Origin of the sequence: Lysinibacillus sp. GbtcB16 (assembly GCF_019091145.1) — a bacterium.
Taxonomy (GTDB): domain Bacteria; phylum Bacillota; class Bacilli; order Bacillales_A; family Planococcaceae; genus Lysinibacillus; species Lysinibacillus fusiformis.
In genome coordinates this window covers 1-57,671 of sequence record NZ_JAGXJV010000009.1, presented here as the reverse complement: position 1 = coordinate 57,671, position 57,671 = coordinate 1, and the positions used below count along the sequence as shown (strand labels likewise).

Here is a 57,671-nt window from a genome sequence, read left to right as displayed (position 1 = left end):
AGAGTGTGTCATATGCTGATTTGGCTGTCTCGACAGTCCGTTTAGCAAAGGCTATTCAAGAAAATAAAGTTGATCGCAATTTCTATTATTAGTTGTATGTTATGAAAAGGGCATTTCCTCATTTGAGGAGATGTCCTTTTTTTGGTTAGTTTATAGCAGAAAGGGGAAATAATATGAAAAGAAGGGAGTGTACAATTGGATGAAATTAAAATTATTATTAGCGATTTCTTTCGTAATGGTTATCCTTTATGGCTGTAATAAAGATGAGGTAAAGGATGTGCCTACAAATGCGCCAGCAGATCAGAATGCTTCACAACAGACTGGTGATACGCCTACAGACCAAGTGACATTCAATTTTTTAGAGTTTTCATTGGATGTTGATTATTCTGCAACGGAGTCATACGAGGTAGAGTATGAAAATAAAAAATCAGGAATCTCAGCGAAGTTACAGGATGATCGACAAAATGTAAAGTTACAAGGTGATGAAGCCTATACAAAACTAGAGCCGTTATTTAAGCAGTTAAATTTTGATTCTACCACTCCAAATGATGAAGTGATTGATCAAGTAATTAAAGTTTTTAATATTGAAGATAACTATCAGTCCATTGAAGTCGAAGTAGAGTTTATGGACGGAAACGAAAAGGAATTTAAACGACTACCTTAAAAATGAGACAAGCCAGCTAAACAAGCGTTAGCTGGCTTTTACATGCATAAACGTTAACGTTCCCAATGTCGATACTTTGAAAGGAGTTGAATAAAAGAAGTTAAGTTATTGGCAACCCCATTTTTATTGGCGATATGCGGTAAAATCGATACATTTTTAGCAAGGCCAATTGTTTTAAAGTGCTGGTAGGCTTCTTCAATAAATTGCTCTGCTTTAATTTGTTGATGGGAATCATGGTAGGAACCAGTTACATAAATTCCATCATAAAGTACGGAAGAAGCAGTGGCAAAAGTTTCATGAATTTCAAAGCCATTTAGTAAGCCCTGTTTTGTACTAATTAATTCTACTACTATATTTTTGCTCAAAAGTGTAGCAATCAGGTCATTTAGGTTTTCCTCCGTATTTTCTGCTACAATCACGGCTACTTTAAAAGTATTGACACTTTCTACAGCATTCAAGATTTGGCTAACCGCAGGGGAGGTTTGCATAGTATGAGGGACCTCTACTTGTACGGGAGGTACAATACCAATATTATCTGCAATTGCTGTTGCAAGTGTATGGCTGACATGGGCAAACATATCTACAACTTGTTTTCGAATGGCTTTATTTTTTACTTTACCAAGCTCAAAGCTAAAGGCATTGATGATATGTTCCTTTTCAATATCGGTCATACTCAACCAAAATAACCTAGCTTGTGTAAAATGGTCTTTGAAACTTTCACTGCGTGCGCGTACTTTATGACCCTCTACTTTTTCCTCATAATGTGTATAGCCACCTTCTGCCTCGGGGACGGGGTATGGTGTGTTATCAGCTAAGGAATTTTTATGGTAGCTAACTTGCCCAACATTAATCGTTTGTCGACCATAGCCATCTCGCTGATTATTATGGAAAGGACAGATAGGTTTATTAATAGGGAGCTCATGAAAGTTTGGGCCTCCGAGTCTTATTAACTGTGTATCTGTATAAGAAAATAAGCGGCCTTGTAATAAAGGGTCATTTGAGAAGTCAATGCCAGGTACAACATGCCCTACATGAAATGCAGCTTGTTCTGTTTCAGCAAAGAAGTTGTCCACATTTTTATTAAGCGTCATTTTGCCAAGAATACGAACAGGAACCTCTTCCTCGGGCCATATTTTTGTAGCATCGAGAATGTCGAAACTAAATTTAAATTCATCTTCAAGCGGAATAAGCTGCACCCCAAGCTCCCATTCTGGATAATCACCATGTTCGATGGAATCCCATAAATCTCTGCGGTGGAAATCAGGATCTTTACCAGCTATGATCTGTGCCTCATCCCATACTAACGATTTAACACCAAGAACTGGCTTCCAATGAAACTTAACAAAGTGGGATTTTCCTTCGGCATTGATGAAACGATAGGTATTCACACCGAAACCCTCCATCATGCGGTAGCTTCGTGGAATCGATCTATCCGACATATGCCACATAACCATATGGGCAGACTCCTGATTGTTCGCAATAAAATCCCAAAATGTATCATGGGCACTTTGAGCTTGAGGAATTTCGTTATTTGGCTCGGGCTTTACTGCGTGTACGAAATCGGGGAATTTAATAGCGTCTTGTATAAAAAATACCGGAATATTATTCCCGACCAAATCATAGTTACCTTCCTGTGTATAAAATTTTGTAGCGAAGCCACGTGCGTCACGGACAGTATCGGCTGAGCCTCTTGAGCCTGCAACGGTAGAGAAACGAACAAAGACTGGTGTTTTAGTTCCTTTACCATTTAAAAATTGTGCTTTTGTAATGTCACTTGCACATTCATAGGTTTCAAAAATCCCATGTGCTGCCGATCCACGTGCATGCACTACTCTTTCGGGGATACGTTCATGATCAAAGTGCGTCATTTTTTCACGAAAATGAAAATCCTCTAGTAAAGTAGGACCTCGATCACCAGCTTTTAAAGAATGTTCATCCTCTGATATTTTTAGTCCTTGATTGGTTGTGTGTGGTTGGTTTTTATCACTTACTCGGAATGCTTCTAATTGTTGTTGTTTTTGATTGATTTCTTTTTTCATATATAGAATCCTCCTTTATAAGTTACAACTACCTTCTACCCGCAGAGGATGTTCACAAACATTTTCAGCTAATGAGTAACATACGAAACAAAATGATTGCCGATTAAAAATGGATATGTTATTATTATCTCGAATTAAAGATAATTAAATTCGAAATAAGTGAGGGAGTCGTATGAAGGAAGACAATCGTAACTTAAAAGCATTTACGGTCTTGTTCCGAGCATATCAAACGATTCAGGAAGCAACCAAAAGGGATTTACTTCAATTTGACTTAAATCAAACTGAATTTTCGGTCCTTGAATTTCTGTATCATCGTGGCGAGCAGCCCATTCAAGTGATCGGTAAAAGAATATTAATTGCAAGCAGTAGTATTACGTATGTAATTGATAAGCTTGAACAAAAAGGCTATGTATATCGCAAATCATGCCCTAGAGATCGACGTGTCACTTATGTATTGCTTACAAATGAGGGACAGACCCTAATGGAAGAGATTTTCCCTAAGCATGAACAAAAAATAAATGAGATATTTCAAGTATTGGGACCTCAGGAGCTGGATACAATGATTTTGTCCCTAAAAAAGGTTGGCAAAAATGCGAATGAACAGTAAAAAAATTTTAAATAATTATCTCGATTTCGAGATAATGGGAGGAGAATTTTTATGAATCATTTAAAAGGTGTACACCATGTAACAGCTATTACAAGCAGTGCTGAAGAAAATTATAAATTCTTTACCTATGTATTAGGAATGCGCTTAGTGAAGAAAACAGTCAATCAGGATGACATTCAAACATACCATTTATTCTTTGCGGATGATAAAGGGAGTGCTGGTACAGATATGACGTTTTTTGATTTCCCTAACATTCCAAAAGGTGTACATGGTACAAATGAAATTTCAAAGACTTCCTTTCGTGTGCCAACAGATGCTTCTTTAGACTATTGGGAAAAGCGCTTTGACCGATTACATGTAAAACATACAGGGATAAAAGAACAGTTTGGTAAAAAAATACTATCATTTGTAGATTTTGATGATCAGCAGTATCAACTTATTTCTGATGAGCATGATACAGGTATCGCATCAGGTACGCCATGGCAGGATGGACCTATCCCACTTGAATTTGCTATTACAGGTTTAGGGCCAGTATTTGTTCGTGTAGCTGATTTTAATTACTTTAAAGATGTATTAGAAAAAGTAATGCTATTTACAGAGATTGGGGAGGACGGACATTTCCACCTATTTGAAGTTGGCGAGGGTGGCAATGGAGCGCAAGTGATTGTAGAACACAATACTGTGTTACCAGTAGCTCGCCAAGGATTTGGTACGGTTCACCATGCGGCCTTTCGTGTAGAGGATCGTGCAATATTAGATGAATGGACTGCACGTTTTGAAAGCTTTGGTTTCCATACCTCTGGCTATGTAAATCGTCATTTCTTTGAATCCTTATATGCACGTGTAGCGCCACAAATTTTATTTGAGTTAGCAACAGATGGGCCAGGTTTTATGGGAGATGAACCGTACGAAACGTTAGGAGAAAAACTTTCATTACCACCATTCCTAGAACCAAAACGTACACAAATTGAAGGACTTGTTCGCCCTATAGATACTGTAAGAAGTTCCATTACGTTCGATAAAGAATATGAGTAATATTTTTAATTCAGTAGAGAAATTTTTTCTCTACTGAATGGTTACATATTGAATTGGAGGTTTATTGAATGGAATTTTCCAAATTGATTGATAAGCGTCGCTCGGCGAACAATTTTTTAATGGACGTTAAAATGACTGAGGAAGATATACGCCCAATTTTAGAGGATGTCAAACTTGCTCCATCGGCCTTTAACTTACAGCATGCCAATTACATCGTTGTGTTGGATGAGGCTATGAAGGAAAAAGTAAGAGAAGCTGCATATGGTCAATATAAAGTGCATTCGGCTTCTGGGGTCATTCTTGTATTAGGTGATAAAAAAGCGTATAAAAATACGGCAGAACTAAGTCAAGGTATGGTCGATTTAGGGATTATCACAACGTATGAGTTAGAAGAAATAGTTGCTGAGAATACTCACTTTTATGAAGACCGCGGCGAGGAATTTATGAAAGATGAAGCGATTCGAAATGCATCTTTGTCAGCCATGTTATTTATGCTAGCAGCGAAAAATCGTGGCTGGGACACTTGTCCAATGATTGGCTTCGATAATCAAAAAATGCGTGAGCTTTTCAATGTACCAGAAGAGCAAGAGATAGCGCTCATGATTACAATTGGAAAAGAAAAAGAAAGCAGTCGTCGTTTACGTGGTTATCGTAAGCCAGTTGAAGAATTTGCCATTTATTATTAAAGTGGTATAAAATACAATAGTTATTTAAATACTAAGAATTATGTACATTTAGGAGGAAACATCGTGAAAGTAGTAGCCATCGTAGGGAGTATCCGTAAAGAATCTTATAATATGCAATTAGCTCAATTTATTGAAAAACGTTATACAGAGAAATTGGATCTAGAAGTGTTAAGTCTGAAGGATTTACCAATGTACAATCAAGATATCGAAAATGAAGCACCACAAGCAGTTCTTGATTTTAAAGCTAAGGTAAAGGCTGCAGATGCAGTGTTATGGGTAACACCAGAATATAATGGAACTGTTCCAGGTGTCATGGTTAATGCAATTGATTGGTTATCTCGTGTAGATAAAGTAATGATTGGCAAGCCATCTATTATTATGGGTGCATCAATGGGAAATCTAGGTACTGTAAAAGCACAATTACATCTACGTGATATTTTATTCTCACCAGGCATTAACTCACCATTATTAAGTGGCAATGATGTTTATATTGGTGCTGTGCATACAAAATTTGATGCAGAAGGTAATTTGACGGATGAAGGTACAGTGAAATTCTTGGATGTAGTCATCGATAACTTCTTAAACTGGGCAAAAAAATACATTTAAATTAAAAGCTAACCCATGAGTATATACTATACTTATGGGTCTTTTTCTGCTTGGATAGAGATTTTTTCTGCATGAAATCTTCATATTTTGCCGATATACTAGTAAGAAACTCTAAAATGGTGGTTACAGATGAGAAAATTATCACTAAAGCTAGGCATCATCTTTTTCATTACATTATTTTGTATTGAAACATTTATGATGTTTTTTTTACACGCCTCATTGACTAATTCTAGAGTGGAGGAAGAATTAGCAAGTTTGCAAGCGAGAGGAAACTCACATCGCACAATATTAGAACAGAACTTTAATAAGGAAACATTAGCACATGTCGTCTTGATGGAATCGGAAGAATCTACAGATGTAGTAGTGACAGATGCTGAGGGGACCATTTTAGCCTCCTCTCAACTGCATCCTGAAATGAAGAATCTGATAAAGAAATTAGATGGAACTATACCATACGAGGGAAAGATTCTACAAGATAACTGGCAACGGGCAAAAGCTATAGCTACTATTAGTCCTATGCAAAAAGAGCAGACAACGATTGGCTATGTCTTTATGTTTCAAAATACAGACTCGATTCATGCATTAATGAAACGCTTGAATAAACATTTCCTTATCGTGGGCATTGTTTCTGGCTTAGTCACCATTGCAGTCATCATTGTGTTATCTAGAAAGCTTGCCGAACCATTAATTCAGATGAAAGAGGCCACGTTGAAAATGAGTAAAGGGGACTTTACGGTCGCTCTTTCTACAAATGGCAAAGATGAGCTTGGGGATTTATCGAATGCCATTCAGCTACTATCAAATGAGTTAAATCATTTAAGACAGGAGCGCAAAGAGTTTTTATCCAGCATTGCCCATGAGCTTCGTACACCGATAACCTTTATTAAAGGTTATACCGATATTCTTTATAAACGCGATTTATCCGTGCAAGATCGACAAAAATACTTAGCTATTATATTGGAAGAGACGAATAGACTCTCACGACTAATAAAAGATTTATTTGATTTAGCTAAGATGGATGAAAACTCATTTGTTATTGAAAAAAAAAATCTAGATTTACAGGATTTTTTTACTGGTATTAAAGGGAAATTAAGTCCTGCTTTTCAAGAAAAAGATATCCACTTTGATGTGTGCTGTGAAAAGGGATTAACGTTATGGGCAGATGAGGCAAGATTAGAGCAAATAATAATTAATCTATTAAATAACGCATTGACCTATTGCGGACAGGGAGATACTACCACGGTAGATGTAAAGAAGGTCAATGGCGTAATAACGATCATAATTCGAGATACAGGAAGAGGGATTCCCAACAAGGATTTACCGTTTATTTTTGAGCGCTTTTACCGCGTAGAAAAATCTAGAAGTCGTGCATTGGGTGGTTCTGGACTAGGGCTTGCCATTGTCAAGGAACTCGTACATGCTCATGGGGGAGAAGTGACGGTTAAAAGTAAACTAAATAAAGGGACCGTTTTTGAATTATCGTTTAAAGGAGTAGTAGCGGATGAAAACCATTTTATGCATAGACGATGAACCAAGAATGTTAGATTTATTGACTCTTTACTTAGAGCCCAGTTTTCAATGTAGAGCAATGTCTTCCATTCAAGATGCGCTCATTTATCTAGAGGAAGAGCATGTGGATTTAGTTCTTTTGGATATTATGATGCCAGAGATGGATGGATTTCAAGTGTGTGAAGAAATCAGGAAGTTTTGGCATGTGCCTATCATCATGCTTACGGCTAAAGGAGAGCATTCAGATATTGTAAAAGGTTTAAACATGGGGGCAGATGATTATATAGTAAAGCCTTTTGATGAGGAAGAGCTATTAGCACGTATACATGCTGTATTAAGGAGAACCAAGATAGAAGACAAGGTGGTTGTCTTTGAGGGGTTACGCTTAGATAAAGAATCCTTTGAATTATATTATCAACAAGAGGCAATCCCATTAACACCAAAAGAATTTTCCATGATGTCCTTATTTCTAGATTATCAAAATAAAGTGTTTTCTAGAGAACATCTTATTAACACAGTTTGGGGTTATCATGTATCCATTGAGGATCGCACTATCGATTCCCATGTCCGTAATTTACGAGAAAAATTAAGGAAAAGTGGATTTCCTGCTGATGATTACTTGCAAACCGTTTGGGGAATCGGCTATAAATGGCAGAAGTTTGCGGATCGCAAGACTTTAGAACATAAAAACTAAAAAACAACCTCTGCCAAATATACTGGGAGAGGTTGTTCAGATTATTGCGCTGTTAACTCATCTTCTGTTACCCATTTATGATTTTTCACTGCTTCACCATTAGTGGTTGAAATGTAATCAATCATATAAACTGTGGTTGGTACAGCTTCTTCAATGCGGACGGTTGCGTTTTTCATGCCTTCCATATGAGTAGCAGTCGTTTTTACCTCTGTACCAGGGGATAGTGGTGCTTCCCCTATATCCATTAATTCTTCATGGATAATCCATTTATGATTCTCTACACGTTTGCCACCTGATGTTGGATCATAAGAAATGATATAGGCTGTAGTTTTATAGGCACCAACAATTGTCGCTTCGGCACCCTTCATACCCTCCATATGCCCATCTGTCATCATAGCGGTACTTCCAACCGGAAATGCTGGATCTTCAGCTTTTCTTAATGTAGCCGGTACTTCTGCTGAGCTAGAATGGTTCATTGTGGAGTGATCCATTTCTGTTTGTTGCTCAGTCTCAGGAGTATAGTCTGAAGTTGATGAAGGCTCCGTTTTATCTTCAGAGCAAGCGGATAAAGTAAGTAAAGCAACTGCTGATAATAGTCCACCTGACCATCTTCGCTTGAATATCATATGAGATCCTCCTTTCTATTTGCCCTTACTGTAACAAACAAATATGCAGAAAAGATGGACATTCATTATTACAAAAAACTTCTTTAGTCTATTGACTAAAGAAGTGGATGGAAGCGTTATTGAATGGGCATGATTTTCAATGTTTTTTGTAGTCGGTACGCTAACATACCAGCGAAAATAGCTAAAATAATATCTTTTGGGAGTGGGGGAATCATCCAGAGCCATACTAATCCATAGGAAAAATCCTCTGGCGCACTGGCCCATAGTTTATACGCAATAAACATCCAGTTTGTACCTACTAAATAATTGATAGCAGTTGCGATGAATGCAGCTAGCATAAAGCTTTTCTTTGTACCACTTCGCTCTACCATTAAACCGGCAACATATGCTGCTAAAATAAAGGTGATAATGAATCCAAATGTAGGACTTAATAGTTGACTGAACCCTCCACCAAAGCGAGCAAAGACAGGTGCTCCTGCTAATCCAATACACATATAGACAGTGCAGGCAAGCGCTCCCCTCCTACTACCCAAAATAAGTCCAGCTAAAATGGCAAAAAAGGTTTGTAGAGTAATCGGCACTCCTCCCACTGTCATAAAGGGCACAAAGGAAGTTATATTGGCACCGATCATCAAGAGGGTAGAAAATAATCCAATATATGCAATATCTACAGTCTTTAATTTTGGATGGCTTTGTTCGGATACTGTTGACATGACCTCACCTCTAATTTCAAAGTATTTATCGTTAGTGTAAAAAACAAAAACAAATGTGTCAACTTTATTATAAGTATTGGTTAACTCAATCGTGTTGGAAATTCCTTGTAGACTAACTATCTATAAAACTGTATGATAGAATCGTCATAATTTTTTAACTTTACATACTATTGGTGTGACATTTTAAACAATGTCGCTTAAAAGGGAAGTCGGTGGAAGTCCGACGCTGTCCCGCAACTGTAACGAGGAGTCCTATCATGTTTATTTGCCACTGTTAAAAATGGGAAGGCTATTTATAGGATGATGAATCGAAGTCAGGAGACCTGCCAATAAGTAATACCTGTAATGCCCACGAGGATGCAAGCAATTACGGACAATAGCTGGATTTTCTGACTTTGTTTATTCGAGGGTATTTTTGTGCGTATTTTTGCATGAAATGCCCTTTTTTTATTGAGTGTCAACTGAAGTAAGATCATCTGACCTACATTATGCGAACGTATATTTAATTGCTTCATTCATCATCTTAGTAGGAGTTTAATGAATGAATAAAAAATTTATGTTATTTTCTTTAGTGCTTCTTTTCGTATTAATTGTATCCATGACATTTGCTGTAATGGTTGGATCTGTTTCGGTGACGCCATTATATGTATGGAAAGTAATTCTTTCGAAATTACCATTTATACAACACACTATAGAGCAAGATTGGAGTCGCTCACAGGAAATTATTATTTGGCAAATAAGAGTACCTCGCGTTATCCTTGCCGCTATTGTAGGAGCGGGTTTAGCCATTGCAGGGGCAGCGATTCAGGCACTTGTACGAAATTCCATTGCGGATCCATATATTTTAGGAATTTCTTCAGGAGCAGCAGTTGGAGCAACTTCAGTAATTATTTTAGGTGCTTTTTCATTTTTAGGTATCTACGCACTTTCTGTATCAGCCTTTATAGGGTCTTTGCTCGCAATTGGTTTAGTGTTTTTCTTATCGCGCGTAGGTGGCCGTGTCTCGATTTTTCGCTTGCTATTGGCAGGGATGGCAGTTTCCTTTATATTAACGGCCATTTCTAATTTTATATTAATGATGTCAAAGCAAGAGGGTGCTTTAAAGGCTGTTATGTTTTGGATGTTAGGCAGCTTAGCGGGAGCAAAATGGAATAATATTATTATTCCAGCCTCCATCTTTTTCATTGTGTTTGGGCTTTTATGGCTATTCTATCGAAATTTAAATTTGCTATTACTTGGGGAAGAGGCAGCAGTAACATTAGGGGTGAATCTTCAACAATTTCGCATACAGCTCATTTTACTTGTCTCACTTTTAACGGGGGTACTTGTAGCAGTGAGCGGTTCTATCGGATTTGTGGGATTAATTATTCCGCATATAGTACGATTAATTGTCGGTTCTAACTATAAATATGTAATACCGGTCAGTGCTTTATTAGGAGGGATTTTCTTAGTTTGGGCAGATGCATTAGCTCGAATTATTATTGCTCCACAGGAAATGCCAATTGGTATTATTACAGCCTTTTGTGGGGGACCGTTTTTCATTTGGTTACTCCGTCGTAATAATTATTCTTTCGGTGAAGGAGATTAACTTCCATGACATTAGAAGCAAAACAAGTATCATTCTCCATTTACGATCAGCGAATACTTCATGAGGTAAGTGTAAAAATAAAGGAAAAGCAATTTGTCGGGTTAATTGGCCCCAATGGTAGTGGGAAGTCGACATTGCTTAAAAATATGTATCGTCTCCTAAAGCCTGAAAGTGGGACAGTCTTGTTAAATGAACAAGATATTTTAAAGCAATCTAGTAAATCCATTGCTAAAAATTTAGCCGTTGTTAGTCAAGAAACACCCGTATTATTTGACTTTACTGTTCATGATTTAGTCAGTATGGGAAGGACTCCACATAAAAAGCTATTAGAGCTTGATCAGGAGCAAGATTTTCAAATTGTAAAAGATGCTTTGAAGCAAACGGGCATATTGCACCTAGCGAAACGAAGCTTTAGCTCACTTTCCGGTGGGGAGAAGAAGCGTGTTATGGTGGCAAGAGCACTCGCTCAGCAAGCACAGATACTTATATTAGATGAACCAACAAATCATTTAGATATTCAACATCAACTTCAACTGATGGATTTAATTCAAACTTTGCATCTAACAGTAGTAGCCGCTCTCCATGACTTGAATATCGCCGCCATGTACTGTGACCAAATTTATGTTTTACAGCGCGGACGCATTGTTTGCCATGGTACACCAGAAGAAGTACTTACACCATCATTGTTGCGAGAAGTATTTGGAGTATTTGCTGATATTCAAACACATTCACTGACGGGTAAGCCGTATCTTACATACGTCCCTGAACAATTTGCAAGAGGGAGCAACCTTATTTAGTTTGCCACGATCATTCAACACCATCTAATAAAAAAGGGCGCCATTTCATCTAAGAGGGCGCCCTTTGTCATCTACTATTAAGATACCGCTTTTAAACCTGCAACTCCAATGATAATTGCAATGATGCTGATGATTCGTGCAAAGTTTTTAGATTCCCCAAAGAACATAATATTGACCAGCACGGCACCTACAGTTCCAATACCAACCCAAACAACATAGGCGATGCTTAGTTGTAAATAGCTGAAGGAGGCATATAAAAGTGCAAAAGATAAACCAAAGCCTCCGACGTATAATAATAAATTTCGTACGGTTTTATGTTGACTATAAAAGCGTAATCCAATGACACCGACTATTTCCGCCACTGCTGCTAATATAACGAATATCCAGCCCATTATGCATCCACTCCTTTTGTCGTACTAGGACCCTTCGATGGATTATCCGCCAATTTTAGGCCAATAACGCCCAATACTAAAATAACCATGAATATCCCTTTAATCGCATTAAAATCACCATTGAAAATAAAAATATCCATTAATGTCGTACCGATTGCACCTGCTCCAGCGAAAATTGCGTAGACAGTACCTGTAGGGAGTTTTTCACAAGCCTTCGATAAGAAGTGAAAATCAACAGCGATAATAGATACAATAATGATCCAATGCCACCATGCATTTGCTACATTAAAACCGAATATCCAAAACAATTCAAATAAACTTGTTAGTCCAACATACATCCATTCTTTTTGCATAAATAAATTCCTTCCGTAGTAGAATATTATGACTGACATTCAGTCATTTTTTAGATAAAAGAGAACGCCACTTATGCGTGACGTAGGCCAAGTGCATGATATAAAAAGTCTAGAAGCTCAAGCTTAAGCTGCTGCATGGTTTCATCCTTGCTATCGTCAAACAAATAAATTTGTTCGGCAGCAGATTCGATTAGACCAATGATAAGCTTGGCTGATCGCGATGGATTAATGGAATCTCGAATGACTCCTTGTTGCTGAGCCGTTAATAAAAAATTACTCATCCAAGCATAGTAGGGAGAATAGATATTTTCCCACTCTTTCAAATGCTCAGTTTGTGCAATACCCGCATAAATAAGTGCAACGATATCCCCATATTCTTTCGTAATTAAGAAAATCATCTCCACCACTTCTTCAAGCTGCTGTTCAAAGGGCTTATGATCTGAAACACCTTCTTCGACAGTAGCCATAATGCGCTCTACCATATTTTTGGCAATAGCAGGCATAACCGAAAGACGCGATGGGAAATAAAGATAAAATGTTCCTTGTGCAATACCAGCTGCCTTTACGATATCTGAAACTTTTGTTTTTTCAATACCTTTTTCTCGAAATACTTCAAGGGCTGCTTGAATAATCTTTTCTTCCTTTGACATGATATCCCTCACTTTTGCCTTACTTATTAGTATGTTACAGGAGAGAAAAATGAATGTCAATAAAAAATGACTGATAGTCAGTCATTTCCGGCGAGTATAGTTGTTTTAATTTCAGGGAACTTTATGTTTGAAAGGATTGATGACAATGGATAACATTAAATTTGCACAATTAGATTCGCAGCAACTTGCGAAAATTAATGAACTGGAGAAAAAAATGGGTGTCACATTAGTTGCCTACGATTCATCATCTATGCCACCAAATAACTCTGGGGTTTTTGAGGAAAATAATAGCACAAGCAATAATCATCCATCATAATAAATGTGAAATGCCTTGCAGTCATGTAAGGTATTTTCATTTTAAGTAGCGTTTAAGGAGTGAATGAACATGAAAGAGTTCTATGCTGATTTACATATTCATATTGGCCGCACAGCTAAAGGACGTGCTGTGAAAATTACTGGTAGTAAAACGTTGACATTAGCGCGCATATTAGAGACTGCTAGTGCAAGAAAAGGTCTGGACATCATTGGTATTATTGATTGTCATTCGCCTGAGGTTATAGAGGAAATGAAAGAGATGATTGACCAAGGTGAACTCGTTGAACTGGCAGAGGGTGGACTGCGCTTTCAAGAAACGACACTGATTCCAGGTTCAGAAATAGAAATCTATGATCAACATTGCCATGGTCCCATTCATGTGCTTGCTTATTTTCCTACATTATTGCTCATGGAGCAATTTTCAAATTGGATGTCTCAGCATATGAAAAATATTCATTTAAGCTCACAACGAATTTACTGTGATGGAAGAACATTGCAACAAAAAGTTCATGAGTTGGGAGGGCTATTTATTCCTGCTCATGTATTTACCCCCTTTAAAAGTTTATATGGCAAAGGTGTCCATCACAGTCTAACCGAAGTCTTTGATCCCCAGCTAATAGATGCAATTGAATTAGGGTTAAGCTCAGACACAAATATGGTACGTCATATTAAAGAGCTTCAAGCATATCCATTCGTGAGTAATTCTGACGCACATTCTCTTGGGAAACTCGCACGAGAGTATCAAAAATTACGCTTAGCAGACGCAAATTTTGTAGAATTACAAAGGGCTCTTCGTGAACAACAGGGACGAGTAATCATCGCCAATTATGGATTGAATCCATTACTTGGTAAATATCATCAAACAGTTTGTGGTAAGTGCGGAGAACAACTTAGTAACGAAGCTATAATTTGCTCGAACTGTGAAAGTACGCAAATCATAAAGGGTGTTGCTTCACGTATACAGGAATTATCAGAGGATTTTTCCCACGAAAAAAATAGACCACCGTATATCCATCAAGTACCGCTCGATTTTATTCCTGGTATTGGTCCAAAAATGATGGAACGATTATTGCATGCTTTTGGAACAGAGATGAATATTTTACATCGAGTAACCATTGAACAGCTTGAACAAATTGTGCCACAAAAAATGGCCAAATTAATAGAAGCTGCGAGAACAGGTCATTTAAATATTGAAGTTGGTGGTGGTGGAATTTATGGGAAGCTACACATTGAATAGCAAAAATGATATAAAAAGATTATTGGTTTTTTAACCTATTTTTAACTCCCTTCTAGTAAAATAGTTAAAACAATTACTATTTTTAGGTAGGGGAGAGAATGTATGAAATTTTCAAAGAAATTCCGTTTTTTAGCCACAAGCATGCTTGCATTACAGTTAACAATACCTGTCGCTGCGAATGCTGAAGAAACAGGAGATTACATAGCACCAAGTTGGGCTCCTCAGGCAGATTATGTAGCTCTAGGTGATTCAATCGCACATGGGATGAATGAGGTCGGTGCAATCGGATTAGGCTACACAGATTTTGTTGCACAAGCTTTACAAAAAGAGGGCCTCATTACTTCTTATAATAAGGGCTTTGCGATGTCAGGCTATACAACAAAAGATGTGTTAGCAGATATTCAAAATGATGTTGCCAAAACAGTGACAGGTTTTGGCTATCCGATGGAACAGGTTAAATTAAAAGCATCTATTAAAGAGGCAGAGATTATCACGTTAACTGTTGGCGCTAATGACTTACTGCCAATATTAAAAGAATCACAGACAGCCGGAATTGATACACTAGCCATCATAAAGGCTACAAAAGAGGCTGTAACCAATATTGCAGCAATTTTAACTGAAATAAAAAAATTAAATCCACAAGCAGAAATTTATGTGATGGGCTATTACAATTCGTTTCCATATTATAGTGAGAGCTTACAAAACCAATTTAAACTACTATTGGCTACAATGAATACAACCATTAAAACGACAGTTGAAAAGGCTGGAGCGTTTTTTGTACCTACATCTGATGTTGTAGCAAAGGATGTTCCAAGCTATCTTCCAAATCCAGAAAATATTCATTTAAGTGAAGCTGGTTATTTTGCAGTAGCAAATGAGGCATTTTTACCAATCATAAAAACTAGTACATTATGGGATGTAACGAAAGCTATTCAAGTCTATGTAAAAGATCGTAAAACGGTGGATGTAAATTGGCAAGAAGCGACGGATAATGTTGGTGTAGAAAAATACAAAGTATATGTAAATGACAAATTAACTTCAACAGTACCTGCTGATACAACCGAGACGACACTTACAGATTTGACTGAGCATACAGCCTACACAATTACAGTAAAAGCAATGGATGCTGCTGGTAATGAAAGTGTTCAAAATCCAACAGCGACTTTCACTACAGGAGAAACAATTCGTTTTACAGATACAGCAAATCATTGGGCAAAAGATTATATACAGCAAGCAGCAGAAGCAGGGATGATGGATGGCTATCCAGATGGCACATTTAAACCTAATCAAAATGTGACACGCGCACAAGTAGCCTCTATACTAGTGAGAAGTTTGGGAATAACAACGCGGGAAAAGGCGCCATTTACAGATATCGCTAATTATGATGCGAAAACACAATCGGAAATTGCGGCAGCGTATGCACATGGCATTATTAAGGGAGCCGATGGGAAGTTTAACCCTGCAAAACCTGTAACACGCGCTGAATTAGCTGTGATGATTGAGCGTGCCTATGAGCAACAATTTAAACAGCCTTATATTGTCCAAGGAAGTGCCCCATTTACAGATATTGCATCCTATAATGCAGAGACAAAGCATGCCATTACGATGTTATTTGAGCTAGGGATTGTGTCGGGAGATGGACAGAAGTACTCACCGGCAGCTTCAACTACAAGAGGGCAGGCAGCTAAAATGATGGTGAATCTGAATCAATTATTCAGTCAATAAAAAATAAAGGTAGAGGTGAAATAACATCTCTACCTTTTGACGTTATGTCTATAAACAAAGTATAGTCTTACTAGACTGAATATAGTAAAAAAGAGAGGGAAGTGAGGATGTTTTCATTTATTTTATCTGCCAAAAGATTAGTTAAAGGATTGTGGCGTTCATTTAAACGACCACAGTTTCTATCATTATTTACGACACTATTCCTCATCATTCTATCGGGTACTTTGTTTTACAAGGGGACAGAGGGTTGGTATTGGCTAGATGCTATGTATTTTGCTGTAGTCAGCTTGATTCCAACAGGCGTAGAAACGGGGCTATACCCAACAACCTCGTTCTCCAAGATTTTTACAATGATCTATCTGATTGTAGGTACAGGTGTAATGTTTATTATGTTGCTCTCGCTTGGCCGCTCTATTGTAGACTTTTCTTTAAATGAGGAGGAAGCGGTTGCGGTTAAGAAACGTTTGAAAAAGTAAAATAGCCGTACAATGAATCTGGTGAAAGATTCATTGTACGGCTATATTTTATGAAAGCTTTGCTATAATGCCTTCTTCATCGTCTAAAACAAGTTCAATACCTGTTGAAAAAGGATCACCATGTAGAACATCTTTTATCCAAACACGCAAGGCACCAATCATGGCTCCAGTATTGAGTATTTCGATTTGACTATTTACTTCAACCTCCGCACCGAAGCCTGTGTCATCATCGTATGTCAATTCGACGATAACATCCTCTGGGCGAATGCTCTTATAATACGCTTGGGATAAACAAATAGCGTTAATAATATCTTGCTCGTTAATTATTTGTGCCATTGGGCTTCCTCTTTGCGTTTTTTATCTTTAAACATATTCATAATTTTTACGACTAGCATCACAATAACGGCAATTGCAGCTACGTTAATGAGCAAACCTAAAATATTTCCTAGTAACCCCATACCGCTAAATAAGCTACCGAATAATAAACCTGCAAGTCCCCCAAGCATTAATCCTTTCATAAGGCCACCTGAGAAGAAACCACCTTTTTTAGTTGTATCAGCTTTATTTGTTGAGTTTGTGTTGTTTTTATTTGTTGTGGCATTTTTTTGATCTTTAGAAGTGTCCTGTGACTTCTGGATATTTGAGCTATTGTTATTGTTTGAGAAGCCTTTTTTACCGGATTTATAGGATTTAGCCTCTGCTGTTGGTGTATCAGAGATGAATAATGTTGCACCAACTGTGGAAAATATTAGTGTCGCTGCAAATAGAGCGGCAAGAATTTTTTTCATTACTTACATTCCTCCAATATAATTTTTGGTTTGGTCATAAACTAGTTCTTATATAGTAATATTACATGAACTTTATTAAAAAATAAAACCAATACCTTCTAGAAATGAGCAATATCAAAAAATTTGAACAAATAGTGACAGATGAAGTATTTGTGAAAATTATACAATAGAAAGGGGGTGAAACGATGCTAGTCACATTAATAACCTTCATCTCCATTTTTATATTGCTGTATCTGACAGAAAAAAGGCGTTTCCTCAACGCGGTAGCTCTGGGTTTAATAGGTGTATATATAATCAGAGCGTTCATTATACACTATCCTTTATTACTGCCAAATGATCAGGGAATCGTTTCAGAAATGGGGATTTTTATTATGCTAGGAAGCTTTCCTAGTATCATGTTTATTTTATCTATAGCCATGTTTTTCAATAGTAAGGTTTTGTTAGAGAAGGAAGGACGTAAAGTAAGGAATTTAATGTTAGCTATTTTGGGGCTAAGTTTTGTTATTATGATGATATGGTATGTATTCGTCATTTTTATTCAGATTGAAAATGTGCTTTGGCATATTCTTTTCTTCTATGCGTTTTTAATTTTTGGCTATACAATGTTTTTATACACAAGTGTCCTAGCATATGCTGTATTGTATCATTTCACACCTATTCGCTATGAACCAAATTATATAATAGCGCTAGGATCAGGGGTAATTGGCGATAGAGTTCCGCCACTTTTAGCAAGTCGCTTAAATGAAGCGGTAAAGCAATACAAAAAGTACGGGGAAAGACCGTTTATCATTGTCTCAGGTGGTCAAGGGACTGATGAAAAAGTATCAGAGGCCAGGGCTATGAAAACATATTTATTAGATGTCCATGATATTCCTGCGAATAAAATTCTAATGGAAGATCAGTCGACCAATACAGAAGAAAATATGATTTTTACGAAAAACATAATGGATCAACATGCTCAAGGCGAAAAATACCGTTCCATATTTGTAACAAATAATTTTCACGTATTTCGCGCAAGTCTCTATGCAAAAAAAGCAAAACTAGATGCAGAAGGGGTTGGCTCAAAAACAGCCTTCTACTATGTTCCTAATGCATTTACAAGAGAATTTATAGGCTTATTAGAAATGAATAAGTGGGCCCATATTACAGTTTTTTTAATCATTACGCTATTTATAGGCTTACTGTTGCGAGCATATGTGTAACCAAAATTCAACTGTCTTCCATATAATAGTGGCAAGGCAGTTTTTTACATAATGTGCAAGGGAGGAAAACAATGTACGAGCAAATTTTAGCTAAGCGCAATAAGGAACGCATTCATTCCCTACAAGAAATCATACAAACGAAAAATACATGGTTTGCTCAACATATAAAATTACTAACATTCACTGAAGTTAACTTAACAGCCTTGCAAAAAATACTGTATCAAATAGTGCGAGGGTTATTAAAAGATCAGCAACAGCGACATTTGCAAATTGTCCATTCAGATCAAACTCAATCTGTGCAGGACAATGTATTAACGCTGTTAGCAGAGTATGATGATGTGTTGCGTGATGCTATTCCACAACCAATCTATATACTCATTTGGCAAATTTCATCCCTCGAAAGATTAACAAGCAGAATAGAAGTGGTTGATGATGTACTTGATGTTGTTGAATGGTATTTCTGCCATCAGGATAATCAAGTCAAGATTTTAGATGAAGAAGACTTAGATCATGAGGTAATGATTGATTTATATAAAGAGGCGGTTGAGGATCAGGACACGGATGCACAATATCAGCTAGGGGAGTATTACAATGCTAAGGAAGGGGATTGTTTTCAGCCTGAAAAATCATTAAAATGGTTCGAATTAGCTGCTGCCCAAGGAAATGTAGATGCGCAATATGTGCTAGGGAATTTTTATTTTGAGGGAGTCGGTGTTGAGGAGAATTACACTCAGCTTTTTCTTTATATGAAAAGGCTGCTTTACAAGGGCATGCCGATGCTGCCAATAATTTAGCGGATATGTACTTTAATGGAGAGGGTGTGTCGCAGGATTTTACTCTAGCAAGAAAATGGTTTGATTTTGCAGCTAGTAAAAATGTGGCGGAGGCTATGTTTACGCTAGGAATCATGTATGAGCAAGGATTAGGAGTCAAAAAAGATACGAATGCAGCTTTTAATGCGTATAAAAAGTCTGCCGAAACAGGATATGTAGAAGCGCAGTATCGTCTAGGTGGTATTTATCTAGAGGGGCGTCTTGATCAAGTAAAAGATATGAATCGAGGTTTATTTTGGTATGAAAGAGCAGCAGAGCAATTTCATATCGATGCCTTTTATGATTTAGGTTTTATTTGGAGTAAAGGCTTAACAGGCATTCGAAATATTGAAAAGGGCATTCATTGGTTTAAACAGGCTGCTCTGCAAGGGGATGCAGATGCGAAGCTACAGCTTGGTCATATATATAATAAAGGTGAGGGAGTCGCCAGAAATCTGAAGGAGGCTATTAAGTGGTATTCACTTGCTGCAGATGCTGGCATAGAAGAAGCCGCAAAATTAGTAGAGGAACTTAAGGAATTGTAAATTTTATATTAAAATTTCATGGTTCATTAAGATTATTTATATGGTCTAACATAATAATCCTTTTGTATTGCATGAGGGTTTATTTATGAGTATTTATAATTATTTAGAATAAGGGTATAAAATATTAATATAGTGAAATTTAATGATGATCGATTGAAAAATAGAAAAAAGATAAAAAAAATAAGCATAATCAAACAAACAAATGAAACAAAAGGCTACCAATAATATTGTGGTAGCTTTTTTTTGTTGAAATTCAGACAATGTAGCAGTAAGGACTTTATATACATATTATGTAAAAATATGGTATAAATAAAATTGACAGTATTTTTTAAAATGTTTAAGGTAAATGAGTAATTTTGAAATGAATCATACATAAATAAATCGACTATAGTCAATGTATAGAGAAAATCTGTTAGTTGAGCACAATTCACCTTTTATTCATGATAGAACAATGTGTGGCTGCTTTTGGAGGAAGCAGTGTGACAAATGAAATAGCTGAAGCAAATGGGATCATCGTATATGGTCAGCCTATGAATCGGTATTTTTTGTTGTATCAATCAATATGCTAAAAGGTATTTGTTGTTTCTCAGCCTGTTAAAGTAAACGGAACGAAAGAGGGAAGATAAGTGATTTTTCAAAAACAGAGTAAGACGAAGGCGTTGGATTTACAGCAATATACGGTGAAAATGGAGCTGTCTAATCGCCAATTAATGGTGAAGCAAATTGAAATGCTGAATGTAACGAAGCAAGACTTACAATATTTAAAAGCATTCCAACCGTATGTTATGGACAATGTTGATCACATCGTAAACCGTTTTTACAATATGATCGGTACCGAACAACATTTGGTAAATATTATTAGTCATCATAGTTCTGTAGAAAAGCTTAAAATAACGTTACGGCAGCATATTATTGAAATGTTTAACGGAACGATTGATGAGGAATTTTACCAAAGGCGTGTGAAAATTGCAAAGGTGCACGTACATATTGGGCTTAGAACACAATGGTATATTTGCGCGTTCCAAGATTTATCTCTCTCATTTATAGACTTGGTTGAACAGCATATCGATCATCCACGAGATCAGTTTAATACAATAAGGGCCATATCTAAAATTTGTAATTTCGAGCAGCAACTTGTTTTAGAGGCATATGAAAATACAGTTGAACAGCATAAAGAAAACATGGAACTAGAAAAAGAAGCAATTGAACGGCAAATTGTACAATCCTCTGAATTGCTTGCGACCATTTCACAGGAAACTAATAATTCGTTTTGCAGACTAAGTGAGCAGTCTGGGGAAATTGAACAATTGGCAAAGAGATCGCTAGAAGTGTCTACTCTCGCTGAAAACCAAGCACTGGATGGACGTGAATGTTTAAAGAAACAATCACTAAATATGCATAATATTATTCAGTCTCTTCATGATATAGAAGAAAATATTGAACAATTATCTGATATGTCGAAGGAAATGGAAACAATTATGAGTGTCGTAACCAATATTGCCAATCAGACCAATTTGTTGGCCTTAAATGCCGCTATTGAAGCGGCCCGTGCCGGAGAAGCAGGGAAGGGATTTAGTGTAGTAGCTGATGAAGTACGTAAATTATCCATTCAAACAAAGGAATCTGTCACCGCTGTTGCATTATTGTTGCAAAAAACGAGTGAACGCACCGGGAAATTAGAGCAATCTCTCATTCATATCCAAGAAGAAGTGGCATCTGGTGAGGATAATATGTTACACACGGAAGGTCAATTTACAAATATAGTAGGGGCAATGACAGAAGCAAAAGATCAAAATGATTGCATGGCGACGAAAATACAAGCAATCGCAGGTATATTAAGTGGGCTGGGTAGTTCTTTTACTGAAGTAACGAACTCAGCAGAAAAATTAGCTAGCTTTGCCCAAAATTTAAAAAGCTAGATCACTAGTAACCATATTAAACACTATAGTACTCATTATAATGTGTGTTTAGTAAGCATAATTTTTGGAGCTAGAGCTATCTCATAGTTGAGGTAGCTCTATTTTTGCTAAATTTGTAAAGGGTTTAACGTAATTTTCAATGAAAATAAGTTTATACTGTAGACAGAACTAAAAATAGGGGCGGTTTACTATGAAAACAGTTGTTGTATTAGGTGGCGGCATTACTGGTTTATGCACAATGCATTATCTACAACGCCAAGTGAAGGAAAAAAAATTAGATGTTCAGCTAGTGCTCGTAGAAAAAAATACATATTTAGGTGGCAAACTATATTCAGCCTATGAACAAGGTTTTATTATGGAAACTGGTGCTGACTCTATCGTAGCTCGCCATAAAGGTGTAATGGAGCTAGTGCAGGAGCTAGACTTTGAAGATCATCTCGTTTACAACGAAACAGGTGTATCCTATATTTATACAAATAACGAGTTGCACGCCATTCCAGCGGATTCTACTTTCGGTATACCTATGAGTGTGGCATCACTTGAGGAAAGCACTCTTATCTCAGATCTGGCCAAACAAGAAGCTTTAAAAGATTTAACTTTACCCAATGCAGGTTTTACAAAAGAAAGCTCGATAGGGGAATTTTTAACTTATTATCTTGGCGAAGAGCTTGTGGAAAATCAAATTGCACCTGTTTTAGCAGGTGTCTATTCTGGTGATTTACACCAACTTTCTATTGCTTCTACTTTACCGTATTTAATTGACTATAAAAATGACTATGGAAGTATCATAAAAGGTTTTGATGCGAATCGTGAGCAATTTGTTAAAGCTGCTAATAAAAAATTTATTTCATTTCAAAATGGGTTATCCTCTTTAATTGAGCGATTAGAACAGACATTAACAGAGGTAGATATCATTAAAGGGGTAGCCACAAATCATGTCCAAAAAATGGGGAACCAATATTCGATTACATTAGCAAATGGTCAAAACATTGAGGCAGAATATGTTGTTCTAGCGCTACCGAATGAAGCGGTTCAAAGTATATTACAGGATGACTCCTTAACACATTATTTTGATCAGTTTACTACAGCATCAGCCATTACTATTTATCTAGGCTTTGATGTGCCTGATGCAAACTTACCAGCGGATGGAACAGGCTATATTGTATCCCATAATTCTGATGTCACTTGTAATGCAGCGACTTGGACGAGTCGCAAGTGGAAGCATACATCGAAAAACAATCAACTACTTGTTCGCCTATTCTATAAGAGTATTAATCCGGCGTATGAGCAGTTACGTAAAATGACTGACGACGAATTGGCAGCCATCGCTTTAGAAGATGTTCGGAAAAGCCTAGGAATAGATGAAAAGCCAACCGTTGTGAATGTCACAAAGTGGATTGATCAAATGCCTAAATATGACTTAGCTCACCGGGAAGCGCTGCAAGGCTTACTATTAGAGCTGAATGAAAACTATCCAAATTTATCGATTGCGGGTTGCTCTTATTTTGGAGTAGGTATTGGTGCTTGCATTCAAAATGGGAAAAAAATTGGTGAAGAGCTTGCAGAAGAACTATCCAATTTCTAAGTTTTTAAACGAAAAATTTCTTTGTTATGTGAAATAGTCTTGACTCATTCGTCTGTAAACGATATGATTCTTTTAATTATTTAAAAAATTCATACTTAATAATTCTTATCAAGAGAAGCAGAGGGACTGGCCCATTGAAGCTTCAGCAACCAACTTTTTGTCAGGTGCTAAATCCAGAAGACCGTTGAGTCGAAGATGAGAAGGAACAATAATGATGAGTCGTTAAAGCCTTCTTTTTATATAAAAGAAGGCTTTTTATTATACAGAAATAGAGGAAGAGAGGCTAGTTTTATGGGATTGCTTGAAAGGTTACAAACGCATGTATTGACGGCAGACGGTGCAATAGGCACAGTGTTGTATGGCTATGGATTGGAGTATTGTCATGAGGAAATGAATGTTCAGAGACCTGAATTAATTGAAAAGATTCATAGAGAATATATCGCAGCGGGTGCTGATATTATTCAAACGAATACGTACGGTGCCAATGCCATTAAATTAGCTCGCTATGGATTAGAATCAAGTGTTCAACAATTTAATGAAGCAGCTATTACTATTGCTAAGCGAGCAGCAGCGGATGGCGGTCAATTTGTTTTAGGAACGATTGGTGGTATTCGTGGCATTCGTAAAAGCGATGCAACATTAGATGACATATTAGCGACCGTTGATGAGCAGGCAAGTGTGTTACTTGCAGGAAATCCTGATGGTCTTTTACTCGAAACTTATTATGATTTTGAAGAATTAACAGCGACATTAAACATGCTACGCGCCAAAACTAATATACCGATAATTGCTCAAGTATCTATGCATGAGCCTGGTGTTTTACAAAATGGTATGTCTTTAAATAATGCGCTACATGAATTAGAGACTCTTGGTGCAGATATTGTTGGTGTCAATTGCCGTCTTGGTCCATATCATACGATTCAAGCGTTTGAGGGAGTAGAACTTCCGGAAAAGGCATTTATGTCAGCCTATCCAAATGCTTCGCTATTAGATTTAGAGGACGGGCGTGTTGTTTATGAGTCGGAGGCTGATTATTTTGGTCGCGCTGCTGTTGAGCTGCGTGATCAGGGTGTTCGTTTAATTGGGGGCTGTTGTGGTACGACACCAAAGCATATTGCAGCCGCAAAGAAGTATTTAGAAGAGCTATCACCAGTTAGTGAAAAGCATGCGAAGCCTGCAAAGATTGAGATTGTTCGTGATGCTGAGCCAGCTAAATTTGAACCACTTCATGAAAAGGTAAAGCGTGAACGCTCGGTCATTGTAGAGTTGGATACACCTAGACACTTAGAAATAGATGGGTTTCTTGAAGGGGCCAAGCAACTATATGAGGCAGGTGCCGATGTAGTTATGATGGCAGACAATTCATTGGCATCCCCACGTATTAGTAATATTGCAATGGGGGCGTTATTGAAAAGCTCTAATGGCGTACGCCCCCTTACACATATTACCTGTCGAGATCGTAATTTAATTGGTCTGCAATCACATTTAATGGGGTTAAATGCCTTAGGAATTCATGATGTGCTAGCTGTTACAGGTGACCCAACCAAGGTTGGAGATTTTCCTGGTGCCACTAGCGTCTATGATGTCTCCTCGATGGAGCTGATCCAATTAATTAAACAATTAAATGAAGGGGTTTCTTTCTCAGGGAAACCATTACGGAAAAAGGCTAACTTCTCTGTGGCTGCTGCATTTAACCCAAATGTTCGTGTATTAGATCGTGCTGTGGCACGCTTAGAAAAAAAGATGGAGCATGGGGCAGACTATTTCATTTCACAGCCTGTTTATACAAAGGAAAAAATTATAGAAATATATGAAGCAACGAAGCATTTACAAGCACCGATTTATATTGGCATTATGCCCGTTACGAGTTATAAAAGTGCAGAGTTTTTACATCATGAGGTGCCAGGCATAAAATTATCTGAAGATGCTTTATCAAGGATGAAAGCATGTGGTGAAGATAAGGAACGCGCCACACTTGAGGGGATTGCAATTGCCAAGGAATTAGTAGAGGTGGCTGCGCAATATTTCAATGGCATTTACCTTATTACACCATTTTTACGCTACGATGTGACATTAGAATTAATGAAATATATAGAGCAATTGGATGAACAGAAAAAAGGGGTAAGTATAAATGGCTAAGCACTTGATTGAAGAACAACTTGATAAACGAATATTAATTCTCGATGGCGCAATGGGAACCATGCTGCAAAATGAAAACTTATCAGCCGATGATTTTGGTGGGGAGGACCTAGATGGCTGTAATGAAAATCTAGTGCTTACTAGACCTGATGTCATCGAGAAAATTCATCATAAGTACTTAGAGGCAGGGGCAGATATTATTTGTACAAATACATTTGGGGGAACACCTCTTGTATTAAATGAATATAATCTAGGTGCAAAAGCGGAAGAAATTAATAAACGTGCAGTCGAAATTGCTCGTCAAGCAGTTGACAATTACACGACTTCCGATTGGCCCCGCTTTGTTGCAGGCGCAATGGGCCCTACAACGAAGACGTTGTCAGTAACAGGCGGTATTACATTTGATGAATTAGAAGAAAATTTCTTTGTGCAGGCAAAGGCATTGATTGAAGCTGGGGCAGATGTGCTATTGCTAGAGACAAGTCAGGATATGTTAAATGTGAAAGCAGGTACCCTTGGGGTAACTCGTGCTTTCGAGGTAACCGGTAAAGAATTACCTGTGATGATTTCTGGAACAATTGAGCCTATGGGGACTACTCTTGCAGGGCAAACCATTGATGCCTTTTATATTTCCATCGAGCATATTCAACCATTATCGGTAGGCTTAAACTGTGCGACGGGACCTGAATTTATGACGGATCATATTCGCTCATTAGCAGAGCTGTCAACGGGGTATATTAGCTGTTATCCGAATGCAGGCTTACCTGATGAAGAAGGATGTTATCATGAGTCTCCAGAATCTTTATCGCAAAAATTAAAAGGATTTGCAGAAAAGGGTTGGCTCAATATTGTAGGTGGATGCTGTGGTACAACTCCAGCACATATTGCGGCTATACGTGAAATTTTAAAAGATGAAAAGCCTCGTCAGCTACCAGAAAAAACGCATGGTCACGCAGTATCAGGTATCGAGCCACTTTTATACGATGATTCTATGCGTCCGTTATTTATTGGGGAAAGAACAAATGTTATTGGTTCTCGTAAATTCAAAAACCTAATTATTGATGGTAAATTTGAGGAAGCAGCTGAGATTGCAAGGGCGCAAGTGAAAAATGGCGCACATGTCATAGATATTTGCTTGGCGAACCCAGATCGTGATGAATTAGCAGATATCCGTGGCTTTATGCAGGAGGTTGTGAAAAAAGTTAAGGTTCCACTTGTTATTGATTCCACAGACGAAAAGGTTATTGAAGAGGCCCTCAAGTTTTCGCAAGGGAAGGCCATCATTAACTCTATAAACCTAGAAGATGGCGAAGAACGGTTTGATGCCGTATTGCCATTAGTGAAAAAGTACGGTGCCTCGTTAGTTGTGGGAACAATCGATGAAACAGGGATGGCAGTCGATCGTCATCGGAAGCTTGAAATTGCTGAACGTTCCTATCAATTACTAACAGAAAAATGGGGAATGCAACCTGAAGATATCATTTTTGACCCATTAATGTTCCCAGTAGGAACGGGAGATGAGCAATATATTGGCTCAGCACTTGAAACAATTGAAGGAATTCGTCTCATTAAAGAAAAAATGCCCCGTACATTAACGGTGCTTGGAGTTAGTAATATTTCGTTTGGCTTACCACCGGTTGGACGCGAGGTTCTCAATGCTGTATATCTTTATCATTGTACACAGGCTGGTTTAGATTATGCCATCGTCAATACTGAAAAGCTAGAACGGTATGCATCGATTCCAGAAGCGGAAATTAAACTAGCCAATGACTTGTTATTTAATACTAATGATGAAACATTAGCAGTATTTACTGATTTTTATCGTGATAAAAAGAAGGAAAAAACTGAAGCAGATATTCCAAAAACTGTAGAAGGTCGCTTAGCCTACTATATATTGGAGGGGACCAAAGAAGGACTTATTGCTGATTTAGAGGCTGCCCGAGAACTATTTGAGTCACCTCTTGATATTATAAATGGACCTTTAATGAATGGGATGGCTGAGGTTGGTCGTTTATTTAATGATAACCAATTGATCGTAGCAGAGGTTTTACAATCTGCTGGAGTGATGAAGGCTGCTGTTGCTCATTTAGAGCAATATATGGAGAAGAACGAGGAGAGTGCAGGCAAGGGGAAAATGGTGCTTGCTACTGTAAAAGGTGATGTGCACGATATTGGAAAAAACCTTGTTGATATTATTTTAAGTAACAATGGCTATAAGGTTGTAGACTTAGGTATTAAGGTGACGCCTGCTCAATTAATAGAAGCTATTCGCAAGGAAAAGCCAGATTTCATTGGGTTATCAGGTCTATTAGTTAAATCAGCACAGCAAATGGTCACTACTGCCCAAGATTTCAAAGAGGCAGGAATTGATGTACCAATTTTAGTAGGTGGAGCTGCGCTTTCCCGACGTTTTACAGAAACAAAAATTGCTGATGAATATGGTGGTCCTGTTATATACGCAAAGGATGCGATGCAGGGATTAGAGCAGGCCAATTTATTAATGGGTGAGGGGACACGTGAAAATTTCTTAGCAGAAATAGCGGAATCTCGCCAAAAACGTTTAGAGGCAGATGAAAAACGAGCAGCTCGTCCTGTCAAAGAGATTACAATAAAACCTGCTCGTACAGTAAAGGAAGCACCCGTATTTTTACCGGCTGATTTGCGTCGTCATGTAAAGAAAGAATATGCTGTTTCACATTTATATCCATATGTGAATATGCGGACATTGCTTGGGCACCATCTGGGGTTAAAAGGGCAAGTTCAACCATTACTAGATGCTGGCGATCCAAGAGCAACTGAGCTTAAAGATTTAGTGGATGATTATTTAAAAAGTGATCTATTAAAGCCTTCAGGTTTATATCAATTCTTCCCTGCCCAAGCAGATGGAGATGATGTAATTATTTATGATCCAGCAGATAACAAAACAGAAATTGAACGTTTTACTTTCCCGCGTCAGCAGGTCGAACCTTTTTTATGCCTGGCTGATTTCTTAAGAACGGTAGAAAGTGGAGAAATGGATTATGTTGCACTTATGGTAGTGACAGCAGGGCAAGGAGTTATGGCAAAAGCTCGGCAACTAAAAGAAGATGGTAAATTCCTTGAAAGTCATGCCTTACAGTCGACGGCATTAGAATTAGCAGAGGGCTTTGCCGAACGTATGCATCAAGAAATTCGCGATCAATGGGGTTTCCCAGACGTGACAGACTTTACGATGCGCGATCGTTTTGCGGCTAAGTATCAGGGACAACGTTTTTCATTTGGTTATCCAGCATGCCCAAACTTAGAAGATCAAGAAAAATTGTTTGGTTTACTAAAGCCTGAGGATATTGGCGTTCATTTAACGGAAGGCTTTATGATGGAGCCAGAAGCATCTGTATCGGCGATTGTTTTTGCTCATCCTGATGCTCGATACTTCAATGTATAAGGCGTAAAATAGGAGGATATAGATAGTGGATGGATTGCCTATCTATATCTTCTTTTCTTGCTATTGAAGGGGAGGATATTTTCGGAAGGACGTGAGGAAAATGATTCGATTGATGGAAGAAAAAGATATACCTGAGGTGTTAGAAATTTATAACGATATTATTTTAACGAGCAAAGCAGTCTATCGATATGAAATTCAATCGTTAGATGAAAAAAAGAAATGGTTTAGCGACCAGCAAGCATTAGGAAATCCGTTGTTTGTATATGAAGATAATGGGATGGTCGCTGGCTTTGCAACTTATAGTCAATTCCGTCCTTATCTGGGTTATAAATATACAATGGAGCACTCCGTTTATGTACATAAGGACCACTATCAAAAAGGTATTGCAACGAATCTTATGCTTAAGCTAATAGAGAAAGCGAAGGAACAAGGGGTAAAGACATTGGTTGCTGGTATAGATGGAGAAAATATTGGTAGTATTAAAGCACATGAGAAACTAGGCTTTGAATATGCAGGAACCATTAAAAATGCAGGCTATAAATTTGAACAATGGTTAGATCTTGTGTTCTACCAACTGCAGCTGATTGGACCCAATTCATAAAAGGATATGACAAATGTCATATCCTTTTTGTGATGTTTGCGTCTGTTGCTGACTTATACTCTTGTTTTATGATGAGGTCATAAGGAAAAGGAAACGAGGGAGTAAAAGATGGCAACAATTAAAGAAAAAACAAAAAAATTACGCCAAGATGTAGCGCCTTTTGCTAAATCAGATATGCGTAAAAGTGTTTTTCAAATGATCAATACCATTGTACCGTTAATTGCTTTGTGGGTGGCAGGTTACTTGTTAGTGGATGTTTCACCTTGGCTAACAGCTGGTTTAAGCGTTATTTCAGCTGGTTTTGTCGTAAGAACTTTTATTATCTTTCATGATTGTACGCACGGGTCATTTTTCAAAAGTAAAAAGGCAAACGACTGGGTTGGATTTTTTACTGGAGTGTTAACGTCATTCCCATATGAAAAATGGAAGCGTGAGCATACAATTCACCATGCAACAAGCTCAAACTTAGACAAGCGTGGTATCGGTGATATTGATATGATGACTGTGGAAGAATATATGCAAGCCTCAAAGGGTCAACGATTATGGTATCGCTTCTATCGTAATCCATTTGTAATGTTTGGTTTAGGACCTTTATATATGGTACTTGTTTTAAATCGTTTTAATCGTAAGGATGCAAAGAAAAAGGAACGTACCAACACAATGCTAACGAATATTGTCATTGTCGGAGTTTGTGCCGCTTTAATCTTCTTTATGGGCTGGCAAGCATTTTTATTAGTCCAAGGTGTGACACTATTTATTGCAGGTGCTTTAGGAATTTGGTTATTTTATATTCAGCACACATATGAAGATTCTTATTTTGAACATGATTCAGAGTGGGATTATGTGAAAGCAGCAGTAGAAGGTAGCTCATATTACAAATTGCCGAAAATTTTACAATGGGTTACTGGGAATATCGGTTTCCATCATGTCCATCACTTGGCTCCTCGTGTACCTAACTATAATCTTGAAAAGGCTCATAATGAAACGCCGCCATTACACACGGCGACAACGATTACTTTACGAACTAGTTTAGAATCATTGCGTTATAAGCTATATGATGAAGAGCAAAGTAAATTTGTAACGTTTAAAGAAGTCGAATTAATTATAAAACGGAAAGCAAAAGGCAGTATTGCCGCTTAGTTAAAACAGCCATCTCAATTAGAGAGATGGCTGTTTTAAATATAGCCGAGAAAATAAGCATGTATGGGCAAAAAAATAATTTTCTTGTTATAATAAGGGAAAAGTAGGAAAGAGCGTGAGATTATGTTGAGAAAATGGCATAGTATTATTCCGAATAGTCCTATGCTCAGTATATATTTATGGATTATTTTTTGCTTTCTACCGTTTTTCTTCATTTTTAGAAAATCATCTTATATAGAAATCTCTATAGGCATTACGTTTCTAATGCTATATTTTATTTTCTATCGATTTTCCATGAATTCGAAAAGCGGACTAGTATATATGTGGATCAGCTTTGAAATGGTTATTAATATTGTCATGACGATTTTATATGGTTATGTTTATCTTTCCATTTTTACAGCATTTTTTATTGGAAATATACGAAGACCAGTTGGTTTCTATATTATGTACGGTCTACATATTGGCTTTACAGTCATATCTACAGGTGCCGGCTTTTTTGTTGAGCTTCACTTATTTTTATCACAATTACCTTTTGTCGTGTTAACTATTTTAGCTGTTGTTCTACTACCGCTAACGATCTATTCCAAAAACAAACGCGAGAACTTAGAAGGGCAGTTAGAAACGGCCAATGAGCGTATTGCAGAGTTAATTGTTTTTGAAGAACGACAACGTATTGCACGTGATTTACATGATACACTGGGGCAAAAATTGTCTATGATCGGTTTGAAAAGTGATTTAGCATCAAGGTTGATTGAGCGTGATCCACAGCAAGCTTTAGTTGAAATAAAGGATATACGCCAAACTGCCAGTATCGCCTTAAAAGAGGTTCGTGAATTAGTTTCAGACATGCGTACAGCAAAATTTGAAGATGAGCTTATGCGTATTTCTCAAATATTAAAGGCAGCAGAAATGGAGTTTGTCTTTGAAGGCGATAAAAATGCCTTGCAAGTGCCACCGCTTGTAGAAAATGTTTTGTCTATGTGCTTAAAAGAGGCTGTTAATAATGTTGTGAAACATAGTGGTGCGACAAAATGCGAAATAGCTTTCCATCAAAATTTTAAAGAAGTTTACTTAGTAGTTCGTGATAATGGACAAGGCATTACGAAAAAACAAGCATGGAAAACTGGGAACGGATTAAAAGGAATGCGTGAGCGATTAGAGTTTATCAACGGTTCCTTCAAAATTGAAAGTGTGGACGGCACGACGTTATCAGTAACCATTCCAGTGGCTATTACGCATCAAAGTGTGAAAGAAAATCTGAAGAACATATAGAAAAGAGGCTTGTGACATGATACGAATTGTGATTGCTGAAGATCAGGGGATGCTATTAGGCGCTCTTCGCTCTTTACTTAGTATGGAGGAGGATATGGAGGTCGTTGGCTTAGCAAAAAATGGTGAGGAAGCATTGATGCTTGTTAAAGAGCACCAGCCTGATATTTGTGTTATGGATATTGAAATGCCAGTTAAAACTGGCCTTGATGCAGCAGAAGAAATGCATGGCTCTGGCTTGGATTGTAAAGTCATTATTTTAACTACATTTGCTAGACCAGGTTATTTCGAGCGTGCTAGAAAAGCTAGTGTAAGGGGATATTTATTAAAGGATAGCCCTATTGAGGAATTAGTTTCTGCCATCCGGACTATTATGGATGGTAAACGAATTTATGCCCCTGAGCTCGTTGATTTTGTGTATGAGGATGATAGTGAAAATCCATTAACTGAGCGAGAAAGTCAGGTGCTGACTCTTGTGGCAGAGGGCAAAACAACGAAGGAAATTGCCGCAGAACTATTTTTATCTGCTGGAACTGTTCGTAATTATATTTCAACGATTTTAGAAAAATTAAACGTAGGCAATCGTATTGAAGCCATTGCACGCTTTAAAGAAAAAGGATGGAATAAATAAGAAAAGAACCTTATCGCATGGTAGCGGCAAGGTTCTTTTCTGTTTTACTTATTGCGTTTTGTCAAGCGTCCAAGAACGAATGCACCTGCAGCTACAGCAAGAACTGTATTCGTCTTTTTCGTAAACACTTGTTTTGTGACAAGGTTAAGGTTTTGAGGACGTTCAGCTAGACGACGCATAAAGTAACCGTACCAATCTTCCCCGAATGGAACGTACACACAGAAGTTATAGCCTTCTTTAGCTAGCTCTTTTTGCATATCTGTACGGAATCCATAAAGCATTTGGAATTCGAATTTATCAAGTGGAATATTATGATCAGCTACAAAGCGTTTAACGTGAGCAATAATATTATGGTCATGTGTAGCAATGGACGTAAATTTACCATGTAGTAAATGATATTCAATTAACTCAATAAAGTTTAAATCGATATCCAATTTATCTTGATAAGCAACCTCAACAGGCTCTTTATAAGCTCCTTTTACGATACGTAAACGGTAGTCCTTGAATTTTTCGATATCGTCTTTGGCACGGTAAAAGTAAGATTGAATGACAGTTCCAACATTATTAAATGTTTTAGACAACTCTTCTACCATATCAAAAGATGTTTGAAGACGCCCAAAGTCCTCCATGTCGAAGTTAACAAATATATCATAAGCAGCCGCTTTTTCAACAATTTCATACAGATTGTCATAGCAGAAATCTACATCAATATCTAAGCCTAATTGAGAAGGCTTTAATGAAATATGTGCTTTTACATCATTTTCATGAATAGCTTCTACCACAGAGAGAATTTTATCTTTTGCAGCAGTTGCTTCTTCTTTACTTGAAACAAATTCACCAAGGTTATCTACTGTACATGAGATATTATGTGCATTCAGTTCTTTGATGCTTGCAATTGTTTCTTCAATATTTGTACCAGCTACTACACTTTGTGCTCCTAATTTTAGGCCATATTTCTTTGCAGCACTATTCAATAGTTGGTTTTCGGAAAGCTGGATGAAAAAATCGCGTAATAACATGGTCATTCTCCTAACTGCATTTTCTTTTTAGTATATCATAAATTATTAAATCTATATTAAATCTGCTTAACAATTATTTCATTTCAAGTATTTGCATACGCTCATTAAAAAGTGCAGGATAACTTAAAAAACCAATCATGATACTTGATAATGTCGCCGTTGTTAGGAGAGCGAAGATGATCAAAAGTTGAAATTGTACAGCCTGAATGGGGTCGGCACCACCAATAATTTGGCCGCTCATCATACCTGGTAGCTGTACTAAGCCAATTGTTTTTTGGCTTTCAATCGTGGGGATCATACTCGCTTTTACGGCATTGATAAGTTGTCGATGAACAGCTTGTTTGGGTGTGCCTCCAAGTGACAAAATTAATTCCATTTGATCTTTATGGCTAGTAATTTCAGCCGTAAATCGGTTTAAAAATAAAATGGATAACACCATTGAATTGCCAATTAACATACCACTAATTGGAATAATATACTGAGCGGTCGCTGGCACAATGTTAAAGCCAAGCAAGACACCTTGTGTAATAATTTCTATCATCACAAGTGTCAGTGCTATTTTCCAGGTGATCCCTTTAATACCTTCTCCTTTTTTTCGAGCATTAAACGTAGCGACTAGTATCATTAACGCAACCATAAGAAAAATATATACATAACTATTTGCATCAAAGACAAATTTTAAAATATAGCCAACAGAGAGCAATTGAACGATAGACCGAAGGGTTGCAATAAGCGTATCTTTTTCAAGTCCTAATTTTAATGTTTTGGATAGCAGTAGAGGGATGCATACGAAAATTAATGTTAGTGATAAAGACGTATAAGTCATATGTTAGCCCCCTGTACAAATTCTGCTACGCGTGGGTTAGTCGGTGCTTTAAGTAAAGCGCTCTTGCCAGTTTCAATTAGCTCCCCATTCATCATGACCCATGTATAGTGTCCAATCGTTAATGCTTGTTGCAAATTATGAGTAATCCAAATCATCGTTACATTATATTTTTTATTAATAGTGGCGATGAGCTTTTCAATTTCCTTAACAGATTGGCGATCCAGTGCAGAAGTTATTTCATCTAATAATAAGATAGAGGATTGATTAATAAGTGTTCTTGCTATAGAAACCTTTTGACGCTGTCCTCCTGATAATTCATTTGTGGATTGGTGTAAGAAGCTTTCATCTAAACCAACATCCTCTAAATATTGAATGGCCTCCTGTTGAGAGAGTGTTTTTCCCTGCAATGTCCGTGGAAGTGCAAGGTTTTCCTTTACAGTGCCAGCAATCATAGGAGCAGCTTGTAGGGCGATACCAACATGTCTTCGTAATGCTGAGGGCTCATAATTTGAGACGGGCTTATTATCAATGAGTATATGTCCGTTTGTCGGTGAAAGAAGGCCATTACATAATTTAAGCAGGGTTGTTTTACCTGCACCAGAAGGGCCGACGAGAGTGGTAATTTGACCTTTTGGAAACGACCCAGTAATTGACTTTAATATCATTTTGTCATTTACTGAGAATTGAACTTGTTGAAAGTGAATGGCAGGCTCGTATAGCGTATTCATTTAGTGAAACTCCTTTGCTATAGTCAGTAAAATAACTGTAGCATGAATTGAAGGAAAGATGCAGTTTAAATATAAGATTTTAGAAATGAAGGGAGAATAGGGAATGGAGATATTGTATTTCGATACGTTAACGTTTGCACAAGGTGCTATGTACATCGTAGCCACAACTGATGGACTTGCCTATATTGGAACGCCTAATGCATCATTTGATGAGGTTAAGGAGTGGGCAAAAAAGCCTTTTAAAGGTTATAGCTTTGAAGAAAATAAAGAAAAATTGCAACCATATAAGGAACAATTAACTGCCTATTTTAACAAGGAACTAACAGACTTTGATGTACCTATCCATGTGAAGGGTACACCTTTTCAATTAGCTGTGTGGGACGCCCTAAAAGAATTACCCTATGGTTCAACAACATCGTATGGAAGCATCGCAGAACGTATTGGGAACCCCAAAGCAGTTAGGGCTGTAGGTAGTGCTATTGGTGCGAATCCAATATTAGCTATTATTCCATGCCATCGTGTCATTGGCAAAAATGGACAATTAACAGGTTTTCGTAGTGGACTAGATGTAAAGCGATTTTTATTAGAACTAGAGAAAGCTTAATACTTTCATTAGCCATCAGTTCAAAAAGGAAATCTGCCTGCTACTTTATGAATAGCAGAGCAGATTTTTCTTCTGTCTATATGTGCTGTTCTTCCTGTTGTACAGTATTTTGTGTTTTACCGAAATGTGTTAAACGATGGGCAAAGGTTTCTCCTCGAACCGCAGAGCTTTTAAAAATATCTTGGAATTCGTAGGCAGGCGCTCCGTGTTCCATGACATCTAAACCAGCAATTTCCTCTTCCGCCGTTACACGTAAAGGTACAAAAGCTTTAATGATAAATATACCAGCTGCTACAGATACACTAACCCAGGCTATTGTAGCGATCACACCGATTGCTTGAATGCCTAGCAAACTCAAGCCTCCACCATAAAATAAGCCTTGCCCGTTACTATCAAATAATCCAACAGCTAATGTCCCCCATACTCCGCAAATACCGTGTACAGCAATTGCACCAACTGGATCATCTACTTTTAGCTTCCACTCAATGAATCGCACACCTTCAACAAGTAATGGAGCGGCGATCAGGCCAATTATAATAGAGCCGATAATGCTGACATTCGCTGCACCCGCTGTAATTCCTACTAGTCCTGCTAGTGCGCCATTTAATGTGAGGGAGCCGTCAATATGTCCATAACGGAACTTCGTATAGAAGGAGGTTGCTACGACACCAGCGGCCGCTGCAAAAAATGTATTTGCGATGACATTCGGAACAAGTTCAGGATCGGCAGCTAAAGTGGATGCGCCATTAAAGCCAAACCAACCAAACCAAAGTAAAAATACGCCTAATGCTCCTAATGGAATACTATGACCTGTAATAACATTTACTCGACCATTTTCATATTTACCTAGTCGTGGTCCAACCATAACTGCGGCGATAAAGGCAGCTACAGCTCCCGTTAAATGAACGACTGTTGAGCCAGCAAAATCCACAAAGCCTAAATCAGTCAACCAACCTTGGCCACTCCAAACCCAATGGCCTACAACAGGATAAACGACTAATGACATAAGTATAATGATTCCGATATAAGCAAAAATATTAGTACGCTCTGCCACAGCACCAGATAAAATAGTTGCTCCTGTTGCAGCAAACATTGTTTGAAAAATAAAGAATGAAAGATCATCGACTCCGTTTAAAGCAAAGCCACTTATGCCGAAAATACCACCTACACTGTCACCAAACATAATTGCGTAGCCACATAAAAAATAGACAATTCCCCCAAGGGAAATAGTTAGAAAATTTTTCATGATGATGTTAACAGCATTTTTTGAACGTGTAAATCCTGCCTCTACCATAGCGAATCCAGCATGCATAAAAAATACTAAAATTGTGCCTAACATCACCCAAATTAAATTAACAGATAACAATAGTTCATCCATCTATATCGCCCCCCTTTATTCTACTGCAATCGATCCGACTTCTTTTGTTCGGATACGAATTGCTTGTTCTACTGGATAAATGAAAATTTTTCCGTCCCCAACCTTGCCAGTGGCTGCTTCGCGCAATAGTATTTCTACAATGCCATCTACTTTACTATCATCTACAATCATTTCTAATTTCAATTTAGGTAAAAACTCAATTTCATACGTATTACCACGAAATAAACCAGTCCTCCCTAATTGACGGCCACAACCTGCGATTTCAGATACGCTTAGTCCTGCAATCCCTTGTTGTGCCAGACCGTCCCGAACGGCTCCAAAAACCTCAGGACGAATGATGACTTCGATTTTTTTCATCTGTACCAGCTCCTTACGTAATTTTAATTTACATGTTAAATCGTCTGAAACAGTAGTGCAATTACTTTTTCGAAAACTATGTTATGTTTTATTACACCAATTATTTTTGTTCTCGAAATAGTTGCTGAAAAAAGGTTTTAGAATGGGAATGAAAGCGGTACTAAAATTTGTGTCTAAAATATGAACAGTTCTAAATTTTCTGACTATTCATGTTAGAAAACCTTACATTAGAGAGTGTGAATGTCATACGCAAGAATTTGGGTATATAGTGTATACTAGGACTAATTATCAAAGCGGAAGAAGGGGTTTCTTGTGAGATCAAACTATGCAGATGATAGCTTAGCGCTACACACAGACTTATATCAAATCAATATGGCCGAATCCTATTGGGCTGATGGGATACATAATAAAAAAGCAGTTTTTGAGTTGTATTTTAGAAAATTACCATTTGGCAATGGTTACGCAATATTTGCGGGCCTAGAGCGGATGCTGGATTATTTACGGAATTTCCGTTTTAGTGATTCTGATATTGCGTATTTACGTGATGAAGTTGGTTATAAAGAGGATTTTATTGAGTATTTAAAAGATATTCGATTCACAGGGGATATGTATTCGATGGTAGAGGGAGAGCTTGTTTTTGCCAATGAACCGATTGTTCGAATAGAAGCTCCATTAGTGGAGGCTCAGCTTATAGAAACAGCATTATTGAACATTGTTAATTATCAAACATTAATAGCGACGAAGGCTAGTCGTATTAAACAAATCATTAAAAATGAAGTGGCTATGGAATTTGGTACACGACGCGCACAAGAAATGGATGCAGCTATTTGGGGTACACGTGCAGCATTTATAGGTGGTTTTGCTTCCACTAGTAATGTCAGAGCAGGTAAACTGTTTAACATCCCAGTGTCTGGTACACATGCACATGCGTTGGTACAGGCTTATAAAAATGATTATGATGCTTTCCATTCTTATGCAAAACGTCATAGCGATTGTGTTTTTCTTGTAGATACGTATAATACTTTGAAATCAGGAGTTCCAACGGCTATAAAAGTAGCTAAAGAATTAGGAGACAAAATTAATTTTATCGGTATTCGTTTAGATAGTGGAGACATTGCGTTTTTATCAAAAGAGGCTCGTCGCATGCTAGATGCTGCAGGTTTCCATGATACAAAAATCATTGTTTCAAATGATTTGGATGAATACACGATCTTAAATTTAAAAGCTCAAGGGGCAAAAGTAGATGTTTGGGGAATCGGTACGAAGCTTATTACAGCTTATGACCAGCCTGCATTAGGTGCTGTTTACAAAATGGTTGCCATTGAAAACAGCGATGGTCAACTGGAGGATACCATTAAAATATCAGCGAATGCTGAAAAAGTATCAACGCCAGGTCTTAAAAATGTATATCGTATTATCGATAAAAAGAATGGCAAGGCAGAGGGAGATTACATTGCGATGCAAGATGAAAACCCTCAGGAGGAGGAACGTATTAAAATGTTCCACCCAATTCACACGTTTGTCTCTAAGTTTGTCACGAATTTCGAAGCGAAAAATTTACATCAGCATGTCATTCATAATGGAGAAATTAACTATCATAACCCAACGCTTGAGGAAATGCGTGATTATGCAGCCGGAAATTTAGAGCTGCTATGGGATGAATACAAACGTGCGATGAATCCTGAAGAGTATCCAGTCGATTTAAGTCAAAAATGCTGGGATAATAAAATGCGCAATATTGAGGAAGTTCATAACATGGTTAAGCAAATGTAAAAAGGGAGTGGTGGAAACAATGACTTTACAACAACAAATCATTGAAGAATTACGTGTACAACCAACTATCAATGCGCACGAGGAAATACGTAAGTCCATTGATTTCTTAAAGGAATATGCGAAACATTATAGTTTTGTGAAAGGATTTGTTCTTGGTATCTCTGGTGGTCAGGATTCAACATTAACAGGAAAACTAGCGCAACTAGCTGTTGACGAGCTAAATAATGAAGCTGGTGAAATGAAGTATTCATTTTGGGCGATTCGCTTACCATATGGAGTGCAAGCAGATGAGCAAGATTGTCAGGACGCTATCGACTATATTAAGCCGACGGGATCTTATACAGTGAATATAAAAGATGCTGTCGATGCGAGTGTGAGGGCCCTAGCAAATGCAGGTGTTCAGCTGAATGATTTTGTTAAAGGGAACGAGAAAGCACGGGAGCGTATGAAAGTGCAATATTCGATTGCTGCAATGAATGGAGCAGTCGTATTAGGAACGGATCATGCAGCCGAGGCCATCACAGGTTTTTATACTAAATTTGGTGATGGAGGAGCAGACTTAATGCCAATCTTTCGTTTGAATAAACGACAAGGGAAGCAGTTATTGGCAGAGCTCAAATGTCCTGAACATCTTTATATGAAGGTGCCAACAGCAGATTTGGAGGAAAATCGCCCATCTTTGCCAGATGAAGTGGCTCTTGGGGTGTCCTATGATCAAATTGATGATTATTTAGAGGGGAAGGAAATCCCAGAAGAACCTCGCCAACTACTGGAAGGATATTATTTACGTTCGCAACATAAACGTCATATGCCTATTACAATATTTGATGTTTTTTGGAAGTAAAATAAGGGAAAAGAGTTATAAAAGTGAATCTCACTTTTGAAAATAGCTCTTTTCTCTCTTTTTTTATGCAATTTGGTTCTATGTTGTTAAATATCATCATATAATGTCGATATAATTACCTATAAGGATTATAAAATGTAAGGGAGGGTAACTAAATATGAGGACTTCTAGAGTAAATGCAACGACAAGTAGTGTTTTTCGTCAGGAAAATCAATATTTACATGCAGGTGATATTAGCCATAATTTTGGGCAAAATCCACAAAATCTATTTAAAAATAGTTTGCAAAGAAATAAAGAGAAGAAGCGCAGTTCAATAAATGCGCCAAATCAGCAGCAACAGCATCAACATACAGTGCCTATCCATATGGATAGTACGAATGATTTGCAAATACGTCGTGAATTAAATGAAACTGCGTTAAAGCTTAGTCGTTTAAGCAGACAAAAGAAGCGACTTAATAGTTACCGTTCTTCCATATAAAGACCAGACTCTCCACAGCCAAACATGTGGGGAGTTTTTTTGTATTTGAGTGAAAAAGAAGTGCTAAATTCAAATTATTTGAAATGAAGATGTTCATTGAATGTTCAAGATAATTTTTCCAATTCTTCACCGCGATTTTTTACTAATTTCACAACTAATCTGTATTGTTGAATATGGCAACAGAAAACTAAATTTGGAGGGAATAGTTGTGAAAAAATTATGGTTACCAGCATTAATATTATTATTTGTACTAGCAGCATGTACTAGCGAAAAACCTCAGGTAAAGGAGAAGGAATCAGAGCAAGGCGCTACTGAAATAGAAACGAAGGTAATGGATGATTCTGTACAAGTTGCTTCACTTGTAGATCCGCGTTTACAAGAGCCGGAGGAGGATACAGTTTGTGAAATGTGTAATATGAAGGTTTACATGAAGGATCATGAAATGGGCATATTTTCAGCGCAAGCGATAAAAGAAGATGGGACTATTGCTTTTTATGACGATATTGGCTGTTTATTGAATGCGGAGGTTGCTAATGAAGAGAACAATGCAAAATTTGTCCGTGATTTTGTGACGAAGGAGTGGGCGAAGGTAGAAGATGTAACAATTGTGAAAACAGAGCTGAAATCTCCGATGAACTGGGGCTATATATACTTCGTGAACAAAGCGGAAGCAGATACATACATCCAAGAAAATTCGAATGCTTATATGGAGAAACTACAAAAAATTAAAGATGACGCATTGGAACGACGTAAGAAAATGATGAAAAAAAAGGCTGAGGGAGAGAATGGAGATTCTAGTTCTATCCATTCAAGTGATATGAATCATGGGCAAGAGGGACATGGTCATTAAAAGCTTAGACTAGGGGAACTTTCCTCTAGTCTTTTCATGCTGAATAAGGGGGGACGGTAATGAAACGAATAGGATGGTTCGTATTGTTTTTTCTATGGACATGTCAAACAGCAAATGCGGAGTTTGATCTTCAATTTGCTATTGATCAAGCGAAACCTGGAGAGATTGTTCATATTCCTGCCGGTCGTTACCAAGGAAATTTTACCGTAAAGAAATCGATTAAACTCCAAGGAGAAAAAGGGGTTGAACTTTATTCCCAAAATACTGAACCTGCATTAAAAATAGACGATACGGCTAATGTCTCTGTTGAAGATATAATGATTTCTGCCAAAAACAAAGGGATTGTTGTTAGTGAAGTGGAGAATTTAAAACTGAAAGCTATTGAAATAAAGGATGTACAAGTGGGTATCCATATTCAACGTTCTAAGCATATTCAACTATTAGAAAATAAGGTTGTTGGTAATCAATTACATTATGCTGAAAAAGGCAATGGGATTGCTGTGTTTAAAAGTGATGACATTGCTATTGAACACAATGCAATTGATTTTGTGCAAGATGGGATATATGTAGAAGAAGTGCGACATATCAATGTGCGACAAAACGAAGTGACAAACAGTCGTTATGGAACGCATTTTATGTATTCAAGTGATGTGAAGGTGCTTTTTAATTCATATTTATATAATGTGACAGGTCTTATGGTAATGATGACTACGGACTTAGAAATAGCGAGCAATACAATTAGTAACCATAATGATTTCAATAGCTATGGCCTTTTAATGTATGACACACAACAGGCGAAGGTGAGAAAAAATAGTATTCGAAATAATCGGGTAGGTGTAGCGATGCAAAAATGTTCAGTCATACAAATACAAGAAAATGGGTTTCAGATGAATCAGACTGCCTTAGAAGGAACAAAGGTAGATAATCACTCTATCATCAATGATAATCAGTTTACTGGAAATATATTAACGGCAAGATCAGACCAACAAGGCTTGCGATTAGTTCGCAATTTTTATGATGATTACCGAGGGATAGATGTTGCGGGAGATGGTTTCGGAGATGTTCCCTACGTGGCTGTGTCGAGCTTTGGTCAATGGATGGTGAGACAACCAGTTTATCAATTTTTTGTGGCATCACCGAGTGTTATGATTCTGACGTCACTTGATCAGGAAGTGAATAAAACAGAACAAAATTTGCTTGTAGATAACGAACCAAGATTAATTAGCCATACGAAAGAGAAGTCGTTTTCCATCAATATCTTACAATTTATTATTGGTTTAGTTGTATCTATGAGTGGATTTTGGCTATGGAAAAGAGGGGTGTAAGTATGACGAGGTGGATAGCCATTCTAGTTATATGCAGTACAATATTGGGCGGTTGCAGCGAAACGACGTATAACCCACGTGATATTATCCGTGAAACAGATATTTGTGAAATTTGTAATATGAGCATCGTTCATCATGAATATGCTGGACAAATTGTGCTCACAAATGGAGATTATAAGATTTTTGATGATATTGGCTGTTTGATGGATTATCTGGCGCTAAATGGTGAGGAAGAAATTGGCGCAGCCTATATTAAAAATAATGCAAATAATGAATGGATTGACGTTTATAAAGCTACCTATGTGTACAATGCAGGTTATTGGACTCCGATGAACTATGGAGTACTTGCATTTGCAACGAAGGATGAGGCGCAGGAATGGATGACCAATGAAGGAGAGGGGCAATTATTAGCCTATCAAGATTTGCTGACGTTTAAATGGGGGATTCATGAATGATGTTTGTGAAAATAGAGTTGAAGCAAATTTTAAGAAGCCATTGGATGCAACTAGTAGCTTTTCTTTTTACTTTTGTATTTGTAGCCATTATTGTCATTCAGCGAATGGCATTACCTGATGTGGAGGGCTTTACACGTCAAACGGCATCATTTTTAAATGTGTTATTGTTTCTATTACCTTTATTTATTATCACCATTGGAAGTATGAGTATAGCAGGCGATATTGAATCTGGCTGGTTTTCGTTATTAAAAACATATCCAATGAAAATATGGCAATATATTATAGGGAAATATGTGGCTATATCACTTGCCTTTTTATTAGTTGTGCTTGTGGCATTTGGCGTTGTCTTAGCAATAGGTGGTCTATTAGGCGGCGTCCAGTTACCGATTATTTTAGTGATCCTTACGCTATTATGTATCTTTATATTTGTCTCATTAGGTATTGTACTGGGGGCAATGGCTAAAACAAGATTATTTGCACTAGCCTTATCACTTGTTGTATGGTCCTTTTTTTTACTGCTTATTTCTTATGCGTTAATGGCTCTAGGTACAGTTGTAGCGGGCCATGTTTTACAAAAGCTTACCATTATATCGATACATATTAATCCTGTAGAATGGCTACGCTTTGGTTATTTTATATTCACCAATCAGGCTAGTGTGCTTGGTCCAGCATTTTATGGTATCACGAGGTTTTATTCGTCAACTTTAGGTCATGTGTTGTATGTGGTGGTGACACTTCTTTGGATCCTTCTACCACTTTTGCAAGCTACTAAGTTTTCAAAGGAGGTCACACGGCGATGATTCTTTTAGAAGCCAAAAATATAGCCAATGTCTATGAAAATGGTAGAGGTTTAAAAGAAGCTACCTTTACATTACATTCTGGTAAAATTTTAGCGTTGGTTGGGGGCAATGGTGCTGGAAAGAGTACGTTGATCCGTTTACTAACGGGTCAAGAGAAGGGAAAGTCCGGAGAAATGATATGGCATAAACCAGATGTCATTCGTTATATGCCTGACGACGTAAATTTTCCAACCATGCTAACGGCAGCTGAAATTTTTAATCTATTAGCTTCTTTAAAGCAGGTAGATCAAGATGAACAAGAGTGCATATTAAAGCGTGTTTCCTTGTGGGATGTTCGTAATCAACCAGCTAAACAATTTTCTAAAGGGATGCTTCAGCGATTAAATCTTGCGCAATGTTTACTTGGAAGTGGATCTTTGCTGATCATGGATGAACCGACAAATGGTCTTGATCCATTTTGGATAGCGCAATTAAAAAATGTAATGTTAGAGGAAAAGAACAAAGGAAATACGGTCATATTCTCTACTCACTTGCTGTCTTTTGCTGAAGAAATAGCAGATGATGTATTAGTTTTACATGATGGGGAAATTATTATTTCTGGTGAAATCACTGAAATTTTCACACAAGAAAATTCTACATCTTTGGAAGAAATATGGTTAAAAAGATTAAAATTGTAACATTCTAATGAATAGTAACGTTATATACTAAACAAGGCTTGTTTGACTACGTTCAAGCAAGCCTTGTTTAGTATGTGTTATCGAAGGGAAGAAGTTTCTGATAATTGTTTTACTAGACATATTTCGATATGCTTATGATAAGTTATCGTGCAATTCACACAATTGTTGGATGAAATGGAGGTTTTTTAATTTATGAATTCTCAAATACAAAATGTGCTAGAAAATATAGAGAAAGTGATGATTGGAAAGAGAGATGTGGCTGAGCTAAGCCTTGTTGCTTTATTAGCGAGGGGGCACGTATTGTTAGAGGATGTGCCTGGTGTTGGGAAGACAATGATGGTTCGTTCATTGGCAAAATCCTTCGATGCGCAGTTTAAGCGAATTCAATTTACGCCAGATTTATTACCCTCCGATGTGGTGGGAATCTCTATTTATAATCCGAAGTCATTGGAGTTTGAATTTCGTCCAGGACCCATCATGGGGGATGTTATTTTAGCCGATGAAATAAATCGTACCTCGCCCAAAACACAGTCAGCTTTATTGGAGGGAATGGAAGAAGCTTCGGTTACTATTGATGGTAAAACACTTGTTATAAATCAGCCGTTCTTTGTAATGGCCACACAAAATCCGATCGAACATGAAGGAACTTATCCATTGCCTGAAGCACAGCTTGATCGTTTTTTACTGAAAATAAAGATGGGCTACCCTACTAGAGGGCAGGAAGTGGAAATTTTACGTCGCGCGGAAAATGGCAAAGCGATTGAAAAGATCGATGCAGTATTGTCTGTAGCTCAATTGATTGAGTTACAAGAGCTCGTTCAAGGGGTGTACGTTGAAGATTCAGTAAAAAATTACATGGTGGAGCTTGCTACTCAAACTAGAGAAAACAGCTATGTTTATTTAGGTGTAAGTCCCAGGGCGACATTAGCCTTAATGAAGGCTTCTCAAGCCTACGCATTTATGAAAGGGCGTAGCTATGTAACACCTGATGATGTCCAATACCTTGTCCCTTTTGTCTTTAGTCATCGTTTAGTTTTAAAACCAGATGCTCGCTATGATAATGTAACGGCAAGTGAAATCATTGAACGTATCATTGCCAAAACACCAGTACCAACAAAAAGGTTTGCAGAACAATGAAGCAATGGAAAGCTTTTTTAGAGAAAAGTAAACATTTCCTATTAGTAGTTTTCTTAATGATTGTAACGTTTTGTTATGCGATGTTCCAAGGTGGATTTGTTAGTTGGTTTGTATTTTTTACGGTAAGTCCATTTTTAGTGTATGCCTTATTTTTCTTTGTTGTTAGAGAAAGTATCTTAGTAGTAGAGCGCAAAATTGAGCCAGCACATGTAGAACGTGGTCAATCAGCGAGGGTCATGATTTCAATCGAAAGAAAAACACGTTTTCCTTTTGCTTATATGATGATGGAGGAACTTGTAGATAGTGAGGGGTTAGTTCAGGCGAAGCTTCAAAGTTCAGCTGCTATAAAATTTGTTGGCTTTAGAAAAAATTTTAACTGGCATTATGAATTAGTAAATATGCCTCGTGGCGAACACCGTTATTTGGGTATTACTGTCGCTTTCTATGATTTTTTTGGTTGGGCAAAAAAAATGGTGGTGGCCGAGAAAGAACAAACTATTTTAGTGTACCCAAGGCTCAGAGAAATGAAATATTCGGCACTTCAAACAAAATATGATGTTGGGCCAATGATGTCTCCTTATTCCATAGTAAAGGATACTACTATGGCTGTTGGGTTACGAGAATATGTTCCTGGGGATCGTTTTTCATGGATTCATTGGAAGTCATTCGCGAAAACCCAAACCTTACAATCTAAGGAATTTGAGGATAGACAATCTTCTGAGCTAATGTTAGTGCTTGATGCCAAGAAATCAACGTTATTTGAGGATAAGATTGAGCTAGTAGCATCTATGCTCAAGATGATCATGCAGGAACTTGGTGATATTTCCTTTATTTCTGCTGGAGAAGAGACAAAGGTATTCCCTGTTATACAAGGTGAAAAGCAGTTAGATCAGGTTATGTATCATTTGGCAGCTATAAAATCTACTGAGAATGTAAAATTTCGATTTTATGACCAGCAAGCCTTTAAGCAAGTAGCGACATTGCTTTATGTGACTAATGAAATATCAGAAGAATTCCTACATACTCTTGCGAATATAGTGAAAAGTTGTATTTGTTTTGTCGTGGCAAAACAGCCACCTGTGCAGTCTGAGGTTACTTTGCGTTATAAACATATTCAAATTGTTTATGTAGATCCAACAGATTTTTATCATGTATTCACGGAGGTGAAGAAGCCGTGAAACAAACAGTCGGGGAATTTTTAGAGTTAGCGGTCGCCTATATTATTGTCTTCTTTATTTTGCGTGAATGGCTAATACCCATTATGCAATTAACTAATACAGGAGGGTTTCATCTCTTCCTAGTTTTTATTGGCTTGTCCCTAGCCTTAAGTTTATTCCGAGTACATCCTTTATTATCAGGGATTGTAAAGTTTGGTTATATGACTTGGTGCATTGTCTTTATTTATAGCGAAAGCCCTGTGCTTTCTGGACAGTCCATATCCTTCTTAATAGCAGAATGGAAAGGGAATATGGCCGCCATTATATCAGGTGATTTTGGTCTAGTATCCGATGCCTTTAGAACAGTGCTATTTCTGGTGTTAATATGGATGCTTGTTTACTTAATCCACCATTGGGTCTCCGTAAGGAAAAATATATTTTACTTTTTTGCCATGACAGTATTCTTTATAGCTACGTTAGATACGTTTAGTGAATACAATGGAAAAACAGCTATTGTTAAAGTGGTCATTTTAGGATTAATGATGACAGGTGTCCTATTTGTCAAACGTTTATGGCTTCAGGTGGGTACAACGAGCAATACGTTTGGGAGATGGAAAATTGTTATTCCGATGCTTGTATCCGTATTACTTGTCGGGTCTATCGCCTTCTTTTTACCAAAGACAGGGCCGACATGGGCAGATCCTGTGCCATTTATTCAAGGTGTTACTGGACAAGATGGAAATGGAACTGGCATGAAATCAGTCGGCTATAGTCAAGATGATAGTCAATTAGGTGGACCTTTCCAAGGGGATAATACATTAATTTTTACTGCGTCTTCACGTGATCGTCATTATTGGCGTATAGAAACGAAAGATACTTATACGTCAAAGGGATGGATTTTGTCAGAGGGGAACTTCGGAAAAAATGTATATGAGGCAAATGCGCCGATTATGACCTCTTTACAAGTAGGCTCACCTGAAAACGAGCGTCAAATACAACTGGACATTGCGACCTCGATGCCGTTTTTAATCCAAACATACGGCTTGCTATCTGTTTCTGCTCAAGATTCCACATTATTTATTCAGGATGAGCAGACGGAAAAGATGACTATAGAGCAGCAGAATGATACATCTACATCTTTATTAGGCTATACTTTATCGTATAGTGAGCCTGTCTATAGTATGGAACAGCTGCAATTATCATTCCCAGCCACACTTGAAACGTTAGATTCATCATTTGATCGCTTTATGCAGCTGCCAGCGCAATTACCACAGCGAGTAAGAGATTTGGCCCTGTCGATAACACAGGATAAAACTACGGTTTACGATCAAATTAAGGCAGTGGAAGGTTATTTTAGAACGAACGGTTTTAGGTATGATAAAAAACAAGCGGCTATTCCGGCAGAAAATCAAGATTATGTTGATCAGTTTTTATTTGATACAAAAGTAGGTTATTGTGATAATTTCTCAACTTCGATGGTAGTGCTTTTGCGTTCAATAGGCATTCCAGCTCGCTGGGTCAAAGGATTTGCGCCTGGTACTGCAGGACCCATGTCTGATGGTCTGAGAGAGTATCGAATTACCAATGATAACGCGCATTCATGGGTAGAGGCATATATACCTGGTACAGGTTGGATGGAGTTTGAACCTACAATAGGCTTTAGCGGCAACGTTAACATTGATTATGATATACCATTAGATACATCCGAACAGGAGGAAATAGTACAGCCAGAGCAAAAAACTGAGCAACCGCAAAAGCAGGAACAAGTGTCTAATAAAGAACAAAGTAAATCAATGTTTAGCCTAGATATGCTATGGACTTGGTTGAAAAAGTTTGCTTATGTTTGGATAATCGTCTTCGTTTTATTGATGATCAGTGGGATTGCTTTATACTTGCAGCGCAAAACTTGGCTTCCAAAAATGCATGTTCGAGTCTATCGTAAAAAGACTGCCAATTGGTCTACCTTTGATTCCTCCTATCATATTCTTCTGAAGCAATTATCACGTATTGGATTGCGTATGAGGGATGGGGAAACGTTGCACATGTTTGCAGAGCGTGTGGATGCATCATTAGAGACAGATCAAATGCAAAAGCTAACGGCTGTTTATGAGCAACATGTTTATGGGAAGGATAAGCATGAAGTGGATTTCATGAAGCTGAAAGAAAGTTGGGAATATTTAATCAATCGCACTATCGGTTGATTTTAACTTAGACAAAGAGTAAAATGAAAAAAATTAAATGCAAGGATTGCTTTCATATAAGTTCGATAATAAGGTTCGGATGTTTCTACGAAATCACCATAAATGATTTCTCTATGAAGGCGGATGTATTCGCTAGGTGAGAAGTATAGTAAATCACTTTACTTTGCTACGCATTCGCCTTTATAAATCAACATGAGCTTTTTGAACGCGTAGAAAGATTTTACTTTCTTCGCGTTTTTCTTTGAACAAATGAAATATCCTTTAAAAATAGTAGAAGAGGTGGAAATTTTGACAGCTAGCCCTTTATTAAAAGAGCAAGAAAAAATCGTTGTACTTGACTTCGGTAGCCAATTTAACCAATTAATTACTCGTCGTATCCGTGAGTTTGGTGTATTCAGTGAATTACATCCACATACAGTAACTGCAGAAGAAATTAAAGAAATGAACGCAGCCGGTATTATTTTTTCAGGCGGTCCAAACTCTGTTTATGATGAAAATGCTTTCCATGTGGATCCAGCCATTTTTGAATTAGGCCTACCAATACTAGGTATTTGCTATGGTATGCAATTAATGGCACATACAAATGGTGGTAAAGTAGAAGGCGCTGAAACTCGTGAATATGGTAAAGCTGAAATCAAAGTAACTGCTTCCAATAAATTATTTGGTGAGTTACCAACTGAGCAAATCGTGTGGATGAGCCATGGTGACCATGTAACAGAAGTTCCTGCTGGATTTGAAGTTATCGCAACGAGCGCATCATGTCCGATTGCAGCAATGGCAAATGTAGAACGTAAACTATACGCTGTTCAATTCCACCCAGAGGTACGTCACTCTGTTTATGGTAATGATTTATTACGTCAATTCGTATTCGATGTTTGTGAAGCAAAAGGTGATTGGTCAATGGCCAACTTCATTGAACTTGAAATCGCGAAAATTCGTGAAATTGTAGGCGATAAAAAAGTATTATGTGCGCTTTCAGGCGGTGTTGACTCATCAGTTGTAGCGGTTCTTATTCACAAAGCAATCGGTGACCAATTAACTTGTATGTTCGTAGACCACAACTTAAACCGTAAAGGTGAAGTTGAGCAAGTAATGAAAACATTTACTGAAGATTTTGATATGAACCTTATTAAAATTGATGCTCGTAAACGTTTCATGGACAAACTTGCAGGTGTATCAGATCCGGAGAAAAAACGTAAAATTATCGGAAATGAATTTATTTATGTATTTGATGAAGAAGCATCAAAGCTTGAAGGTATGGATTTCTTAGCACAAGGTACTCTGTATACAGATATTATTGAATCAGGTACTTCAACAGCGCAAACAATCAAATCTCACCATAATGTTGGTGGTCTTCCAGAAGATATGCAATTCAAATTGATCGAACCATTAAAAACTTTATTCAAAGATGAAGTACGAGCATTAGGCTTAGAACTTGGTCTGGATGAAAAAATCGTTTGGCGTCAACCGTTCCCAGGTCCTGGATTAGGTATCCGTGTACTTGGTGAAGTAACAGAAGAAAAATTAGAAATCGTTCGCGAATCTGACTTCATCTTACGTGAGGAGATCGCCAATGCTGGCCTTGATCGTGACATTTGGCAATACTTCACGGTATTACCTGATATCCGTTCAGTTGGTGTAATGGGCGATGCGCGTACGTATGATTACGCAATTGGTATTCGTGCGGTAACATCTATCGACGGTATGACTTCTGACTGGGCACGTATCCCATGGGATGTACTAGAAAAAATCTCTGTCCGCCTAGTAAACGAAGTAAAACACGTGAACCGCGTAGTGTATGATATTACATCTAAGCCACCAGCAACGATTGAGTGGGAATAACAAGCTAGTATAACTATGTTTGGATAAGCCTATTTCACAGTGTTTATTAACAAATAATACGTGTGAAATAGGCTTTTTAAAATTGATTACCCCCCATTCCCCCCACCAACTTTACAAATAAATTTATTGTAGAATTTTAATTCTCTAAATTGAAAAGTGAAGTGTATAAAAACTGGGGAGGAATTATAAATGAAAAAAACTATTTTATCTCTTGGATTAAGTCTGGCTTTAATCACTAGCACAATGGGGAAAGTTGATGCAGTCGAAATAGTTAATGCTTATGAAATTGATTATTCGCAGTATTCAAATAAAGAAGTAGAAGCTGAAATATTTTTAAATGGCATAAAACATTTTAAAGATATACCTACTAACTTAGAAGTATCTGGTGCAGTAGTAGAGTCTGATTATATGAAAAATATTTTACAAGGGAATGTAATAGTAGCTTTTATATATAAGGATAATTTGTACATGAGGTATGATGATTTTATAGATATTATTAAGCCTGACAAATTTAAATTTTTTCCTGACCAATCCGCAGCTCTACCCGGCCCCTATTTTCTTGAAATTGAAAAATATGGTCGAGTAATCACGGTTTTAGAGGAATATAACAAATTGAAAATAAATAATAGAATAACAAATGGTAATATTCCTGCCCCATTCACTGGGTTTTGTTATTATAACAAAACAATGTTCATCCCAGTGCGAGCAGTAGGAGAAGCTTTAGGTTTAAAAGTAAATTTCTCTCGTTCAAAAAATAGTGACGTTGTAACGATTAAGGGAAACCAAGATGAGTGGGAGTAAAAAGGAAATATAATTATAAATATAAGAAGCCTATTTTACAGTGTTTATTAACATATATTACTTGTAAAATCATTGTGGATTGAAGTACATTCCCACTAAAAACCCCCCTAAGAGTTTTTATTCTTAGGAGGGTTTTTTTTATTTGAAAAAGTAAATTTGTCATTTAAAGGTTCAAAAAATAATTTTATTTCTTTTCCTTTATCTTCGTAGGCTTGGAAAAGCTCATTAATCTGAAAAGAATTGTAGGAGTAATTTTTTTTATTACTTAAATTTGCTATAAGGTTCATATCAGTGAAAATTTTGCTCATACGGGATTCTGCTAGTTTTCGGAATTTCTCTCCTTTTTCTTCCCTTTCTATTGCATTTGAAAAACTAAATTCTGTTGGCAAAGGGAAGTCGATATTAGATGAAGATTCAAAGAAAAGTTTTATCTCTTTCCCTTTATCTTCATAGCATTGAAAAAGCTCTTTTACTTCATTTTCTGTATACGAATAATGTTTTTTACTACTTAAATTCGCTATAAGATTCATTTGTGAAAAAATTCTACTCATACGTTTTTCCGCAATACGTATAAATTTTTCTTCTCGAGTTTCTTTATTCATAATAATTCACTCCTAATAATCGAAACCGTATTATTTTCATTTATTACCCCTTATGATAATATAAAAAAGATTTTTTTGCACTTGATTGTTGATTAATTTAGATAAATAAGTTACTATCATCTTAAATACAACTAAATAAGGTTCCTTATATTTTGTATTTAGTATTCAGAAACTGTGGAAGGGGGAAGTTGAATGTTTGAAGAGTGTTTTGAAAACATGTCATTAGAAGAACAAGAAGAAGTTAGCGCCTATATGGAAGAACTGTTTGAGGCTGTAGCACTCGGGAATGGAGATTATACTCTGAATTCTGACGGTGAAATTGTGGTTGATGATTAATTTTCTGTAATGAACAAAAAGAAAACGTCCTTCAAAGATTTTGTTTTGTCTTTGAAGGCGAGTTTCATATGCTCAACTAGTAGAGGAGGAATGATTATGTTTGAAGGTATGACCGAAGAAGAAAAAGCATTGTTTAAAGAATTCTTAGACAAAAAAAGGGAAGAGGAGAATCAGATGACAACAAACACAAATGTAGCAAACACACAAACAAAAGGAGATAGATTTTTAAAATCGGCTAGTAGACGTCAAAGAAAAGCATTAGAAAGCCTAGACCTAGTATCAAATCTATCTGTTACTTCCCGTTACACGTATGATAGAGAGCAAGCAGAAAACCTAATTGAATCTCTTGAAGAGCGAGTAGCATGTATTAAAGTGCTATTTGAGCGTGGAGTTGCTAGACAAGAGAAAAAAGCTGATGAAAAGGAATAAAAACGTGCTGAACAATTTATCTAATAGTTTTAGGGGTATTTTCTGGCAAACGAGAAGTGAGTGGAAGGCGGTGAAGTATCCAACACGAAAAAAAGATAAGCTTATTCGATGCTTTCTTATCTTTGTAGTTCTTTTTCTAGGCTTGTTTTTAACAGGAAATCTAATAGATATGCTACCCTCTCTAGGTATTTACTTAGTTGGTGGCTACATTAGCTTGAACTGGGTATGGGATATTTTATTCGTAGTTCTTTGGGTGTGGGCAATTTATAAAGCTTTAACTTTTTACTTTAATAAAAAATACAAGTCTAGCGAAACTAAAATTGCTAATAGTCTGGCTTATATGATTCATTCTTTGAAACTGTTCGATGAAACAGTGGTCGAAGTTGAAAAAGGCGGAAAAGAAGTCAAGGAGCGAGTAATTGAAAGAGTCATACAAATATTCTTTAGACAAGATGAAGATAGAGTGTATGTTAGAGTAATGCGTGGTGGAGATAGATTCACGCAAGTATCTATTTCATTAGGAGAAAATTTGGAATCAGCGCTAGGTTTAGAATTAGATACCTTTACTAAAAACGTAAATTACGCTGAATATTCATTTCTGAAAAGAAAAGATGAACGTATTAACCTAGCTTTAACAAATATTATGTCGAGTGAATCAGATGTTATAAAAGTTTCGGGTAACATATCTTATGAACTTCATAACGTCCCACATGCCTTGATAGTGGGTGGAACCGGGTCTGGGAAATCGTGGTTTATTTTAGGGAAAATTGTTTCTTATCTTAAATTAACACCACAAGCAGAGTTATATATTATTGATCCTAAGAAAGCAGACTTATCACTTCTGCGGTTTGTAACAGGCTTTGAGAACAAAGTTGCTACAGAGCCGAATCAAATATGCCGAATATTAAGAGAAGTTGTTGAGCTGATGGAGAATCGTTATAAAGAATATTTCTCTGATGTATCTGCTTTTGGGAAAACTTATCGAGATTTTAATTTGCCTGTTGTGATTGTGATTTTTGATGAGTTTGCGGCGTTTATGCATTCCGTAGATAAGAAAATAGCGAAAGAAGCTTTAGATTATGTGTTCGCTGTCGTTATGAAGGGCCGTCAGGTAGGCGTAATGATGGAAATACTTATGCAACGACCTTCTGCTGACGATTTACCAACGAATATTAGGGCTCAAATGGGTTTTAAAGCAGGGTTAGGGGCAATGGACTCTATTGGATATAACATGATATTTGATACGAATGATATTGAATATAAAACCGTCGTAGAAAAAGGAGGGGGCTACATTCAAGTGGATGGTTTACATACGGCTCCTGTTTACTTTGAAACGCCATATATAGAAAAAGATTTTGATTTTATTGCTGAAATTGAGAAGTTAATGCAACGCTAATTAAATTATAGTTAGACAATTGTTATTTTCATGGGCTTTTGAGGCGGTAGCCCTGCTATCCGAACGGAGTGTCCGAAAATGCTCGTGAAAATAACTGTTGAGCGTTTTTTGCTCAACGTAATTTGGAAAAAAATCCGGGTCACCAGTTGAGTAACACTGGTGTATTACCCTCAAGAGGAATCGCCCAATTATATAGGGCTCTAGGGTTGAGAGGTTGTTCAAAATCCCGAGAGTTCGGGATAAAAAATTGGAAAAAAGGGAGCTTGAAAACATGGGGAAATTAATTTTAAAAACATCAAATTTATATTCTCTAAATGATTCAGAAAATGTTGATTTGGGGGAAATTTGTTTTGATATTAGTCAGTTTAAAGTTCCGACTGCAATGGTAGTTCAAAAAGATGGCTTTGCTACTCGAATCGAAAAAGAAAAAAATCTGAACGGTGAACTTGTTGAAACAGGAAAATATACATTAACTTTTAAAGTTTATGACAGACCTTTTATTGAGCTTATCCTACAAAATGGTGGAACTGAAATTGGCTCGCCTATTATGGTAGTTGTTGAGAATCAGGAAAGTCTGCCTATTTTTGATAATTATGAGGATGGTGAATTCATCTCCATTGCTTTTAAGGGACTTAAAATAAAGCCAAAAAAAGTTCAGAAGAAAGCATTTGTCGGACAAGGTAAGCCAATGGTTGATACATGGCAGTATTTAGAGATCAAAATAGAAGCTGATAGTTATGCTATCGGTGAAGTAGTAAATGAGCCAAAAGCGAAGTAATCAATGCCTAATTGATTATTTTCGTTGCTCGATTCCAAATAGTGAGCTTCCGACAGTCGCTGATGGAATTTTAGGACTCCCTATCTCTGAATTTTCTTCAGAGATGAAGGGGTCTCCATATCCCACATATGATGCATGTATTAGCTTTGCGAATATAAAGCTTCATTCCTCCCGAAGCCATAGTAGTGTTCTTATTGATATGTCTGGACAAGCATGTAGACAATATGAAGAATACATGTCTAGGGTTGATGGCTGGCACTGGTACAAACTTATTTTTTTTATCTTAGAAAGGCAAGGTAAAGTATCAAGAATTGATTTAGCTTTAGATATTTTTGATGATGCTACTCCGTCTGTAAAAGTGTTACAGGACTATGTAAAACGTGGACAGTTAAGTACGAAAAGTCACAAATTCATTGAAATAAATAGTGGTAGGATTCTTGATGGTAAATTGACAGGATTCACATTGTATATTGGTTCATCGCCCCAAATATTGAGAATCTATGATAAAAAGCAAGAAAGAAAAGATAATGCAGATGAAATTGTAAATGTTGAAAAATGGGTCAGATGGGAACTAGAGCTGACTGGAAACAAAGCAATGCAAGTAGCTCTTCAAATATCAAATGGGAAACCTCTTAGCGTTATAGTTAAAGGTATTTTATCAGCCCATTATTGCTTCAAGACACAGCCTAAGAATGTTAGCGATTTACACAATAAAAATAGACTGCCTACAATGAGGTGGTGGCAAAAGTTTGTAGATGGCATTGAAGCAATCCCTTTAAAAGTAACGCGTGAAAAACTCACTTTAAAGAAAAAGAAAATTTGGGTTGAGAACTCTACAGTAAAATCAATAAGTATGGTCTATGAATCATTTAGACTTGTGTATGGTGAAGAATTTGCAGAGCGTTATTTGAAAGAGTTAATACAAATGGGGAAAGAAAAAATAACTGAATCCGATCAAACATTAATCGAACAACGTGTATTAGAACTTATAAGCGAAGATGAATATTAACATTGAAAGGGGCTGTTGTGATGGGTACAACAGTATGTAAAGATGATTTAATTAAACTGGGATATAAAAAATATCAAGCCATTTCACTAATTAGACAATCGAAAGCAATCATGGTGCAAAAAGGTTGTCCTTATTATAACAACAAAAGATTGGGGAGAGTTCCGAGAGATGTAGTTGAATCTATTCTAGGAGTATCTCTAGTGTCAGAAAGTACTTACAGTGAACAATAAAACGCAACAAACAACAAAATATCCTGGTGTATATGTTGACGATAAAGGGAACTACTTTTATCAATCAGAATTTGGGATTGATAAGATTACAGGAAAACGGATAAGGAAAAAGGGAAGAAAAGACGTAAATGGTAAACCTTTTTCTTCCGCATTCGAAGCAAACAAAGAGTTAACTCGATTGAAAAGAGAATATCATAAGGTCAATGGTTATGCTAACTATAAAATGACTTACGAGCAATTTATGAATACAGTTTATATACCTTACTATCAAACAGACGTTGAAGAAAGTACTTTCTCCGTTCGGCGAAGAATATTTGAAAAGATAAAGGATAGATTTGCAACTACTTCTCTCCGTTCCATTTCAGTTGAGGAAGTACAAAATTTTCGTACATGGTTATTAACAGATAAAGAAAATGGTGGAGCTGGATATGCTCAATCATATGCAAGTCTAGTTTTTGGAGTATTTCGTAAGAGTTTAGATAAAGCGGTAGAAATGCAGTATTTGGAACACAATATTTCTAAAAAGGTTAGGGCAATCCCTAAAGGAAAAGCAATAGTACCTTATTGGACGAAACAGGAATTTGAAAAAGTGATAAATCAAATTTATATAGGTGATTTTTATGAGAATTTGAATTTTGTTATGTTATGGGTCTATTATATGACAGGAATTCGTGTGAATGAGGGCACAGCTTTACATTGGAATGACATTGATTTAACGAAGAAACGTATACGAGTTCATCATATGCTTGTTATGAAAAACAGAATGGCATGGAGACGAAATACATATACGAAACCAGAAGATGTCAAAAAAATGATAGCGCTTGATGATGATCCTATAACAATTTTAATAGAGTGGAGAAATAGACAAATAG

General features: G+C 37.1%; 59 protein-coding genes, 2 pseudogenes and 3 riboswitches (1 of these 64 running past the window's edge). Of the genes and pseudogenes, 47 read left to right on the top strand and 14 right to left on the bottom strand.

Annotated features, from left to right (window positions below; translation table 11 throughout):
* Both KVT27_RS20290 and KVT27_RS20285 read left to right on the top strand, forming a co-directional pair.
* A protein-coding gene (locus tag KVT27_RS20290) for a YcdB/YcdC domain-containing protein (protein ID WP_217581832.1) crosses the window boundary here: on the top strand, window positions 1-92 show its 3' end. Its footprint begins 2,122 nt before the window's first position; the window shows 92 of its 2,214 coding nt (coding positions 2,123-2,214); the start codon falls outside the window, past its left edge; it ends in the stop codon at window positions 90-92.
* A 107-nt stretch (window positions 93-199) separates the two neighbouring features.
* Window positions 200-664 carry a YusW family protein gene (locus KVT27_RS20285; RefSeq protein WP_008176953.1) on the top strand — a complete coding sequence of 155 codons (465 nt, stop codon included), beginning with the start codon at window positions 200-202 and terminating at the stop codon, window positions 662-664.
* A 53-nt stretch (window positions 665-717) separates the two neighbouring features.
* On the opposite strand, the gene KVT27_RS20280 is transcribed toward KVT27_RS20285, so the two are convergent.
* A complete protein-coding gene (locus tag KVT27_RS20280; RefSeq protein ID WP_217581831.1) occupies window positions 718-2,703 on the bottom strand; it encodes a catalase in 1,986 nt (661 codons plus the stop codon).
* 172 nt (window positions 2,704-2,875) lie between these two features.
* Here KVT27_RS20280 and KVT27_RS20275 point away from each other — a divergent pair, with 172 nt between their 5' ends.
* From KVT27_RS20275 to KVT27_RS20250, 6 genes are all read left to right on the top strand, one after another.
* The gene (locus KVT27_RS20275; protein ID WP_008176948.1) at window positions 2,876-3,310 is read left to right on the top strand and encodes a MarR family winged helix-turn-helix transcriptional regulator; all 435 of its coding nucleotides are present in this window, start codon (window positions 2,876-2,878) and stop codon (window positions 3,308-3,310) included.
* Between the two features lie 51 nt (window positions 3,311-3,361).
* On the top strand, window positions 3,362-4,345 hold the full coding sequence (locus KVT27_RS20270; RefSeq protein ID WP_217581830.1) for a ring-cleaving dioxygenase: 984 nt from the start codon (window positions 3,362-3,364) through the stop codon (window positions 4,343-4,345).
* 68 nt (window positions 4,346-4,413) lie between these two features.
* Window positions 4,414-5,031, top strand: a complete 618-nt coding sequence (locus KVT27_RS20265; RefSeq protein WP_036120895.1) for a nitroreductase family protein — start codon at window positions 4,414-4,416, stop codon at window positions 5,029-5,031.
* A 63-nt stretch (window positions 5,032-5,094) separates the two neighbouring features.
* Window positions 5,095-5,637, top strand: coding sequence for an NADPH-dependent FMN reductase (locus KVT27_RS20260; RefSeq protein WP_025117582.1), 543 nt, complete (start codon window positions 5,095-5,097; stop codon window positions 5,635-5,637).
* 129 nt (window positions 5,638-5,766) lie between these two features.
* Window positions 5,767-7,167 (top strand): sensor histidine kinase, encoded by a 1,401-nt coding sequence (locus KVT27_RS20255; protein ID WP_217581829.1) that lies wholly within the window; start codon window positions 5,767-5,769, stop codon window positions 7,165-7,167.
* Entirely contained in the window at window positions 7,139-7,840 is a 702-nt protein-coding gene (locus tag KVT27_RS20250; RefSeq protein ID WP_036145779.1) for a response regulator transcription factor, read from the top strand. The genes KVT27_RS20255 and KVT27_RS20250 overlap by 29 nt, the downstream gene beginning before the upstream one ends.
* Window positions 7,841-7,881: 41 nt before the next feature.
* On the opposite strand, the gene KVT27_RS20245 is transcribed toward KVT27_RS20250, so the two are convergent.
* The gene (locus KVT27_RS20245) at window positions 7,882-8,466 is read right to left on the bottom strand and encodes a YdhK family protein (RefSeq protein WP_217581828.1); all 585 of its coding nucleotides are present in this window, start codon (window positions 8,464-8,466) and stop codon (window positions 7,882-7,884) included.
* Between the two features lie 116 nt (window positions 8,467-8,582).
* A complete protein-coding gene (locus tag KVT27_RS20240) occupies window positions 8,583-9,179 on the bottom strand; it encodes a biotin transporter BioY (protein ID WP_217581827.1) in 597 nt (198 codons plus the stop codon).
* Between the two features lie 154 nt (window positions 9,180-9,333).
* A riboswitch (cobalamin riboswitch) is annotated at window positions 9,334-9,524 on the top strand.
* 196 nt (window positions 9,525-9,720) lie between these two features.
* On the opposite strand from KVT27_RS20240, the gene KVT27_RS20235 reads away from it, so the two are divergent.
* The gene (locus KVT27_RS20235) at window positions 9,721-10,767 is read left to right on the top strand and encodes a FecCD family ABC transporter permease (protein WP_036145771.1); all 1,047 of its coding nucleotides are present in this window, start codon (window positions 9,721-9,723) and stop codon (window positions 10,765-10,767) included.
* Between the two features lie 5 nt (window positions 10,768-10,772).
* A complete protein-coding gene (locus KVT27_RS20230; RefSeq protein WP_036145769.1) occupies window positions 10,773-11,564 on the top strand; it encodes an ABC transporter ATP-binding protein in 792 nt (263 codons plus the stop codon).
* Between the two features lie 77 nt (window positions 11,565-11,641).
* On the opposite strand, the gene KVT27_RS20225 is transcribed toward KVT27_RS20230, so the two are convergent.
* The 3 genes from KVT27_RS20225 to KVT27_RS20215 all read right to left on the bottom strand — a co-directional run bounded on the left by KVT27_RS20225 (window position 11,642) and on the right by KVT27_RS20215 (window position 12,962).
* On the bottom strand, window positions 11,642-11,956 hold the full coding sequence (locus KVT27_RS20225) for a DMT family transporter (RefSeq protein WP_036145762.1): 315 nt from the start codon (window positions 11,954-11,956) through the stop codon (window positions 11,642-11,644).
* Entirely contained in the window at window positions 11,956-12,309 is a 354-nt protein-coding gene (locus KVT27_RS20220) for a DMT family transporter (RefSeq protein ID WP_036120877.1), read from the bottom strand. Before KVT27_RS20220 ends, KVT27_RS20225 begins: the two co-directional genes overlap by 1 nt.
* A 71-nt stretch (window positions 12,310-12,380) precedes the next feature.
* Window positions 12,381-12,962 (bottom strand): TetR/AcrR family transcriptional regulator, encoded by a 582-nt coding sequence (locus KVT27_RS20215; RefSeq protein ID WP_036127390.1) that lies wholly within the window; start codon window positions 12,960-12,962, stop codon window positions 12,381-12,383.
* Between the two features lie 142 nt (window positions 12,963-13,104).
* On the opposite strand from KVT27_RS20215, the gene KVT27_RS20210 reads away from it, so the two are divergent.
* The 4 genes from KVT27_RS20210 (at window position 13,105) to KVT27_RS20195 (ending at window position 16,712) form a co-directional block, all read left to right on the top strand.
* The gene (locus tag KVT27_RS20210) at window positions 13,105-13,275 is read left to right on the top strand and encodes a hypothetical protein (protein WP_191967639.1); all 171 of its coding nucleotides are present in this window, start codon (window positions 13,105-13,107) and stop codon (window positions 13,273-13,275) included.
* Window positions 13,276-13,344: 69 nt separating this feature from the next.
* Complete coding sequence (locus tag KVT27_RS20205) at window positions 13,345-14,511, top strand: endonuclease Q family protein (protein WP_217581826.1); 1,167 nt, start codon at window positions 13,345-13,347, stop codon at window positions 14,509-14,511.
* Window positions 14,512-14,613: 102 nt separating this feature from the next.
* Window positions 14,614-16,236 carry an S-layer homology domain-containing protein gene (locus KVT27_RS20200; protein ID WP_217581825.1) on the top strand — a complete coding sequence of 541 codons (1,623 nt, stop codon included), beginning with the start codon at window positions 14,614-14,616 and terminating at the stop codon, window positions 16,234-16,236.
* Between the two features lie 107 nt (window positions 16,237-16,343).
* Window positions 16,344-16,712 (top strand): ion channel, encoded by a 369-nt coding sequence (locus tag KVT27_RS20195; RefSeq protein WP_036120862.1) that lies wholly within the window; start codon window positions 16,344-16,346, stop codon window positions 16,710-16,712.
* A 48-nt stretch (window positions 16,713-16,760) separates the two neighbouring features.
* On the opposite strand, the gene KVT27_RS20190 is transcribed toward KVT27_RS20195, so the two are convergent.
* On the bottom strand, window positions 16,761-17,048 hold the full coding sequence (locus tag KVT27_RS20190; RefSeq protein WP_036120860.1) for a DUF2653 family protein: 288 nt from the start codon (window positions 17,046-17,048) through the stop codon (window positions 16,761-16,763).
* Window positions 17,036-17,500, bottom strand: coding sequence for a hypothetical protein (locus KVT27_RS20185; protein WP_008176901.1), 465 nt, complete (start codon window positions 17,498-17,500; stop codon window positions 17,036-17,038). The genes KVT27_RS20190 and KVT27_RS20185 overlap by 13 nt, the downstream gene beginning before the upstream one ends.
* A 185-nt stretch (window positions 17,501-17,685) precedes the next feature.
* On the opposite strand from KVT27_RS20185, the gene KVT27_RS20180 reads away from it, so the two are divergent.
* From KVT27_RS20180 to KVT27_RS20135, 12 genes and pseudogenes are all read left to right on the top strand, one after another.
* Window positions 17,686-18,702, top strand: a complete 1,017-nt coding sequence (locus KVT27_RS20180) for a YdcF family protein (protein WP_217581824.1) — start codon at window positions 17,686-17,688, stop codon at window positions 18,700-18,702.
* Between the two features lie 71 nt (window positions 18,703-18,773).
* Window positions 18,774-19,496, top strand: coding sequence for a tetratricopeptide repeat protein (locus KVT27_RS26770; protein ID WP_254636211.1), 723 nt, complete (start codon window positions 18,774-18,776; stop codon window positions 19,494-19,496).
* Window positions 19,497-19,501: 5 nt separating this feature from the next.
* Complete coding sequence (locus KVT27_RS26765; RefSeq protein ID WP_254636210.1) at window positions 19,502-20,059, top strand: tetratricopeptide repeat protein; 558 nt, start codon at window positions 19,502-19,504, stop codon at window positions 20,057-20,059.
* A 686-nt stretch (window positions 20,060-20,745) separates the two neighbouring features.
* Window positions 20,746-21,207: pseudogene (locus tag KVT27_RS27560) on the top strand (protoglobin domain-containing protein); the annotation flags it as partial.
* 282 nt (window positions 21,208-21,489) lie between these two features.
* Window positions 21,490-21,978: pseudogene (locus KVT27_RS27555) on the top strand (methyl-accepting chemotaxis protein); the annotation flags it as partial.
* 190 nt (window positions 21,979-22,168) lie between these two features.
* A complete protein-coding gene (gene hemG / locus KVT27_RS20165; protein ID WP_036145747.1) occupies window positions 22,169-23,563 on the top strand; it encodes a protoporphyrinogen oxidase in 1,395 nt (464 codons plus the stop codon).
* A gap of 102 nt (window positions 23,564-23,665) precedes the next feature.
* A riboswitch (SAM riboswitch) is annotated at window positions 23,666-23,765 on the top strand.
* Between the two features lie 89 nt (window positions 23,766-23,854).
* Complete coding sequence (locus KVT27_RS20160; RefSeq protein ID WP_036120845.1) at window positions 23,855-25,702, top strand: bifunctional homocysteine S-methyltransferase/methylenetetrahydrofolate reductase; 1,848 nt, start codon at window positions 23,855-23,857, stop codon at window positions 25,700-25,702.
* Window positions 25,695-29,126, top strand: coding sequence for a methionine synthase (gene metH / locus KVT27_RS20155; protein WP_036145742.1), 3,432 nt, complete (start codon window positions 25,695-25,697; stop codon window positions 29,124-29,126). Before KVT27_RS20160 ends, metH begins: the two co-directional genes overlap by 8 nt.
* 100 nt (window positions 29,127-29,226) lie before the next feature.
* Window positions 29,227-29,727 (top strand): GNAT family N-acetyltransferase, encoded by a 501-nt coding sequence (locus KVT27_RS20150; protein WP_217581823.1) that lies wholly within the window; start codon window positions 29,227-29,229, stop codon window positions 29,725-29,727.
* Between the two features lie 108 nt (window positions 29,728-29,835).
* Window positions 29,836-30,867 carry a Delta(5) desaturase DesA gene (gene desA, locus KVT27_RS20145; RefSeq protein WP_036120834.1) on the top strand — a complete coding sequence of 344 codons (1,032 nt, stop codon included), beginning with the start codon at window positions 29,836-29,838 and terminating at the stop codon, window positions 30,865-30,867.
* 123 nt (window positions 30,868-30,990) lie between these two features.
* The gene (locus KVT27_RS20140; protein WP_418903501.1) at window positions 30,991-32,139 is read left to right on the top strand and encodes a sensor histidine kinase; all 1,149 of its coding nucleotides are present in this window, start codon (window positions 30,991-30,993) and stop codon (window positions 32,137-32,139) included.
* A gap of 16 nt (window positions 32,140-32,155) precedes the next feature.
* Window positions 32,156-32,767 (top strand): response regulator transcription factor, encoded by a 612-nt coding sequence (locus KVT27_RS20135; RefSeq protein WP_008173706.1) that lies wholly within the window; start codon window positions 32,156-32,158, stop codon window positions 32,765-32,767.
* Between the two features lie 44 nt (window positions 32,768-32,811).
* Here the strand turns inward: KVT27_RS20135 and KVT27_RS20130 are convergent, their stop codons facing one another.
* The 3 genes from KVT27_RS20130 to KVT27_RS20120 all read right to left on the bottom strand — a co-directional run bounded on the left by KVT27_RS20130 (window position 32,812) and on the right by KVT27_RS20120 (window position 35,340).
* Window positions 32,812-33,786: a proline dehydrogenase family protein gene (locus KVT27_RS20130; RefSeq protein WP_008173705.1), complete on the bottom strand. Its 975-nt coding sequence runs from the start codon at window positions 33,784-33,786 to the stop codon at window positions 32,812-32,814.
* A 73-nt stretch (window positions 33,787-33,859) separates the two neighbouring features.
* Window positions 33,860-34,612 carry an ABC transporter permease gene (locus KVT27_RS20125; protein WP_036120829.1) on the bottom strand — a complete coding sequence of 251 codons (753 nt, stop codon included), beginning with the start codon at window positions 34,610-34,612 and terminating at the stop codon, window positions 33,860-33,862.
* A complete protein-coding gene (locus tag KVT27_RS20120; protein ID WP_036120826.1) occupies window positions 34,609-35,340 on the bottom strand; it encodes an ABC transporter ATP-binding protein in 732 nt (243 codons plus the stop codon). Before KVT27_RS20120 ends, KVT27_RS20125 begins: the two co-directional genes overlap by 4 nt.
* A gap of 103 nt (window positions 35,341-35,443) precedes the next feature.
* On the opposite strand from KVT27_RS20120, the gene KVT27_RS20115 reads away from it, so the two are divergent.
* Entirely contained in the window at window positions 35,444-35,944 is a 501-nt protein-coding gene (locus KVT27_RS20115) for a methylated-DNA--[protein]-cysteine S-methyltransferase (RefSeq protein ID WP_036120824.1), read from the top strand.
* A gap of 76 nt (window positions 35,945-36,020) precedes the next feature.
* Here KVT27_RS20115 and KVT27_RS20110 read toward each other — a convergent pair whose 3' ends face one another.
* Both KVT27_RS20110 and KVT27_RS20105 read right to left on the bottom strand, forming a co-directional pair.
* Window positions 36,021-37,322, bottom strand: a complete 1,302-nt coding sequence (locus KVT27_RS20110; RefSeq protein ID WP_036145727.1) for an ammonium transporter — start codon at window positions 37,320-37,322, stop codon at window positions 36,021-36,023.
* Between the two features lie 15 nt (window positions 37,323-37,337).
* Complete coding sequence (locus KVT27_RS20105) at window positions 37,338-37,679, bottom strand: P-II family nitrogen regulator (RefSeq protein WP_012291989.1); 342 nt, start codon at window positions 37,677-37,679, stop codon at window positions 37,338-37,340.
* A gap of 312 nt (window positions 37,680-37,991) precedes the next feature.
* Here KVT27_RS20105 and KVT27_RS20100 point away from each other — a divergent pair, with 312 nt between their 5' ends.
* The 13 genes from KVT27_RS20100 to KVT27_RS20040 all read left to right on the top strand — a co-directional run bounded on the left by KVT27_RS20100 (window position 37,992) and on the right by KVT27_RS20040 (window position 52,019).
* Complete coding sequence (locus KVT27_RS20100; RefSeq protein ID WP_217581822.1) at window positions 37,992-39,452, top strand: nicotinate phosphoribosyltransferase; 1,461 nt, start codon at window positions 37,992-37,994, stop codon at window positions 39,450-39,452.
* Window positions 39,453-39,471: 19 nt separating this feature from the next.
* A complete protein-coding gene (gene nadE, locus KVT27_RS20095; RefSeq protein WP_036120813.1) occupies window positions 39,472-40,296 on the top strand; it encodes an ammonia-dependent NAD(+) synthetase in 825 nt (274 codons plus the stop codon).
* A gap of 157 nt (window positions 40,297-40,453) precedes the next feature.
* On the top strand, window positions 40,454-40,774 hold the full coding sequence (locus tag KVT27_RS20090) for a hypothetical protein (protein ID WP_036120810.1): 321 nt from the start codon (window positions 40,454-40,456) through the stop codon (window positions 40,772-40,774).
* 208 nt (window positions 40,775-40,982) lie between these two features.
* A complete protein-coding gene (locus tag KVT27_RS20085; protein WP_036120806.1) occupies window positions 40,983-41,624 on the top strand; it encodes a putative periplasmic lipoprotein in 642 nt (213 codons plus the stop codon).
* A 59-nt stretch (window positions 41,625-41,683) separates the two neighbouring features.
* Entirely contained in the window at window positions 41,684-42,949 is a 1,266-nt protein-coding gene (locus KVT27_RS20080; RefSeq protein WP_225316091.1) for a right-handed parallel beta-helix repeat-containing protein, read from the top strand.
* A gap of 2 nt (window positions 42,950-42,951) precedes the next feature.
* Window positions 42,952-43,404: a nitrous oxide reductase accessory protein NosL gene (locus KVT27_RS20075; protein WP_036120802.1), complete on the top strand. Its 453-nt coding sequence runs from the start codon at window positions 42,952-42,954 to the stop codon at window positions 43,402-43,404.
* Entirely contained in the window at window positions 43,401-44,204 is an 804-nt protein-coding gene (locus tag KVT27_RS20070) for an ABC transporter permease (protein ID WP_241605897.1), read from the top strand. Before KVT27_RS20075 ends, KVT27_RS20070 begins: the two co-directional genes overlap by 4 nt.
* Window positions 44,201-44,881: an ABC transporter ATP-binding protein gene (locus KVT27_RS20065; protein ID WP_217581821.1), complete on the top strand. Its 681-nt coding sequence runs from the start codon at window positions 44,201-44,203 to the stop codon at window positions 44,879-44,881. Before KVT27_RS20070 ends, KVT27_RS20065 begins: the two co-directional genes overlap by 4 nt.
* Before the next feature lie 192 nt (window positions 44,882-45,073).
* Complete coding sequence (locus KVT27_RS20060) at window positions 45,074-46,018, top strand: AAA family ATPase (RefSeq protein WP_036120796.1); 945 nt, start codon at window positions 45,074-45,076, stop codon at window positions 46,016-46,018.
* Entirely contained in the window at window positions 46,015-47,196 is a 1,182-nt protein-coding gene (locus tag KVT27_RS20055) for a DUF58 domain-containing protein (protein WP_217581820.1), read from the top strand. Before KVT27_RS20060 ends, KVT27_RS20055 begins: the two co-directional genes overlap by 4 nt.
* Entirely contained in the window at window positions 47,193-49,376 is a 2,184-nt protein-coding gene (locus KVT27_RS27275; RefSeq protein WP_217581819.1) for a transglutaminase TgpA family protein, read from the top strand. Before KVT27_RS20055 ends, KVT27_RS27275 begins: the two co-directional genes overlap by 4 nt.
* A 32-nt stretch (window positions 49,377-49,408) precedes the next feature.
* Window positions 49,409-49,510, top strand: a riboswitch (purine riboswitch).
* 154 nt (window positions 49,511-49,664) lie between these two features.
* Window positions 49,665-51,218: a glutamine-hydrolyzing GMP synthase gene (gene guaA, locus KVT27_RS20045; RefSeq protein WP_036120786.1), complete on the top strand. Its 1,554-nt coding sequence runs from the start codon at window positions 49,665-49,667 to the stop codon at window positions 51,216-51,218.
* 189 nt (window positions 51,219-51,407) lie between these two features.
* A complete protein-coding gene (locus KVT27_RS20040) occupies window positions 51,408-52,019 on the top strand; it encodes a hypothetical protein (protein WP_217581818.1) in 612 nt (203 codons plus the stop codon).
* A gap of 107 nt (window positions 52,020-52,126) precedes the next feature.
* Here KVT27_RS20040 and KVT27_RS20035 read toward each other — a convergent pair whose 3' ends face one another.
* Window positions 52,127-52,621, bottom strand: a complete 495-nt coding sequence (locus tag KVT27_RS20035; protein ID WP_217581817.1) for a hypothetical protein — start codon at window positions 52,619-52,621, stop codon at window positions 52,127-52,129.
* 192 nt (window positions 52,622-52,813) lie between these two features.
* Here KVT27_RS20035 and KVT27_RS20030 point away from each other — a divergent pair, with 192 nt between their 5' ends.
* From KVT27_RS20030 to KVT27_RS20000, 7 genes are all read left to right on the top strand, one after another.
* On the top strand, window positions 52,814-52,957 hold the full coding sequence (locus KVT27_RS20030; RefSeq protein ID WP_217581816.1) for a hypothetical protein: 144 nt from the start codon (window positions 52,814-52,816) through the stop codon (window positions 52,955-52,957).
* A gap of 96 nt (window positions 52,958-53,053) precedes the next feature.
* Window positions 53,054-53,386, top strand: a complete 333-nt coding sequence (locus tag KVT27_RS20025) for a hypothetical protein (protein WP_217581815.1) — start codon at window positions 53,054-53,056, stop codon at window positions 53,384-53,386.
* Window positions 53,343-54,782 (top strand): FtsK/SpoIIIE domain-containing protein, encoded by a 1,440-nt coding sequence (locus KVT27_RS20020; RefSeq protein WP_309140240.1) that lies wholly within the window; start codon window positions 53,343-53,345, stop codon window positions 54,780-54,782. Before KVT27_RS20025 ends, KVT27_RS20020 begins: the two co-directional genes overlap by 44 nt.
* 271 nt (window positions 54,783-55,053) lie before the next feature.
* Window positions 55,054-55,560 (top strand): peptidase, encoded by a 507-nt coding sequence (locus tag KVT27_RS20015; protein ID WP_217581814.1) that lies wholly within the window; start codon window positions 55,054-55,056, stop codon window positions 55,558-55,560.
* A complete protein-coding gene (locus KVT27_RS20010; RefSeq protein WP_217581813.1) occupies window positions 55,541-56,569 on the top strand; it encodes a replication initiation factor domain-containing protein in 1,029 nt (342 codons plus the stop codon). Before KVT27_RS20015 ends, KVT27_RS20010 begins: the two co-directional genes overlap by 20 nt.
* A gap of 20 nt (window positions 56,570-56,589) precedes the next feature.
* Entirely contained in the window at window positions 56,590-56,799 is a 210-nt protein-coding gene (locus KVT27_RS20005; RefSeq protein ID WP_217581812.1) for a DUF3173 domain-containing protein, read from the top strand.
* Window positions 56,789-57,671, top strand: an 883-nt coding sequence (locus tag KVT27_RS20000; protein ID WP_217581811.1) for a tyrosine-type recombinase/integrase, incomplete at its 3' end; no start/stop codon positions are given. The genes KVT27_RS20005 and KVT27_RS20000, both read left to right, overlap by 11 nt.

Bases quoted from the DNA above. Each gene is read 5' to 3' on its own strand.
- KVT27_RS20275 (WP_008176948.1), top strand. From the start codon at position 2,876: ATGAAGGAAGACAATCGTAACTTAAAAGCATTTACGGTCTTGTTCCGA.
- KVT27_RS20055 (WP_217581820.1), top strand. From the start codon at position 46,015: ATGAAGCAATGGAAAGCTTTTTTAGAGAAAAGTAAACATTTCCTATTA.
- KVT27_RS26765 (WP_254636210.1), top strand. From the start codon at position 19,502: ATGTACTTTAATGGAGAGGGTGTGTCGCAGGATTTTACTCTAGCAAGA.
- KVT27_RS20180 (WP_217581824.1), top strand. From the start codon at position 17,686: ATGCTAGTCACATTAATAACCTTCATCTCCATTTTTATATTGCTGTAT.
- KVT27_RS20240 (WP_217581827.1), bottom strand. From the start codon at position 9,179: ATGTCAACAGTATCCGAACAAAGCCATCCAAAATTAAAGACTGTAGAT.
- KVT27_RS20060 (WP_036120796.1), top strand. From the start codon at position 45,074: ATGAATTCTCAAATACAAAATGTGCTAGAAAATATAGAGAAAGTGATG.
- KVT27_RS20110 (WP_036145727.1), bottom strand. From the start codon at position 37,322: ATGGATGAACTATTGTTATCTGTTAATTTAATTTGGGTGATGTTAGGC.
- KVT27_RS20225 (WP_036145762.1), bottom strand. From the start codon at position 11,956: ATGGGCTGGATATTCGTTATATTAGCAGCAGTGGCGGAAATAGTCGGT.
- KVT27_RS20160 (WP_036120845.1), top strand. From the start codon at position 23,855: ATGGGATTGCTTGAAAGGTTACAAACGCATGTATTGACGGCAGACGGT.
- KVT27_RS20080 (WP_225316091.1), top strand. From the start codon at position 41,684: ATGAAACGAATAGGATGGTTCGTATTGTTTTTTCTATGGACATGTCAA.
- KVT27_RS20250 (WP_036145779.1), top strand. From the start codon at position 7,139: ATGAAAACCATTTTATGCATAGACGATGAACCAAGAATGTTAGATTTA.
- KVT27_RS20015 (WP_217581814.1), top strand. From the start codon at position 55,054: ATGGGGAAATTAATTTTAAAAACATCAAATTTATATTCTCTAAATGAT.
- KVT27_RS20230 (WP_036145769.1), top strand. From the start codon at position 10,773: ATGACATTAGAAGCAAAACAAGTATCATTCTCCATTTACGATCAGCGA.
- KVT27_RS20190 (WP_036120860.1), bottom strand. From the start codon at position 17,048: ATGGCACAAATAATTAACGAGCAAGATATTATTAACGCTATTTGTTTA.
- KVT27_RS20115 (WP_036120824.1), top strand. From the start codon at position 35,444: ATGGAGATATTGTATTTCGATACGTTAACGTTTGCACAAGGTGCTATG.
- KVT27_RS20220 (WP_036120877.1), bottom strand. From the start codon at position 12,309: ATGCAAAAAGAATGGATGTATGTTGGACTAACAAGTTTATTTGAATTG.
- KVT27_RS20200 (WP_217581825.1), top strand. From the start codon at position 14,614: ATGAAATTTTCAAAGAAATTCCGTTTTTTAGCCACAAGCATGCTTGCA.
- KVT27_RS20040 (WP_217581818.1), top strand. From the start codon at position 51,408: ATGAAAAAAACTATTTTATCTCTTGGATTAAGTCTGGCTTTAATCACT.
- nadE (WP_036120813.1), top strand. From the start codon at position 39,472: ATGACTTTACAACAACAAATCATTGAAGAATTACGTGTACAACCAACT.
- desA (WP_036120834.1), top strand. From the start codon at position 29,836: ATGGCAACAATTAAAGAAAAAACAAAAAAATTACGCCAAGATGTAGCG.
- metH (WP_036145742.1), top strand. From the start codon at position 25,695: ATGGCTAAGCACTTGATTGAAGAACAACTTGATAAACGAATATTAATT.
- KVT27_RS20255 (WP_217581829.1), top strand. From the start codon at position 5,767: ATGAGAAAATTATCACTAAAGCTAGGCATCATCTTTTTCATTACATTA.
- KVT27_RS20245 (WP_217581828.1), bottom strand. From the start codon at position 8,466: ATGATATTCAAGCGAAGATGGTCAGGTGGACTATTATCAGCAGTTGCT.
- KVT27_RS20010 (WP_217581813.1), top strand. From the start codon at position 55,541: ATGAGCCAAAAGCGAAGTAATCAATGCCTAATTGATTATTTTCGTTGC.
- KVT27_RS20285 (WP_008176953.1), top strand. From the start codon at position 200: ATGAAATTAAAATTATTATTAGCGATTTCTTTCGTAATGGTTATCCTT.
- KVT27_RS20205 (WP_217581826.1), top strand. From the start codon at position 13,345: ATGAAAGAGTTCTATGCTGATTTACATATTCATATTGGCCGCACAGCT.
- KVT27_RS20195 (WP_036120862.1), top strand. From the start codon at position 16,344: ATGTTTTCATTTATTTTATCTGCCAAAAGATTAGTTAAAGGATTGTGG.
- KVT27_RS20265 (WP_036120895.1), top strand. From the start codon at position 4,414: ATGGAATTTTCCAAATTGATTGATAAGCGTCGCTCGGCGAACAATTTT.
- KVT27_RS20030 (WP_217581816.1), top strand. From the start codon at position 52,814: ATGTTTGAAGAGTGTTTTGAAAACATGTCATTAGAAGAACAAGAAGAA.
- KVT27_RS20005 (WP_217581812.1), top strand. From the start codon at position 56,590: ATGGGTACAACAGTATGTAAAGATGATTTAATTAAACTGGGATATAAA.
- KVT27_RS20120 (WP_036120826.1), bottom strand. From the start codon at position 35,340: ATGAATACGCTATACGAGCCTGCCATTCACTTTCAACAAGTTCAATTC.
- KVT27_RS20070 (WP_241605897.1), top strand. From the start codon at position 43,401: ATGATGTTTGTGAAAATAGAGTTGAAGCAAATTTTAAGAAGCCATTGG.
- KVT27_RS20090 (WP_036120810.1), top strand. From the start codon at position 40,454: ATGAGGACTTCTAGAGTAAATGCAACGACAAGTAGTGTTTTTCGTCAG.
- KVT27_RS20185 (WP_008176901.1), bottom strand. From the start codon at position 17,500: ATGAAAAAAATTCTTGCCGCTCTATTTGCAGCGACACTAATATTTTCC.
- KVT27_RS20150 (WP_217581823.1), top strand. From the start codon at position 29,227: ATGATTCGATTGATGGAAGAAAAAGATATACCTGAGGTGTTAGAAATT.
- KVT27_RS20210 (WP_191967639.1), top strand. From the start codon at position 13,105: ATGGATAACATTAAATTTGCACAATTAGATTCGCAGCAACTTGCGAAA.
- KVT27_RS20125 (WP_036120829.1), bottom strand. From the start codon at position 34,612: ATGACTTATACGTCTTTATCACTAACATTAATTTTCGTATGCATCCCT.
- KVT27_RS20035 (WP_217581817.1), bottom strand. From the start codon at position 52,621: ATGAATAAAGAAACTCGAGAAGAAAAATTTATACGTATTGCGGAAAAA.
- KVT27_RS20280 (WP_217581831.1), bottom strand. From the start codon at position 2,703: ATGAAAAAAGAAATCAATCAAAAACAACAACAATTAGAAGCATTCCGA.
- KVT27_RS20130 (WP_008173705.1), bottom strand. From the start codon at position 33,786: ATGTTATTACGCGATTTTTTCATCCAGCTTTCCGAAAACCAACTATTG.
- KVT27_RS20235 (WP_036145771.1), top strand. From the start codon at position 9,721: ATGAATAAAAAATTTATGTTATTTTCTTTAGTGCTTCTTTTCGTATTA.
- KVT27_RS20065 (WP_217581821.1), top strand. From the start codon at position 44,201: ATGATTCTTTTAGAAGCCAAAAATATAGCCAATGTCTATGAAAATGGT.
- KVT27_RS20140 (WP_418903501.1), top strand. From the start codon at position 30,991: ATGTTGAGAAAATGGCATAGTATTATTCCGAATAGTCCTATGCTCAGT.
- KVT27_RS26770 (WP_254636211.1), top strand. From the start codon at position 18,774: ATGTACGAGCAAATTTTAGCTAAGCGCAATAAGGAACGCATTCATTCC.
- KVT27_RS20135 (WP_008173706.1), top strand. From the start codon at position 32,156: ATGATACGAATTGTGATTGCTGAAGATCAGGGGATGCTATTAGGCGCT.
- KVT27_RS20105 (WP_012291989.1), bottom strand. From the start codon at position 37,679: ATGAAAAAAATCGAAGTCATCATTCGTCCTGAGGTTTTTGGAGCCGTT.
- KVT27_RS20025 (WP_217581815.1), top strand. From the start codon at position 53,054: ATGTTTGAAGGTATGACCGAAGAAGAAAAAGCATTGTTTAAAGAATTC.
- KVT27_RS20270 (WP_217581830.1), top strand. From the start codon at position 3,362: ATGAATCATTTAAAAGGTGTACACCATGTAACAGCTATTACAAGCAGT.
- hemG (WP_036145747.1), top strand. From the start codon at position 22,169: ATGAAAACAGTTGTTGTATTAGGTGGCGGCATTACTGGTTTATGCACA.
- KVT27_RS20075 (WP_036120802.1), top strand. From the start codon at position 42,952: ATGACGAGGTGGATAGCCATTCTAGTTATATGCAGTACAATATTGGGC.